Source organism: Burkholderia singularis (assembly GCF_900176645.1).
Classification (GTDB): Bacteria; Pseudomonadota; Gammaproteobacteria; order Burkholderiales; family Burkholderiaceae; genus Burkholderia; species Burkholderia singularis.
Genome location: NZ_FXAN01000037.1, coordinates 57,672 through 102,663, shown reverse-complemented (window position 1 = coordinate 102,663; position 44,992 = coordinate 57,672). Strand labels below are relative to the sequence as shown.

Below are 44,992 nucleotides of genomic sequence, written 5' to 3'. Positions count from 1 at the left end.
CCGCCGCGGCCGACACGCAGACGGCCGCGGCAATCCCGCACGCGAACAGCAGCGGCACCGATGCATGGCCGCCGAGCGCCGGCACGAGCATCGCGACAATCAAGCCGAGCTGGGCGCCACCCGTGATGCCGAGCAAGTCGGGCGCGGCGAGCGGATTGCGCGTGAGCGCCTGGAACAGCGCGCCCGCGACCGCGAGGCAGCCGCCCGCGACGAGCGCCGCAACCACACGCGGCGCGTTCAGATCGAACAACATGATATGCGCGAGTTGCGCGGCATCGCTGCCTGCCGGCGCAGTCAGCCATGCGCGCCACTGCGGCGCGAGCCGCGACACGGCAACGAGCGCGATGAACGCGGTCAGTGCGGCTGCGATCGCGCCGACCCGGCTCGTCGCGATCGCGCGGGACCTGGCGTCAACGGTGCGCGCATCGCGGCGCGAGCGCTTGCGCATGGCGAGTGTCGTCATGCGGCGAGATCCCGCTGCGACGACGGAGCCGGGGCCGGCACATGCGTGCCGAATGCTGCCCCGGCTGCCGAGGCAGCCGGGGCGCCGTGCGGATGCGATGCGGCGCACGCATCTTGCGCGCGATATGGCCCGGGCGAGCCCGCCATGCCCGGCTCGCCGCAAGCATCCGGCGTCTCGGCCTGCGTACCGCAACCGCGCGGCGCGCCTGCCGGGCCCGGCCGCTCGCCGCCGCCGTGCGCCGCCGCGCCGGCATCGATCACGCCTTCATACGCGGGCACGCACATCGGCGCGCCCGTCAGCGGATGCGCGGTCTTGAGCATCGTCACGCCGAACGCCGCCTGCAAGTGATGCGGCTCGAGCATCGCATCAGGCGTGCCCTGCGCGACGATCCGCCCAGCGCGCATCAGCACGATTTCGTCGCTGTATGCGGCCGCCTGGTTCAGATCGTGCAACACCCAGACGATCGTCAGCCCGCGCTCGCGGTTCAGACGCCGCAGCTCCCGCAGAATGTCGAGTTGATGATGGATGTCGAGATACGTGGTGGGCTCGTCGAGCAGCACGATCGGCGCCTGCTGCGCGAGCGCCATCGCGATCCACGCGCGCTGCCGCTCGCCGCCCGATAATGCCGCGACGTCGCGCGACGCATCGCCGGCAAAGCCGGTCGCGGCAAGCGCCGCATCGATCGCATCGCAATCGGCGCGCGACAGCCCGCGCAGCCAGCCGCCGTGCGCGTAACGGCCATAGGCGACCAGCTCGCGCACCGTGAGCCCGGCGGGAATCTGGTTGAACTGCGCGAGCATCGTCAGCTTGCGTGCAAGCGCGCGCCGCCGGTACGACCCGAGCGGCGCGCCGTCCACGTCGATTGCGCCCGACAGCGCCGGCTGCAACCCGGCAAGCGTGCGCAGCAACGTGCTCTTGCCGCAGCCGTTCGGCCCGCACAGCGCGGTCACACGCCCCGCCGCGATCGTCAGATCGAGGCCGTCGAGCACCAGCCGGTCCCGGTAGCCGACACGCAACGCCCGCGCCGTGAGCGCCGCCGCAGTCTTCGTCATGATTGGATCATCCGCCCACATCCGCTAGCTGTTTACTCACCATGGCTTGCGTCTCGATGGCTTTGCGCCATCGCCACCACCACCTTGCGTGGCCCATCGAACGGATCGCGCGCGTGCGCGCTCAGCATGTTGTCGAGCATCAGCACGTCGCCGGTGCACCATGGAAACACGATCCGCTGCCCGTCGAGCACACCGCGGATCTCGTCGAGCGCGCTCGCCTCCAGCGGCGTGCCGTCGCCATAGTAGACATTGCGCGGCACGTTCTCGATGCCCACCGCGTCGACGAGCGCTTCCTGCATATCGTCGTCGAGCGCGGACAGGTGAAAGAGATGCGCCTGGTTGAACCACACCGTCTCGCCCGTGCGCGGGTGCCGCGCGACCGCCTGGCAACGCTCGCGCGTGCGCAGCAGCGGCTCGCCGTCCTCGCCGTCGCGCCATTCGCACTCGATCCCGCGCGCCGCGCAGATGCACTCGACCTCGCGCGGATCGCCGGTGCCGAACGCTTGCGGCCACGGCAGATCGAGCCCCTGCCCGAAATTGCGCACATACAGCAGTTCGCGCGACGCAAAACGCGCGACGAGCGCCGGATCGAGCGCGCGATGGATCGCGCGGCTGTCGGCGATCGGCGTCGCGCCGCCCGAGCGCGCGGCCAGCGCGCAGTGGAACCAGATGCGCATCGGCCACTCGCGCGTATACGACTGCTCGTTGTGCAGCGGAATCGACCGGTGCGGCGGATACTCGGTGGACGTGTAAACCGCGCCCTCGACTTGGCTGCGCGGCGTCGACGCGAATTCGTAGCCGATCAGCGGATCGCCGAAGCCGGCCGCAAAGCGTTGAAACGTCTCGATCGACGCGACGCGAAAGCCGGTGAACAACACGCCGCCCGCGCGCTCGACAACGTCGTTCGCGATCTCGCGCAACAGCGGCGCGGCTGCGTCGAGCGTCAGATCCGCGCCGGCGCGCGGCGATACGACGCTCGGCAGCCCCGGCTCGACGCGCAGATCGTCCAGCGTCGGGCGCACGGCCTCATCAACAATCGAAAGCTCGGACATTCGGAATCCTCCCGCGATGGATGGCAATGGCGCGCGAAAAACGGCGCGGCGCGCCAGGCGTCACGCCGCGTTCGCGGCGTCGAGGTGGCGGCGCAGGCTCGCGGGGCGCATATCGGTCCACACGGCGTCGATATGCGCGAGACAGTCGGCCTTCGGCCCGCGCACGCCGATCTCGCGCCAGCCGGCCGGCACCTCGCGAAACGTCGGCCAGATCGAATACTGCTCTTCGTCGTTGATGACGACCGTGTAGACGACTTCGTCGGCGGCCGTGCCGTCGGGCGCGCGGGAGGAAGATTGTGCTTGCGTCATGATCAGGACTCGCTTGAAAAATTCGGAAAGCGGTGCGCGGCGCGGGCGATGCGGCGGGCGAACCCGCCGCGCGCGGCGCGAACGCGCAATGCGTGTACTCGATAGACGAATCGCGCGCGCATTTTTTTACCGGCGGCGCGCGCGGCCGCCGCCGTGCCGTCGGTGCTGTGATCGTCGACGACGATCAGGTGGAACGGCCCGGGATATTGCTGCCCGATGAGCGACGTAACAGCCTCGCCGATCACGTCGGCTTCGTTGCGCGCGGGCACGACGGCAGCCACCGCCGGCCAATCGGACGGCGCCGCGTCGGGCGGCAGGGGCCGCGCCGGACGGGCGCGCCAGAAACCGCCGCGCGCGAACAGCAGCACGAGCCAGATCACGAGCGACAAACAGGACAGCAGAAACACGGCCACGAGCGTCATGCGCGCCCCCCTACCGGTGCGCCGCCCGGCCGGACGGCGTTGGCACCGCGCCGCCCCGCCGGCGCCCCGTTACGTTCGATCTTCATGCAAATCAGCCTTTTCTTTTCAATGCCTTTCGATATGCGCGAGCCGGTCAAGCAACCGAAAGATTCGATGGAACCGCTTAGTTTACTGGGTTTGGCTCGCGCGGGCGCCGGACTCGGGTGTTGTGCCAATTGCCACATTGTCGGGAACGTTAAAGCAAGGTGGAGCCGATAAGGTTAAAATGCGCGATTACTTCGGGGTGCCGGGCTCGTTTCCCGCATTCATAACATCCAAAGTTGGGGCGATCTGGCTGGCGTGCCGGCCTTCTCGCACCCCGCGTCAGTCGTCGGAGTTCGCCTATCTATGCGAGTCATCCTTGCCCAGCCCCGCGGCTTTTGTGCGGGGGTTGTCCGTGCGATCGAGATCGTCGAGCGCGCGCTGCAACAGCACGGTGCGCCGGTTTATGTACGTCACGAGATCGTCCATAACCGGCACGTCGTCGAAAATCTAAGAAATAAAGGGGCGCGATTCGTTGAAGAACTCGACGAAGTGCCGCACGGTGCCGTCGCGATCTTCAGCGCGCACGGCGTGGCCCAGACCGTCGAGAAGGACGCGCAAGCCCGCGGCCTCGACGTGCTGGACGCCACCTGCCCGCTCGTCACGAAAGTGCACGTACAGGGCCGCCAATATGTCGCGGCGGGCCGCCGGCTGATCCTGATCGGGCATGCCGGCCATCCGGAGGTTGAAGGCACGATCGGCCAGATTCCGGGCGAGGTGATCCTCGTGCAAAGCGAGGCCGAGGTCGGCACGCTGACGCTGCCCGCCGACACGCCCGTCGCCTACGTCACGCAAACGACGCTGTCGGTCGATGACACGCGCGGCATCATCGAGGCGCTGATGCGCAAATTCACCGATATCGTCGGCCCGGACACGCGCGACATCTGCTATGCGACGCAGAACCGTCAAGCGGCCGTGCGCGAGTTGAGCGCGCAGGTCGACGTGCTGCTCGTCGTCGGCGCGACGAACAGCTCGAACTCGAACCGGCTGCGCGAGATCGGCACCGAAAGCGGCGTGCCGAGCTATCTCGTCGCGGACGGCTCGGAAATTCGCGCCGAATGGTTCGAAGGCGCGCGCACGGTCGGCCTCACCGCGGGCGCATCGGCGCCCGAGGAAATGGTCGACGACGTGATCGCCGCGCTGCGTGCGCTCGGGCCCGTCGAAGTCGCGACGATGGAAGGCCGCGAGGAAAAAGTCGAATTCAAGTTGCCGGCGAAGCTCATGCAAGCTGTCGCCCGCGAAGTTTAAGGAGGACACCCTTGTCTATTCCGCTGCTCCAGCAAGTCCGCGTCGGTGCATACATCGTGCGCCAACACCTGTCCGGCAACAAACGCTATCCGCTCGCGCTGATGCTCGAGCCGCTGTTCCGCTGCAACCTCGCGTGCAACGGCTGCGGCAAGATCGACTACCCCGATCCGATTCTGAACCAGCGTCTGTCGATCGACGAATGCCTGCAGGCGGTCGACGAATGCGGCGCGCCCGTCGTCTCGATCGCGGGCGGCGAGCCGCTGCTGCACAAGGACATGCCGGAAATCGTCAAGGGCATCATGAAGCGCAAGAAGTTCGTGTACCTGTGCACGAACGCGCTGCTGATGGAAAAGAAGATGGACGACTACCAGCCGAGCCCGTACTTCGTCTGGTCGGTCCACCTCGACGGCGACAAGGACATGCACGATCACTCGGTGTCGCAGGAAGGCGTGTACGACAAGGCCGTCGCGGCAATCAAGGAAGCCAAGCGCCGCGGCTTCCGCGTGAATATCAATTGCACGCTGTTCAACGATGCGATCCCCGAGCGCGTTGCGAAGTTTTTCGACACGCTCAAGCCGATCGGCGTCGACGGCATCACCGTGTCGCCCGGTTACGCTTACGAGCGCGCGCCGGACCAGCAGCACTTCCTGAACCGCGACAAGACGAAGAACCTGTTCCGCGAAATCCTGAAGCGCGGCGAAGGCGGCAAGCGCTGGTCGTTCAGCCAATCGTCGCTGTTCCTCGATTTCCTCGCCGGCAATCAGACATACAAGTGCACGCCGTGGGGCAACCCGGCGCGCACCGTGTTCGGCTGGCAGAAGCCGTGCTATCTGGTCGGTGAAGGTTACGTGAAGACCTTCAAGGAACTGATGGAAACCACCGACTGGGACAACTACGGCGTCGGCAACTACGAGAAGTGCGCGGACTGCATGGTCCACTGCGGCTTCGAGGCAACCGCCGTGATGGACACGATCGCGCATCCGCTGAAGGCGCTGCGCGTCAGCCGCAACGGCATCAAGACCGACGGCCCGTTCGCGCCGGACATTCCGATCGACAAGCAGCGTCCGGCTGAGTATGTGTTCTCGCGCCATGTCGAAATCAAGCTCGAGGAAATTCAGCGCGCAGGTAAAGGCAAGCTGCAGAAATCGGCAAAGTCGACCGCGACGGCATAAGCCGCATTCGCGGCGCGCGTATGGCCGCCGCGGCCGCGCGGCCCGCGCGGTCTTCGTCGAAAAAGCGCCATGACAGCGTCATGGCGCTTTTTTTAACTCGACACCAGCCGCCATGCCGCCCTTGCCCGCCCGCCTGCATCGATTGCCGCCCCGCGCGATAATGATGCCGTGTCGGCGCGGACAACACGACATTGAGCGCGGCATACAGCAGCGGCACCCTTTTCCATTCACATCGAGTACGGCAATGCAATTCATCGACGAAGCCACGATCGAAAGCTGGCACGCGCACGTCTACTTCGATGCGGCCAGCCGCGACGCCGCCTGGGCATTCCGGCAGATCGTCGAGCAGCGTTTCGGCGCGCTCGTCGAGCTTGGTCGCTTCCACGAACGCCTGGTCGGGCCGCATCCCGCGTGGTCGTATCAGATCGCGTTCAGCCCGGCGCGCTTTGCCGATATCGTGCCGTGGCTCGTCGTCAATCACGGCTCGCTCGATATTTTCCTGCACCCAAACACCGGCGACGAATTGCGCGACCATCGCGACGCGGCGGTATGGATCGGGCACGCGCATACGTTGAATCTCGCGGCGCTCGGCGGGTAGCTCGAGACGGAGACGCGCGGCAATCTCCACCGTGTTGATGTGCCGATGTGCTGACGTGCGCGCCCCCGCTCGCGAGCGCGCCTGCCGGCCGTCGAGCCCCGCACCCGGCGGCATCGCACGGCATCGGCGTCATTACAAGGGTCGACCGGCACCGGCGGATATGCGAAGCTTTCGGAATCGTTTCGCGATCCCGTTTTCTTCGATAAGGAGCGTCACTTGGAGACCCGCCACGGAGTCAACCTGCCCCGCGCCCGCGCACTGCTCGCCCGCGAGTGCGACGCGTTCGAACGTGCGATGCCGAAATCGCGTGCGCTATCCGCCGCGGCGGCGCAGCACCTGATGTTCGGCGTGCCGCTGCACTGGATGCGCGACTGGTCGACGCCGTTCTCTCTTTATGTCGATCACGCGCGCGGCGCGCATTTCACCGACGTCGACGGGCATCGCTACGTCGATTTCTGCCTGGGCGATACCGGAGCGATGTTCGGCCACGCGCCCGAGCCTGTCGCGCGCGCGCTCGCCGAACAGGCAGCCCGCGGCTACACGACCATGCTGCCGAGCAGCGATGCCGCGTGGGTCGGCGCGGAGCTTGCGCGCCGTTTCAAGCTGCCGTACTGGCAATTCGCGCTGAGCGCGAGCGATGCGAACCGCTTCGTGCTGCGCTGGGCGCGCGCGGCAACCGGGCGCCGGCACATCGTCGTGTTCAACGGCTGCTATCACGGCACGGTCGACGACGTGTTCGTCGATCTGGCCGACGGACGGCCCATGCAGCGCGATAGCCTGCTCGGCCAGGCGCACGATCTGCTCGCATATACACGCGTGGTGGAATTCAACGATCCGGCGGCACTCGACGCCGCGCTTGCGCAAGGCGACGTCGCATGCGTGCTCGCCGAGCCGGCAATGACGAACATCGGCATGGTGCTGCCGGAGCCGGACTATTGGCGGCAGGCGCGCGAGATCACGCGCCGCCACGGCACCCTGCTCGCGATCGACGAAACCCATACGATCAGTAGCGGGCCGAGCGGCTACGCGGCCGCACACGGACTGGAGCCGGACGTGCTGATCATCGGCAAGCCGATCGGCGGCGGCGTGCCGTGCGCGGTATACGGCTTCAGCGCCGAAGTGGCAGCGCGCGCGCAGCAGGCCAAGGCGAGCGCGCCGCCCGGCCATTCGGGTATCGGCACGACGTTGACCGCGAACATGCTCGCGATGCACGCCATCCGCGCGACGCTCGCCGACGTGATGACCGACGATGCATACGCCCATATGTTTGGCTTGGCCGCGCACCTTTCGGGCGGGCTCGAGCAGGTCATCGCGCGACGCGGGCTGCCGTGGTGCGTGACGCGGATCGGCGCGCGCACCGAATTCCAGTTCGCACCGACGCCGCCGCGCAACGGCACGATCGCCGGCGCACAACTCGACGGCGAGCTTGAACACATCGTGCATCTGTATCTGCTCAATCGCGGCATTCTGATCACGCCGTTCCACAACATGATGCTCGTGTGCCCGGAAACGACGGCCGACGATGTCGACCGGCTGATCGCCGCATTCGATGCGTGCGTCGGAGAAATGGTCTGAGCGTTCGTATAAGGCGGCGCGAAACGCGCCGCCTTATCTTTTATGAGTTATTTCAATATCGCAAATAAAATGCCGGTCACGCTACAGAATCGTAAAAAATCCGGAAAATACAAGCCATTAAGCGGCAGAAAATGATTTCCTATGCCGCGCCGCCCAACGCTTCATCAGGACAAATTTATCTTATTTGAGATTTTTTTATCTTTATGAGTTGACCACTTTTATCGCGTGCCGCAACACAATGCGGCCATGCCAAAGCCCAAAAGCGAAAAAAGTATCGCGTTCTCGAAACGCCTGAAACACGCGGTGAAAAACACCGTCGGAAGAGCTTTGCGTCCGAAGGAATTCATTCTGGAATTCCAGTTTCGCCATCACGGCGAGCCGGTTTCAAATCAGGCCATCTACAAATGGCTGAACGGCACCGTCATTCCGAAATCGGAAAACATGGCAACGCTCGTCGAGTGGCTGAAGGTCGACGAGCATTGGCTGCGCTACGGCCCGTCGCCGTCCGCCGCGAACCCACAGGCCGGGTCGCGCGACACGAAATACCCGCTGCAACAGGAAACGATCGAGCTTGCGACCAAAATCGAATCGCTGTCGCCAAATGATCGTCACATGATGGAAGAACTGGTCGACCGGCTGTACGACGGTCCGCCGAAGCCGCGCGACGATTGACGCATCGCTGCGCCGCCCGCCGCGCGGCGGGCGCCGTCAACAGCACTTGCCCGCCCCCGCCCCATACCGCGCGTTCTGCCGTTCGCGGAAAAATTCCTCGTATGACATCACCGGCCGGTCGGGATGCGTCGCACGCATATGCGCGACGTATCCGTCGTAGTCGGGCAAGCCGACCATCAGCCGCAACGCCTGCCCGAGATAACGCCCGGCGGTGCGCAATTCGCCGCTGAGATCAGAAAACATCGCTTTCTCCGCTGACGGTCAACGGCCGCTGCCGAGCGCCTGCGCGACGGGCATCGGCTCGAACGGCGTCTCGCGCGAACTCGGCTGCGCGATGCGCCGCGCGCGCACCACGGCGATCACGCCGTACACCGCGATGCTCAACACGACAAAGATGAAAAGCCCGGCCAGCGCCGCATCGACATAGTCGTTGAAGATGATCCGCTGCATCTGCGCCAGCGACTTCGCCGGCGCCAGTACCTTGCCGTCGGCCGCCGCCGCTTGCAGCTTCGCCGCGTGCGCGACGAAGCCGACCTTCGGATTCGCGTCGAACACCTTCTGCCAGCCGGCCGTCAGCGTACAGATCAGCAGCCACACGGCAGGCACGATCGTGACCCATGCGTAGCACTCGCGCTTCATCTTGAACAGCACGACGGTGCCGAGCACGAGCGCAATCGCCGCAAGCATCTGATTCGAGATGCCGAACAGCGGCCACAGCGTATTGATGCCGCCGAGCGGATCGACCACGCCCTGATACAGGAAATAACCCCATGCGGCCACGCACAGCGCCGTCGCGACCAGGTTCGCCGGCAGCGACTCGGTGCGCTTCAACGCCGGATGGAACGTGCCAAGCAAATCCTGCAGCATGAAGCGGCCCGCGCGCGTGCCCGCGTCGACCGCGGTCAGGATGAACAACGCCTCGAACAAGATCGCGAAGTGATACCAGAACGCCATCATCGCCTGCCCGCCGATCACCTGATGCAGGATGTGCGCCATGCCGACCGCCAACGTCGGCGCGCCGCCCGCGCGCGCGACGATCGTCGTCTCGCCGACTGCCTTCGCGGTTTCGGTCAGCATCTCGGGCGTCAGCACGAAGCCCCATTGCGTGACGGTCTGCGCCACGGCTTCGGGCGTGGTGCCGAGCAGCGCCGCCGGCGAGTTCATCGCGAAATAGATCCCCGGCTCGATCACGCATGCGGCCACGAGCGCCATGATCGCGACGAACGATTCCATCAGCATCGCGCCGTAGCCGATCAGCCGCGCGTTGGTTTCGTTGTCGAGCAGCTTGGGCGTGGTGCCCGATGAAATCAGCGAATGAAAGCCCGACACCGCACCGCAGGCGATCGTGATGAACAGGAACGGGAACAGATTGCCGGCCCACACCGGCCCGCTGCCGTCGACGAACTTCGTCAGCGCCGGCATCTTCAGCTCCGGCGCGACGATCAGAATGCCGATCGCGAGGCCGGCGATCGTACCGATCTTCAGGAACGTCGACAGATAATCGCGCGGCGCGAGCAGCAGCCACACCGGCAGCACCGATGCGACAAAGCCGTAGCCGATCAAGATCCACGTGAGCTGCGTGCCGCTGAACGTGAACCACGCGGCGAGCGCCGCCGAATCGTGCACGTGCTGGCCGTAGGCGATCGACGCCATCAGCAGCACGAAGCCGATGATCGACACTTCGCCGATCCGCCCGGGCCGGATGAAGCGCGTGTAGACGCCCATGAACAGCGCGATCGGGATCGTCGCGGCGACGGTGAACGTGCCCCACGGCGAGTTCGTCAGCGCCTTCACGACGATCAGCGCGAGCACCGCGAGAATGATCACCATGATCAGGAACGCGCCGAACAGCGCGATCACGCCGGGCACCGTGCCCAGCTCCATCTTGACGAGATCGCCGAGCGAGCGGCCGTCGCGGCGCGACGAGATGAACAGCACGATGAAATCCTGCACCGCGCCCGCGAACACGACGCCCGCGAGAATCCACAACATTCCCGGCGTATAACCCATCTGCGCGGCAAGCACGGGGCCGACGAGCGGTCCGGCGCCTGCGATCGCTGCGAAATGGTGGCCGAACAGCACGTACTTGTTGGTCGGTATGTAGTCGAGGCCGTCGTTGTACTTGACGGCGGGCGTCATTCGCAGGCCGTCGAGCTGCACGACCTTGCTCGCGATGAAGCGGCTGTAGAAGCGGTATGCGATCAAGTACACGCAGACGGCGGCGATCACGATCCATAGCGCGCTGACCCGCTCGCCGTGCGCGAGCGCGATCGTGCCGAACGCGAATGCGCCGATGAGCGCGACCGCGATCCAGATCAAGTAGCTGGAAGCCCGATTCATGGTGTCTCCTGTCTTTATTTATCGAAATAGGCGCGGGGGCAACCCGCAGCGGGCGACCGCCCGAAACGGCGGCAAGCCTCACGCCCCGCGAGCGCCAAGCGATGGCTCGATATTGTTCGCCTTTGACGCGAACCTAACAAGCGAACAACTACGTATGACGGCTACGTAAGACTTCGTAGGGGTTTGCGAGGATAAGCGCGGCGACAGAGCGGCTCCGCGCCGGCATCGGCCGCCGCCGCGCACGGCTCTTCGCCGAAACGCGGCCCGGCGCTTCGCGCCGTTCCGGAATGAGCAACGGCGGCGCGCAACGTCGCCAGCCGCCGCCCTGGCGACGCCGGGCCCGGGAAATAGCAGCCGGCAACGCCACCGACAATCAGAAACCACGGGAGCCCACCCGAGCGGAATCGAGCCCGCGCTCTCTATCACGCACCGGGGCCGATCAACTTCGTGTCGATCGCCGCATCCGGCATCATGAGGCGCACCCCTTCGATCAATCGATCGCCTGCTTCATGAAGCGCTTCCAGCGGCATTGCCGGCAAGCTTTCCAGAATGAACCACATCTGTCTGGCATCGGCATTCAGTCTCGTCCGGATGCCTTGCCGCCAGTTCCAGCGCCGGCATGTGACACCGAGATCGTCGCGCCAGACCGCCTCCCCCGCCTCTGGCGTTTCCTGGGCCGGCGCGCCGTCCTTCACCGTGTCGAAGGGTTCCGTGCCATCCGCTATAACCAGCCTGGGCATGCCGGCATAGGCCGCAAAATTCTCGCCGCCGACCGGAATCGCATATTGAATGCTGATTGCGTTGTACAGATCGACCACCGGATCGATGCTCGGCAGGCTGCCGTCGCGCAGCACGCGTTTGCGCAACGCTTCGGCGGAAGGCGGCGTGCGCTGGGGCTTCGCGCCGAACTTCCTGAACACGTCGGCCCAAGCCGCCAGGTGCGCATCGGCCCATGCGGCGCCGCCTGCAGCGAGCGATCGGCACGCGCGACTCAGCGCGTCGCGGGCAATGCCCGGATTCGCAACCCCGGCAGCTTCGACACTGATGCTCAGCGCACGAAACCCCGGCGCCAAGCTGGCGATAGCCGGATCGACCGACGGCAGAATGCAAAGCATCGTTAAATCCTTGAGCGACTGATTGGTTCGATGCTAGCGACCCGTGAGCGCAAGCGTCAACCACGCGAGCCTGCTGCGGCACCGCGGAACGAGCCGCCGACACCGGCCTACGCCGACATGCGTGACGTTGTACGAACGAGCGCGAAACCGGGCTGCTTTCATCGCGCATGACGCATGGCACACCCCGCGCTGGCCGATCGGGCGACTCGTCGGGCCGGGCCGCCGGGCGCTACGCTCATCCATCGCTCAAACGCATGCGCGAAGCCCCGGCCACATCGGTCCTCTACCCTATCCAGCGGCACTCGGCATGATCGATATTGCACACGCGGAACGATACCGCGCGGCTGCTCGCGAAACACCACGCCAAGGCCGCATACGACGCGCCGCATGTGTGGTGGGCAGCGCGGCGACACCCGACGCAAGCAAAAACAGCCAAGCAAACGGAAACGGCGGCATTGGCCGTATCGCGGCTCGAAGCGCCGCTATCCGGCGAAAAGCCTCCGCCACCGTTTGCGACGCTGCACAGAGAGGCGACCGTTCGCGGCAAGAAGCGAGCGATTTCGCTCGCTTGACGAAAAACATCGGGCGCCAGCGATCGCACGCGGGCGTCCGGCCCGTACCGGCGGTGTGCGCCGCAGCGATCGCGCACGCACGACAAGCACATGCGCTGCGCGATCACCACGCATCACGGCCGGTACGGCCGGCGGCCCCCCCCCACGATCAGGCCGCCGCTTCCGATCCCGCCTCGTTGACAGCCATCCGCAATCCGATCATCGCGGCGCGCGCGCCATTCGCATCGTAACCGTCGATCGCCGCAGCAAGCCGCCCGGCCGCGCCGCGAATCGCATCGTACCGGCCGTGCAACGATACGGCATCCCAGTCGATCGCCGTTACACCGGCCCGCGCGACCTCGCCCATCTGCCGGATGAACTGGTTGCGGCTCGCCTCGACCACCGACGCATGCAGCGCCTCGAGCCCGCGGCGCAACGCATCCGCCCCGACCGCATCCCGCACCGCCGCGTAGGCCGCGCGAATCGCACGCCGCTGCGCATCGTCCGCGTGCGTTGCCGCCTGCGCGGCAGCTTCGGGCTCGACCAAATCGCACATCGCCACGACGTCGTGCAGAAAATCGACGTCCGCGGTGATCCGCATCCGCCACTGCATCACGTGATCGTCGAAGAGCCGCCATTCGCTGCGCGGCGTGAGACGCGTGCCGGCCTTCGTCCGGGCCTGCACCATTCGCCGCGCGGTCAACACGCGCGTAACTTCGCGCATCACCGAGCGCGGCACGCCCAGTTCGCGCGCGAGCACATCCTGCGGCGGCAGCAGGCCGGACGTGAATTCGCCGTCGACGATCCGGGTCACGACGGCATCGAGCACCCGCTGCACACGCGGCGACGCCTTCAGCGAACGGCGCTCGGTCGACTCACGCGTCACGGCGACGAGCGTGCGCGCCGGATTAGAAAAAGGATTGGTGTCTATAGAATTCATCGTACTCATCCAAATGCGAATCGAAATTCCTTCGTGATGAACGGCAGAATGCGTCGCCATAAAACCAACGGCGCGCATCTGCCACGACGCCAAGCAAATACATTCCGACCACAACTGCCGCTAGCCGCCTCGGAAATTAAAGCCGGCGCAACGCGCGCGCTTCAACCGCCACGCCATCACGCCCGCCATTACTCCACTGACCACGCAGCGAACAAAGCAATATGGCCGCTGTGCGCGCGACACGCGATTCGCGCAATGCAGCGGGCTTGCCGGCATATCACGCCCGGCCGGCACACGTTGCATCCGCGCGATCCGCCCCCCGCATCGCGGCACGCTCCCCGCTTATATGCTGCGCATCCGTCTTGTGCGGCACACAGCTCGCTTTAGCCGGAAAACGACAATGGCAAGCACTTACGCGCCTGCCGCCGGCAAACGACGTAACCCATCAAGCCGGCTGGTTGGCCAGCCCGCCTACGGAAAAATCGATTGCCGGAATACCCGGCACGAACGACACCAACGTCAAGCCATCTGCATCCGGCCGATCAAAAAGGCACAGTTAATTGAATCGACCATCGAACCACTTCCGTCCAATGGCTCCGAACCTAAAACGGCAAGCGGCGCCCCGCCAGGACATGGCAGTCCGGCGTATCGCAACAGCGGTTGACGCCCATGGCCCGCCACTCAGCTAGGCACAAGCTGAATGGCCAAGAGCACAAATATGGGTTTGGCGCCGGAAACCGGCGTCCGGAATCTTCATCACACGACGTGTCTCTCGATTCGCGTCGACGAAGTAGACAGGCAGCACGATCCCATCCACGACGCCGGCCCTCCGAACCAATGCGAGCGCCCGCTTTCGATAGCGATCTGCTGCCTCGTATGGCCCGTATTAGTATCGACAGGCGCATCGCCGCGCCCGGTCGTTTCGGCTCATTATCGCCATACTGTATGATCACAGTGACAGCAACTTTAGTGCACAGGCGTTGCCTGTTGAGGCAACATGCTTATGGATCAATCGTTCCAGGTCAATTTGAGCCGCCTGCGATATTTCCAGGCCATTCTCGAACACGGGTCGATCCGCTCCGCCGCCGAACGGCTGAACACCGCGCCGTCCGTGGTCAGCCGGCAATTGCACCTGCTCGAAAGCGAAATCGGCGCACCGCTGTTCGACCGCCGGCACCACGGCATGATCGCGACTGAAGCAGCCGATCTGCTGCTTGAATATGCACATGCATACAGAATCGGACTAGAGCAATTCCACGAATCGTTGCATGGCGAATTGCGCGGCCGCATTGAAATCGCACTGACGATCGGCTATGTCGAAAGTCTGATGGATTCGGTCGTCGCCGATTTCCTGAACCGGCACCCGCACGTATCGATCGAGTTGAACGTGCGCACGGCAAACAGCGTGGTGGACGACGTGCTGCGCAAGCGCGCCCATATCGGGCTCACGTACAACCCGTCGCTGCCGCCGGGCATTCGCGAATGTCTGAGCGTGTCGCACCCGACCTTTCTTGCCGTCGCCCCCGACCATCCGCTCACGCGCCACAACGGGCCGCTCGAGATGCGCGACGCCGTCCGCTACCCGCTCGCGATGATGCCCGCGCCGCATTTCGGTGTCGGCCAGATTGTCTATACCGTCGCGCATGCGGAAAACATTCCGCTCGCGCCGCGATTCGTCACGAACTCCCCGGCCGCATTGCGGCGCTTCGTCCGTTCAGGCGACGGCGTCGCGTTCCTGACGCATCTGCTGATTGCCGACGATCTCGACGAGGGCAAGATCATCGCGCTGCGCATGCGCAATCCGCTGTTCAATTCACCATGCGGAAAAGTGATCGTGCATGGTGAGCGCCCACTACCGCGCGCGGCAGCCGAGATCCTGACGCACATTCAACGCGACTTGCCGTCATTCAAACAGTAGCCGCGCACCGCATGCGTCGTTCCCGCCGTCATCGAGATCAGCGAACGCGCTGCTGAGCGCAAGCCTGCCCCGCAGAGCGCTTAGCAGTGCCACCCCGTCGCGACGCTCTCGCGGCACATCAACGGCACATCCATATCAGCGTGGGCAACGGCCGGACTTCGTCGATCGCCAATGGAGCGTCCTCAGTGGACACAACGCGTTGCGCTGCCCCGGCACGCTTGCGTGAGCCCGGCGCCAACGCCTCGCGACCAGCGTGCGCACGCCGGGCGCACGCTGCCCAATCCGGCCGCACGGATATTCGGCAAACGTCATATGCATATGAATGGAAAGCCAGTGTGCGGCACAACGTTCCCGGCAAAGGGCAGGCGCGTTGCCGCCGCGCTTGCCGTTGCCGTTGTCGAGGCCAACACAACGCCACGCACGTAATTACCCTAGTTGATGATTACATCAATCAATGTCACATTTTTCGAAGGCGCATGCCGATCGGCGCCGTCTTCTTCCCTCCGACACGCGAGCGTCCCATGACACGACAACGGATAGAAATCTCCGCGGAATTCGATGCGCCGGTTCAGCACGTCTTCCGCTTCTTCAGCGAACACGAGAATCTGGCCTCGCTGTTCAAGCCGGCAAGTGTGCGCCGGATCAGCGATGGCGAAGCGGCCCGCAACGGCGTGGGCTCCGCTCGCGAAATGCGCGTGCCGGGCGCGCCGCCGTTCGTCGAAACCGTCACCGATTATCAGGAAAATCGACTGATCGAGTATCGAATCACGCGCGGCAGCCCATTGCGCGACCATCTCGGCGTGATGCGATTCGTGCCGATCGACGATCAGCGCACGTATTTTCACTATGTGATCACATTCGGCGGCAAGGTGCCGTTCGTCGCGCCGATCATTCGGCACGTTCTCGAAAAAAGCGTCCGCCGGGGCATCGCGCAAGCACGAACCCGCTATCTGCACGCATAAAGCGCAAGCGAATCGTCCGGCATTGCGCCGCCGCTCCTGGTCATGCGGCGCAGACCGGCCTATGCTGAACTGAAGCCGTTGCGCCACGCCATCGCGCAGCGCACGCCCGTTTTACCGCCAGATCCCGATCCGCCAGGAGATCCCTTTCGATGCTGTACGCGTGGCTCGAAATGCAACGCGAATTCGCCCGCACATGCCAGCCCTGGGCGGGCGCCGCGCAGCGCGCGGGCTGGCCGACCTGGGGGCCGATGGCCCGCGCCGCCGATGCCATTGCCGCGCCACCGCCGTTCGGGATCGATGCGCTCGTCTCCGGCCACGCCGGAATCGCCATTGCGGTACAGGAGCGGATCGTCGACCACACGCCGTTCTGCACGCTGCGCCAGTTCGTGCGCCAAACCGCCGGCACGACAGCCGCCCGCGCGCCGATCCTGCTCTGCACGCCGCTTGCCGGACATCATGCCGTCATGTTTCGTGAAACGGTCGAGATGCTGCTGGCCGCACACGATGTCTACATCACCGACTGGCACAACGCGCGCGACGTCCCGCCCGAGGCCGGCGCATTCAGCCTCGACGACTATGTGCACACGCTCGAACGCTTCATCGTCGCCGCGCAAACGCAAGCGCACGAGCTGCATGTGATGGCGGTCTGCCAGGCGACCGTACCCGCGCTCGCGGCCGCCGCGCTGCTCGCCGCGCGCGGCATCCACTTGGCAAGCATCACCCTGCTTGGCGGCCCGATCGACACGCGAGAGCACCCCACCCCCATCGATCGCTTCGCGCTCAGCCATGATCTCGATTGGTTCCGCCGCACCGTGATCGACACGGTGCCGCCGCCATATGCAGGCGCGGGACGGCGCGTGTATCCGGGCTTCATCCAGCATGCGGCGATTGTCGCCGCGCATCCGCACCGGCGCATCGCACTCGAAAGCCGCTACTGGGCAGCGTGGCTGACGGGCGATCTGGCCGGCGCGGCATGCTGCATGCGCGAAATGAACGAATACGGCGCAGTGCTCGACATGACCGAGCGCTATTTTCTCGACACGATCCGTGTGATCTTTCACGAGCGGCTGCTCGCCGACGGGCGCTGGTCGGTGGGCGGGCGGCGCGTCGAGCCGCGGCAGCTCACGCGCACGCCGCTCTGCACGGTCGAAGGCACCCTCGACGACGTCGCGGGCCCCGGCCAAACCCACGCTGCACAACGCCTGTGCGATGCATTGCCCGAGGCCGCGCGCGAGCGCATCACCGCACCGGACTGCGATCACTACGATCTGTTCGTCGGGCCGCGCTGGCAGCAGTCGATCTATCCGGCGCTGGACGCGTTTTGGGCGCGCGTCGAAACGGCCCATGCGCGCGGCGCGCTCCATTGATCGTCCCGATCGCCACGCGCTTTGCCTCTCTTCCCGTGCGACGGTGTTCGAATCGACTGGCGGCGGTAACGCACACCAGCGGGCGCACGAGCGTAGCGCACGCGCACGCGCGGCGCACGCCTTACTGCACGCGCCTCACCGCGCGCCGGCGGCGTCGGTCCGCCGGCCGAGTGGGCCGACACCACCGATAAGCCGCGTCAGCCCTCTCAATTGCCCCCCGGCGCGCTCGCGGCAGGCGCATCGGGCGTCGGCGTCGGCGAAATCGGTTCTTCGCCGCTCGGCAGACCGCGCGCCGCATCGGCGGCCGGGTGCGGCGCGGGCAGCAGCTGGGCTTCCCCAGTCGAAGAAGCGAGCGGCACTGCCGGCGTAACGACCGATGCCGCGTTCGCCGCCGACGCGGGTACGCCCGCGCCGCTCGCCAACGCCGCAGCGGACGCGGCGGACGGCATGGCTTCAGACGCAGCCGCCGGCGCCAGTTCCGGCTCAGGCTCCGCCCCTTCAGCCGCCAGCGCGCGCGCGGGCGGCGGCGCGGGCAGCGGCGCCTCCTCGTTGCGCGGCTGCGCTTTGTCGAACAGATAGCGATACCAATCGCGCAGCTTGTCGCGGAACGTCTCGAACGCGCTGGGCTGCGCCTGCGTGGCAAAGCGTTCGCGCGCATCGATGATCCGCGCGCGCAGCGCGCGCTGATAGAACTCGCCGACGATCGGCAGCGCGCTGCGCGCCCCCTGCCCCCAATCGCTGCCGAGCGTCACGCGGCCGTCGTCGAAACCGACCCACGCGCCCGCGACCATCTGCGGCTGCATCAGGATGAACCAGCCGTCGGTATCGCCTTGCGTCGTGCCGGTCTTGCCCGCGACATCCGCACGAATCCCGAAGCGCGTGCGGATTGCCGAGCCGGTACCGCGCGCGATCACACCGCGCATCACGTCGATCAGCGTGCGCGCGGCCGACGCGTCGAGCGCGCGTTCGGGCGACGCGCTCGCGAACTCGGCAAGCACGTTGCCGTGGCGATCCTCGATGCGCGTGACCATTCGCGGCTCGACATATTCGCCGACGTTCGCGATCGTCGCATACGCAGACACCATTTCCTTCAACGTGACGGGGCTCGTGCCGAGCGCGAGCGACGGCACGGCTTCGAGCGCGCTGTCGCGCACGCCCATCGCGCGCGCGAGCCGCGCGACCTTTGCCGGACCTACTTTCATCATCAGTTGCGCGGTGATCCGGTTGCGCGAATACGCGATCGCGTCGCGCAGCGTCATCGGCTTGCCCGTGGGCGGCGCGTCGTCGTCCGGCCGCCAGATCTCGCCGCCCTTCAAAGGAATCTCGACGGGCTGATCGACGAACGTGTCGTCGGGCGTCGCGCCCGCCGCGAACGCCGCACCGTAGACGAACGGCTTGAACGTCGAGCCCGGCTGCCGCCGCGCCTGCTGCACATGATCGAACGGCTCGGACGCGAAATCGCGGCTGCCGACCCACGCGGCGATCTGCCCGTTGCGCGGATCGATCGCGACGAAGCCGGCCTGCACGTCGGCCTTTGCGCGGCACAGCGCGCGCGTGAACGCGCGGTCCGCGAGCAGATGCTTGAGCGCGGCTTCGTCGGTCGCGCCACCGTCCAGCGCCGCGCGGAATTCCGGCGTCTCGCGCGCGAACGCACGGAACAACGGGCTGCCGCTCGCGCAGCCGCTGCCGGCGTTCCACATGCCGTTCGCGATCCGCTGCAACTGGCTGGTCTGCCGCGCGAGCGCCTGCGTCGCGTAAGCCTGCAGCCGCGAATCGATCGTCGTGCGCACGACGAGGCCGTCCGAGTAGATGTTGTAGTCGTTGCGGTCGGCCCATGCGATCAGCCATTTGCGCAACTGCTGCGCGAAATGCGGCGCGGGGCCGGGCGGCTCTTTTTGCCGCTCGAAGTCGATGCGCAGCGGCCTCTTCGCCAGCGACGCATACGCGGCCGGCGACAGCTTTCCGTACTTCACCATCTGCGCCAGCACCGTGTTGCGCCGCGCGAGCGCGCGCTCGGGGTTGAGCACCGGGTTGTAATAGCTGTTGCCTTTGAGCATGCCGACGAGCGTCGCGGCGTCGAGCGCGTCGAGCTGGTCCGCCGATTTGTCGAAGTACGTGCGCGCCGCCATCTCGACGCCATAGGCGTTGTACAGGAACGGCACCGTGTTCAGATAGGTCTCGAGGATCTGCTCCTTGCTATAGACCGCCTCGATTTTCAGCGCGGTGATCGCTTCCTTCAGCTTGCGCGTAAGCGTCGGCGCGCGGCCGATCTCGTCCGGATACAGATTGCGCGCAAGCTGCTGAGTGATCGTCGAGCCGCCTTGGCGATCGCCGGAGAACGTGCGCAGCGCGGCGCCCGCCGTGCGCCGCCAGTCGAGGCCGTGATGCTGGTAGAAGCGGTGATCCTCGGTGGCGATCAGCGCGTCGACCACTTTCGGCGAAATGCCCGGCAACGGCACCCATTCGCGGTTCGACGGCTTGAATTCCGCGAGCAGCTTGCCGTCGGCGGACAGGATCTGCGCGGGCGCGTCCACGCGCGCCTTGCGGATGTCGCCGATGCCCGGCGTGAACGGAATCAGCGCAAGCACGTACAGCACGAAAAGCGCCGGAACGGCGGCGACGGCCAGCACGACGCCGCGCCGCGTGGGATGGCGCAGACGCACCAGCATGGCGGCGGCAAGCGGCTTGGCCGCGGCAGACCGGGCCGCAAAACGGCCGGCAAGAGACGAGAAAATTCGGCGGTTCACGCAGCGGGGCGAACGAATGAGAAAGCGTGAATCGTACCAAACGCGAAACGGCGCGCCGCGCGTCACCGTGGCCGATGAGCCACGCGATCGCGCCGTTCGATCGCGTGATCGGGCCACGCATGCAAAACATCAATCCGCCGAGATGCAATCACCGCGTCCGGCCTCGGCATAGTCAACGAACATCCCGGTATTTCACCGCCTGAGGGTTCCAACGCATTTTCTGCGAGCACCACCCCGCGTCAGCGATCGGGCGGCGGACGTCGGGGATGCTCGCGCGGCTCGCTTCGACACCATCATGGCTTCCCATCAGCATTCGGCCGCTCGATCGCAAAATCATCAAGACAATGATCGATGCCCTACCAAACGCACAAACCTTTGAAACGCACTTGAACGCTGTCTTATAGTTATTTGCGACGAGGCTTCGCACAAAGGAAGCCGGATTAACAGCCACCAGGAGACAACCATGCGCTTAGCCCGCATAAAAAATACTGCCGGTGCATGGTCGACGGTGCTGACCATCGGCCTATGCGGTGTTGTCAGCGTGTCCTGCGCAACACCGCCATCTGCCGCCGCGCCGGGCCAAACCGCGCATGTCGCGGCGCCGATGGGCTGGTCATCGTGGAACAGCCTCGAGGAGAACGTCAGCTTCGACACGATCAAGGCTCAAGCGGACGGCATGGTCAGGCTGAACCGCGCGATCGAATCCGGCGCGAAATACGAGTACGTGAACATCGACGAGGGCTGGTGGACGTCCGGACAGCGCGACGCGAATGGTAATTTCATCGTCGATACGCGGCAATGGCCGGGCGGCATGCGGGCAATCGCGCAATACATTCACAGCCAGGGCCTGAAGGCCGGTATCTATATCGACGCCGGTCCGCTCGGCTGCGGCTTTCGCCGCGACGGCACGCGATTTGTCGGCAGCGACGTCGCACACTATCGAACCGATTTCCTGCAGTTCGCGCAATGGGGCTTCGATTTCGTGAAGGTCGATTTCTGCGGCGGCCGCGACGCCGGCTACGATCCGCAGCAGGCATACACGGCAATTGCCGCCGCGATCGACGACGCCTACGCGAAAACCGGCCAGCGGCTCATGCTCAGCATCTGCGACTGGGGGACGATCGGCAGCGACCGCGCATTTCCCGACTACAACCGGGGCCCTTGGGACTGGGCGCCCGGCGTCGGCCGAATGTGGCGCACCACCGACGACATCTACAAACACGACATCGGCGCGACGCAATTCGCCCGCGTGATCCGCAATTTCAACGGCAACGATTGGCCCGAGGCGCAGCACACCGGCTACTACAACGATCCCGACATGATGATCGCCGGCATGGGCATGTCGGCCCCGCAAGATCGCGCGCACGTGAGCCTGTGGGCGATCGCCGGCGCGCCGCTGATTCTCGGCAACGATCTGTCGAAGCCGCTCGCCGCCGATACGCTGGGCCTGCTGACCAACCCCGAAGTCATCGCAATCGATCAGGATCCGCTCGGGCTGCAAGGGCTGAAGGTCGCACAATCCCGCGACGGCACGCGGCAGGTGTGGGCGAAGCTGCTGGCGGGCAACGGGCAGCGCGCGGTCGTCCTGTTCAACAACTCGAACACCGATGCGCCGATGACGTTCACCTGGACGCAGCTCGGCCTCGCGCCCGCCGAGCGCGCCACAGTGCGCGACGTATGGGCGCGCCAGGATCTCGGCGTCGCGACGCAGTCGTACACCGTACCGCTCGTGCCGGCCGGCGGCGCGGTCATGCTGCGTGTCGATGAGCGCGACGCCACAGAGGAATCCAAGCGGCTGGATGCATTCGGCGGCGGCATCGATGAATCGCGCATGCACTGCAACTCATGCGACGGCGGCGAAGACAGCGACGACGGCGAGGACAACGCATCGCAGCGGCACAGGCATGCCACGATCCGCGCGCACGTCAAATCTCACACCACGGGCGGCTATATCGAAATCGCCTATGCAAATCCGCACAATGAAACGCGGTACGCGCAGCTCGCCGTCAACGGCGGCACTCCGACGACACTCGCGTTCGAGCCGACCTCGGGCGCGGCGCGCACCGGCGCCGTCATCGTCTATGCGGGCCTGAAGCCGGGGATGAATCAGATCGCGTTATCGAATGTCGACACGACGAAACCCATGCCCGGCATCCGCTCGGTCGCGTCGGTCGCCGGTCCGGTTCGCCTGCCCACGGCCCGCCCGGCCTACGAGGCCGTCGCACACGCGAACACGCTTGCGGGCGCGGCCCGCGTGCAAGTGTGCGCGGGATGCGCAAGCGGACAGGCCGTCGGACAACTCGGCAACGGCGGGACGCTGACGATCAATCGGCTCGCGGTGCCGGCTGATGGCGCTTATAGCGTACAGATCGTTTTCGTAAACGGAGACAGCGTCGACCGTGTCGCGCAAATCAGCTTCAACGGCGCCGCGCCCGTGCCCGTCACGTTCCCGACCACGGGCAATTGGGCCACGCCGTCGACGCTCACCGTCCACGGCGTGTTGCGCGCGGGCCGCGCCAACACGCTGACGTTCTCGAATCCGTCCGCGCCCGCGCCCGCCATCAATGGCATCGACATATCGGCGCCGCAGTAAAGGCGGCGGCAGAGCCTGATCAAGCCTTCGCGGGCTTGATCAGGCTCTCGCAAGCGCCGACTTGCGGATCGCCGGCCGGCAGCTTGCCGCACACGCCCTCGAACTGCTTGACGACCGCCTGCACCGTCGCCTCGTGCGCGCCGCCCTGATGCCAGCGTACCAACTGCGTAACGAGCCGCGTCAACGCGCGCTTGTTCGCGCCGTAGAACGCATTGCGCGTCTGGCCCGCCTGCGTCAGCACGTCGTTGGCAATCTGCCTGATGCGCGCCGCATCGTCCGGTGCGAGATCGACGGCATTCGCGAAATAGGCAGCGCCCCAACGCAGCCGCGTCGCCGGACCGCTCGCCGCATCGTAGGCCTTGCGATACCAGTCGAGCGCGGCGGCCTTGTCGCCACGCGCCTTCGCGTTGGCCGCCAGCCCCGACATGAAGAAGTACGGCGTCGGCGAACGGGGCAGTTCCGCCTTGAGCAGCGCGTCGGCGGCGTCGAACTGGCGGGCGTCGGTCAGCGTCGCGGCCGCTTCGCTGACGACCGCCTGCCGCGCATAAACATTCGTCGATTCGCCAACGGCCGCCGAAGTCTGCCGCCGCACTGCATCGGCAAGCGCGGCGGGCAGCGGCGCGCCCGGTTTCGCGTCGAGCCGCGCGAGCAGCACGCGACCATGCAGCGCCATGGTCCGGTCGATTGCCGCAAGCGACTTATCCGTCGACAGCCGCGCGAGCGCCGCATCGAACTGCTTCGCGAGCGCCGCGCGCTTGCCCGCGTCGTCACCGGCGAGGTATTTGACGACGTCGTCCGGCGCGGCGATCAACACGTCGTAATCGCTGCGCGCGAGCTTCGGGTCGCCCAGCGCATCGCGTACCGCGTTCGCGCCCGCCGCCTTGTCGATGTCGCCTTGCTGCGGCGGTTCGCCCGTTGCCGCCGACACCACCGATTTCAATTCCAGCCGCAGCGCTTCAGCGCTCGCGCGGTCCGCGCGCGCGTGCCGCGCGAGCGTTTGCAGCGTCGTTGCGACGCGCTCGGGCGGCACCGGCAGATCGCCGTCGGTATCCCACGAGTAATCGGCCAGCACCCGCCATTCGTCGGGCGACACATGCGCGCCGTCCTTCAGCGCGGCGGCAAGCGTTTGCTTGAACGGATGCGCGGCGTTCAGCCCGATCGACAACGCCTGCATGTAACGGTCGAGATCGACTTCGCCCGGCAGCCGCGTGACTTCGGTGCCGTCGGGCCGGAACAGGATCATCGTCGGATAGCCGCGCACCTTGAAGCGCTCGCCGATCTTCTGCGCGTTCTCGCTATCGCCGTCAAGATAAACCGGCACGAAGAACGCCGAGCGCGCCTTGAACGCCTGCTGGCTGAAAATCGTCGATTTCACCTGGTTGCACGACGGGCACCACACCGCGCCCCAATAGAGAAACAACGGCTTGTTCGTGCGTTTGGCTTGCGCGAACGCCGCATCGACATCGCCTTGCTGCCACGCGATGCCGGGCGGCAGATGCTCGGGGGCGTGCGGCGCGTCGGCCGCGAAACACGCGCTTGCGGCGGCCAGGAGCAGCGACGCGGTCAGCTTTCCAATCGCAGTTTTCATCGATGAGCGTCCTGTTTGTGATGATGAGTGGATTCACGCGTGCGCCGCGACAGCGCAACGCGCCCGACTGTTCCTCGTCGCGAGCCGCCGCGCGGCGTGGCCGCGAGAGGAAGGTATTTCATGCGGCCGCGCGCCGGGCTGCCGCAGGCGCGCGAAACGCCCCGGCGCAAGCAGCGGACGCCGGGCGATTCAGTCCGGCTTAAAACTTGTGCCGGATGCCGACGATCGCGAGTTCCTGCGTATCGGTGCCGGAATTCGCGCCATACGAGCCAACCGACGCCTGCGCGTCGATCACCGCGCCATTCGCGCCGATCGTCCTGCCGCTCGCCTTCTGGTAGCCGAACAGCGCGTACAGATCGGTGCGCTTGGACAGCGCGTAATCGGCGCCCAGATTCACCTGATGATAATGCGCGGAAGCCGGTCCTGTCAGCGACGTATAGCTGTAGCCGACGCCGGTGGTCAATGCCGGCGTGAACCGGTAGTTGAAGAATCCCGAGCCGCTGTTGAATTTCGCGGTACTGCCGAACGCCGACAGCGAATCGCGGCCGTATTGCGTGTTCGAGTAAGCGAGGCCGAACGTCGCCGCGCCGAGTACGTATTGGCCGGCAGCGCGCACGCTCTTGATCGACTTCGCGCTCGCGAAGCCCTGGTTGATCACGGTGTTGAACAGCGTGTCCGAGCTGCCCGTCCACGTGCGCACGCCGTTGTTCGCGCTCGTGCCGCCGTCCGCGTACAAATAGCCCGCGCCGAGCGATAGCGGGCCGTTCGTGTACGCCGCCGCGAAACTGTACGTGCGGCCGCTGCCGGTCGCTCCCGCGACGCCGCCGAAGCCGTACAGCGCCTCGAACTGCAGGCCCGACCACAGCGGGCTCACGTACTTCACCGAGTTGCTCACGCGCAGGCTGTTGTCGTAGTTGTCGAGGTCGCCCGGCGTCGCGAACACGCCGCCGAAATAATTGTCCTCGGTGAGCCCTTGCACGAGATCGACGACCGGATCGTACTGGCGGCCAAGCGTCACCGTGCCCCACGTGCTGCTCGTCAACCCGACGATCGCCTTGCGCCCGAACTCGCGGTTACCGCTTTGCACACCGTTGCCGATGTTGAAGCCGTTTTCCAGTTGAAACACCGCCGCGAGGCCGCCGCCTAAATCTTCGCTGCCTTTCAGCCCCCAGCGGCTGCCCGACAGATTGCCGCTGCTGAATTTCACGAGCGTCGACTGGTTGCGGCCATTCGCGTCCTGCGCATTGTGCACATAGGCGATGCCGGCATCGACGATCCCGTACAGCGTGACGCTGCTTTGCGCGTGCGCGGCGGCCGGCAAAAGGAGGCCGGCGGGCAGCGCGAGCGCTGCCGCGAGTTGCTTGGTTCGCTTCATTTGATTGTCCTCGTCCGTAGGCGTGTTTTTAAAATCCGGAAACGATACGGGACAACGAACGCGATGGGAAACCAATTAATTCTGCGATGTTTATGAAGCGAATGTCCGGCACGCGGAGTCGGGTAAGCGCGAGCGGCGCCGCGCGGCGCCCGGCACCCACGGCGTGCCGCACGCCGTCGCATACCGCTTCACGCATCGAGTGGAGGAATATTCGACCGCTCGACATAGCGCGGCTCCTGACGCCACTGCGTGGCCTGCTCGAACGCATAGCCTAGGGCGAGCAAACGCGCCTCGCTCCACGGCGCACCGACGAACGACAAACCAACCGGCAATCCGCGCACGAGGCCGGCCGGCACCGTCAGATGCGGAAAACCCGCGACTGCGGCGGGCGTCGAGAAATCGCCGCCGCCGCTATCGCCGTTGACAAGATCGGTCAGCCACGCCGTACCGCCCGTCGGCGCGACGATCGCATCGAGCCGATGCTTGCGCAACACGCGCGCGAGCCCGTCGGCGCGTGCGCGGCGGCCGCAACGAATCAGCGCGCGACGATAAGCGGCGCTGTCGAGGCCGCCTGCGGCCTGCGCGCGAATCAGCGTTTCCTGGCCGAAGTACGACATCTCCTTCGCGCGATGCGCATCGTTGAACGCGATCACGTCGGCAAGCGTGCGCACCAGCGCATCAGGCGCGAACGCGCGCAGCCATAGCGGCAGATCGTGTTTGAACTCGCAAAGCAACACGGTCAGCTCGTCGTCCTGATAGTCGACCTTCTTCAGATCGACCGGATCGACGACCACCGCGCCCAACTTCACCAGCTCGGCAATCGCACGCTCGATCTGCGTATCGACTTCGTCATGCCCGGTGAAATACTCACGTGCGACGCCGATGCGCGCGCCGCGCAGGGCATCCGGATCGAGCGCGCCCACATAGTCGGCAGGCGGCGGCGCATTCGCCGTCGCGGAATCGTTCGCGTCGCTGCCGGCAAGCGCGGTGAGCAATAGCGCGGCGTCGCGGACCGTGCGCGTGATCGGCCCGGCCGTATCCTGCGTATGCGACAGCGGCACGATTCCGTCGCGGCTCACGCGCCCGAGCGTCGGCTTCAGGCCGACGCAGCCGTTGATCGACGCCGGCGATACGATCGAGCCGTCGGTCTCGGTGCCGACTGCCATCGGCACGAGGCCGGCCGCGACCGCAGCGGCCGAACCCGAACTCGAGCCGCTCGTGCTCCGGTCGAGTGCGTAAGGATTGCGTGTCAGGCCGCCGCGGCCGCTCCAGCCGCTGGTGGAGCGCGTCGAGCGGAAGTTCGCCCATTCGCTCAGATTGGTTTTTGCGACGATCACCGCGCCCGCGCGACGCAACCGCGCGACGAGTTGCGCGTCGCGCGCCGCACGCACGCCGTCGAGCGCGAGCGAGCCGGCGGTGGTCGCCATCCGGTCGCCTGTCGCGATATTGTCCTTCAGCGCGACGGCGACGCCGTGCAGCGGGCCGCGCACCGTGCCGGCGGCCCGCTCGGCGTCGAGCGTTCGCGCGATTGCTTCGGCGTCGGGATTCAGTTCGATGATCGCGTTCACGCACGGGCCATCGCGGTCGATACGCGCGATGCGCTCGAGCGCATCGCGCACCGACTGGGTCGCGCTCGCCGCCGCGCCAGATGCGCAAGCGGCGGGAGTACGGTCAGGCGGCGCTGAAATCGCGGCATGCGCGCTATCGAAAGCGTGCGGCATCGCAGTCAGCGCGCCGAGCGTGTGGAGAAAGTGACGTCGTTTCATATGGAGCGTTCCGTCTTCAGTTGAGCCGTAGCACGGGCAAACGAGCGGTTCAGGAGGTCGTCGCCCGCATGGCGCGAGCCGCGCCGAGAGGGCCGCGTCGCATCGGCTGGCATGCATCCTCCGAGCACCAGAGTCTGACGGCGTCTGTCGCCGCGACGGTTTGCACCAACCTCGAGAGTGAACTTCGGCGCCGAATCGCGATCCGTACATCTCGCGTTGGCGTTGGCGTTGGCGTTGGCGTTGGCGTTGGCGTTGGCGTTGGCGTTGGCGTTGGCGTTGGCGTTGGCGTTGGCGTTGGCGTTGGCGCGACGGCCAAGCCCGTTGCATCCTGCGCGAAATCGTCTCCCGTTCATCCAGGTCATTATCGTCTTAAGGATTCAATGAAGAAAGTCATCTCCGGTATCGCACTTGTCGCCGTCGTCGGCTGGCTCGCCGCAACGACCACTGTGCTGCACGCGCCGAGCGAGCGCCCTTGCACCGATGCGTGGTTCGACCAAGTCGACCAGCAGCTCGCGATCACCGACGACGCCGGGCACGGCCCCGATCCGGGCAGCAGCGAATGGCTGAGCGCGACCGAGCGCCGCATGCAACTGCCGGCAAACGATCAATTGACCACGCAGGCGCGCTGCGACGCGATCCAGCATGCGCTTGCCAGCCGCACGACGATCGTCAACCGGCATCTCGGCATGAAATTCACGCTTTGACCGGGCGGCCGCGCGCTCGGCGTAGCCAAGCCCGCTGCGCCAGGCCAAGCGCGCGACGCGCAAGCCGCAGCACGTGCCGTGCGTCAATCGTTCGCCGTCACGCCGCGTCCGCGCGGCTCGGCCGGCTGAACCGCCGCATCCGGCCCGCCGGCGCACGTGCCGGCGGCCTGCGTCCCGCGCCGCCTGAGCGATGCGATCACGTAAAACGCGGCCGGCGCGAAGACAAGCCCAAACACCGTCGCCGCCAACACCCCGCCGAACGCGCCCGTGCCAATCGAGCGCCGGCTCTCGGCACCCGCCCCCGTCGCGATCACGAGCGGCACGACGCCCAGCAAAAACGCCATCGACGTCATCACGATCGGCCGGAAACGCGCCGTGGCCGCATCGAGCACCGCATCGCGCAGCGGCATGCCGCGCGCGTGGAGATCGCGCGCGAACTGCACGATCAGGATCGCGTTCTTCGCCGACAATCCGATCACCGTGATCATCCCGACCTTGAAATACACGTCGTTCGGCATGCCGCGCGCCAGCGCAGCCGCAATCGCGCCGATCGCGCCGAGCGGCACGATCGCCAGCACCGACAGCGGAATCGTCCAGCTCTCGTACAGCGCGGCAAGCGCCATGAACACCGCAAGCACCGACAGGCCGATCAACAGCGGCGTCTGCCGCGCGGCGAGCCGCTCCTCGCGCGCCGCGTCGACCCAGTCGTAGCCGATGCCGGCCGGCAGAGCCGCCGCGAGCCGTTCCATCTCGGCCATCGCCGCACCCGAGCTGTAGCCGTCGGCCGCGCGGCCGTTGATGTCGAGCGACGGATAACCGTTATAGCGGTTCAGCATCACGGGGCCGACTTCCCAATGCGGTGTCGCGATGGCCGACAGCGGCACCATGTCGCCCGTGCGGTTCGGTACCATCAGCTTCATCAGTTGATCGTCGGTGCTGCGCGAACCCGCGTCGGCCTCGATGATCACACGCCGCATCCGGCCCGCCGACGGATAGTCGTCGATATAGTTCGAGCCGAACGTGCCGCCGAGCAAGCCGGAGATCCGCTCGAACGGCACGCCGAGCGCATAGGCCTTCGCGCGATCGATGTCGAGTTCGACGCGCGGCGCGTCGGGCAGGTCCTCCGAGCGGACCGACGCCAGCACCGGGCTCGCCTTCGCCCGCTCGAACAGCTTGGCGCGCGCGGCCTTCAGCGCCGCGAGGCCGACGCCGCCGCGATCCTCCAGCCGGAACGTGAAGCCGTCCGAATGGCCGATGCCCGGCACCGACGGCGGCAGCGACGCCTGCACGTCGCCGTCGAGAATCCGGGCGAACGCGCCGTTCAAACGGTCGCGCAGCGCCATTGCGTCGACGTCGCGCGTGGCCCAGTCCTTCAGTTCGACAAACGCCATTCCGACGTTCTGCCCGCTGCCGGCGAAACTCCAGCCGATCACGCTCGTCACATTCGAAATCGCCGGCTCGCCGTGCAAGATCCGCTCGACGCGCTCGACGATCGCCATCGTGCGCGACTGCGTCGCGCCGGCGGGCAGTTGGATCATCACCTGTAGCTGACCTTGATCCTCGGTCGGCAAAAAGCCGCCCGGCAACGACCAGTACAGCAGCGCGCACACGGCGACGAGCGCCGCATAAACCGCGACCACGACGCCGACGCGCCGCATCGTGCGCACGACGACGCCGCGATAGCCGGCCTCGGCGCGCGCGAAGCCAGCCGCAAAGCGCTGCGCGGCCCACACGCCCACGCCGCGCCGGCGCGCGCCGCCGGCCGGCGTGCGGTGCGGCGCCGGCTTGAGCAGATTCGCGCACAGCGCGGGCGTCAGCGACAGCGCCATGAACGACGACACCAGCATCGACGCGATCATCGCCACCGCGAACTGCCGGTAGATTCCGCCAACGCCGCCTGGAAAGAACGCCATCGGCACGAACACGGCGGTCAGCACCGCAGTCACGCCGACGATCGCACCGCCGATGCGCTGCATCGCGCGGCGCGTCGCCTCGCGCGGCGGCACGCATTCGTCCTCCATCACGCGATGCACGCTTTCGACGACGACGATTGCATCGTCCACCAGAATGCCGATCGCCAGCACGAGCCCGAACATCGTGAACACGTTGATCGACAGCCCGAACAGCCACATCGCGCAGAACGCGCCCATCAGCGTGACCGGGATCACGACGGTCGGCACGAGCGTATAGCGCAACTCGCGCAGAAACAGCCACATCACGCAGAACACCAGCACGATCGCCTCGACGAGCGTGAGCACGACCTCGTCGATCGCGATGCCGACGAAATGCGCGCCGTCGTATGGAATTTCGACCGCGACGCCCGGCGGCAGCGTCTTCGACAATTCGGCGATGCGCGCGCGAATCGCGTTCGACGTCTCGAGCGCGTTGCCGCGCGGGCCAAGCTGGATGCCGACCGTGGCCGCCTGCCTGCCGTTCAGCCGCGACCAGAACGAGTAATCGGAGCGGCCGACCTCCACGCGCGCGACGTCGGCCACATGCACGGCCGAGCCGTCGGGTTTCGATTTCAGCACGATCCGGCCGAACTCGGCCGGCGACACGAGCTGCCCCTTGACGATCACCGAAGCGGTGAGCTGCTGGCCGTTCGCGGCCGGCGCGTCGCCGATCGAGCCCGCCGTCACCGCCGCGTTCTGCGCGGCAACGGCGCCGATCACGTCGTCCGCGCCGAGCCCGTATTCGCGCAGCTTCGACGGATCGAGCCAGATCCGCAGCGCCTCGCCCGAATCCCACAGCTCGGCCGAGCCGACGCCCGGCGCACGCTTGAGTTCGCGCAGCAGGTAGCGGTCCAGATAGTCGCCGAGTTGCGCGGAATTGCGCGAGCCGTCGGTCGACGTCAGCGTGACGAGCATCAGGAACGTGTTCGCCGCCTTGAACACGCCGATGCCTTGCTGAACCACCTGCTGCGGCAGCCGCTGCTCGACCTGCTTCAGGCGGTTCTGCACGTCGACGAGCGCGATATCCGGATTCGCGCCGGGCGCGAACGTCACGTCGATTTCGAGGTTGCCGAGATCGTCGCTGTTCGTCTGGTAATAGAGCAGGTTGTCCGCACCGTCGAGGCTCTCCTCGATGATGCTGCCGACGTCGCTGTCGATCGTCTCCGACGACGCGCCCGGATAGCTCGCGTTGATCACGATGCGCGGCGGCGCGAGGCGCGGATACTGCGCGACGGGAAGCTGCGGAATCGCCAGCACGCCCGCGATGACGATCGCAAACGCGACGATCCACGCGAAAACCGGGCGATCGATGAAAAAAGACGGCATGCGTTGGCAAGTGTCAATGCGACGCGCGCGGCGGCGCGGCCCACGCGCCGGCTGGCCGCTCGCGCGTGCGCTGGGTCAAAGGGATGACGACGCTCGAGCCCCCGATACGACGTGCACGGCGCGCAGAAATTTACCGCGGCCGGCTGCCGTATCGACGGCAAACCGCTCGAAACCGCTGTCGCGGCGCAGATCGGCGAACAATCCTTGCGGGTCGACGTGAAAATGGAGAAACGGCTTGCCTCGCCAGTAGAAGACGCCGCGCGACCGTTCTTTCAGACCGGGCAGCGCGCGAAGCTCGACGAGCAGATCCTCCAACCTGTCCAATGCCGCGGCATCGGCGTGTTTCATTGTTTCTCCCGTCCTTGGCACAACGACGAGTCGAGACGATCGCATCCGCCCCGCGCACAGTCAACGTCCGGCTCGCGCCGCGCCGTTGCGCCGCCCGCCGAGCACCACGCGAAAGGCCGCACGCAACGTATCGCACCGGCACGCCAGGCGCGGTACGGCGACGAATACGCCGCCGCTCGATCGTGCAATCGCACTACGCCGCGCCGCTTGCGTAACCAAATTGGCGATGGAACGCCGACGCTCCGGCCGGCATCCGGTCGCGGTCATCGCGCGCATTACAACGTCAGTTCGAACGAGCGCGCCAGCAGCCCCGGCACCTTCATGCCGCCCGTCTTGCGTTCGTGATACGACTGGTCGTCGAGCAGCAGTTGCGGCGTGGCGCCGAGCTGCTCCAGCTCGCTGCCAAGCAGCCGGTACGCGCTGTCGTCGAAACGCATTGCGTCCACAGGCGCGACGATCTTGCCGCCTTCGACCCAGAACGTCGCGAAGCGCGTCATCCCGGTGATTCGGCAATTGATCCGGTCCGAGAAATTCAGATACCAGAGATTGCCGACATACAGACCCGTGTCGAGCGCGGCGAGCACGTCGGCTTCGGCCAGCGCACCGCCGGCGATCGACAGCGTCTCGGGCATCTCGTCGGCCGGCGCGCCGTTCGGCCGCAGACCGTGCTCGCGCGCGCTGCGCGCACTGACGAGCCGCCCGGCGCTGCGCCCGGCGGCCACGAGCGGCACGCTGTCGCGCTGGTAGCCGTCCGCATTGAACGCGGGCGCGATGCCGAGCGAAAAATCCTCGGTGATCTCGATGCGCGGATCGAACGTCGCATCGCCCACGTGCAGCCGATGCAAATTGCTGCGCGCGGCCGCATGCGCACGCGCGGAAAATCCATCCCAGCTCAGCAACGCGGCAATCTCCTGCACCGCCGCCGGTGCGAAATACGCGCGATAACGCCCGGGCGCGAGCGGCTTCGGCGCGCGGCCGAGCACCGGCAGCCGCGCGGCGGCCTCGGTGAGCTTGTGCACGAACGCGTCGTCGTGCCAATCGTCGCCCGCATAGACGGTTTGGATCGCGCGGCCGCTCGCGTCATACAGCGACCAGCTGAAATTGAAATTCTCGACCTCATGCCAGCCGCGGCTGCCCGCCGTCGACGCAAAGCCGCGCGCGAGCGCGCCGCCCATGTAGAAGCCGACGAAATCAAGCCCGCGCGCGGCCTCGGCAACCGTGCGCGCCAGTGCGTCGGGATCGGGCAGGCGGCCGGTGCGGCGCGTCGAGGTGCGCCACACCGACGTGTCGAACAGCAGATGCGGATCGTCCGGCGCATCGCGCAAGCTCTCGCGCAGCGCCGTCAGCACGCCTGCCAGTTCGCGCAGATCCGTAGCGCCCCCGCTCACCGTTTGCGTGATGGAGCCCTGCCGCGCGCCGTCGACAAGCCGCACAGTCAGCTTGCGTTGCAGCACGCGCCCGGTCTGGCGAATCCTGCCCGCGTTGAAGCGCACGAAATCGGACGTCTCGCCCGCGAACCACAGCAGCACCGTCTCACCCGGCTGCTTCAGCCGCTCGGCCTCATCGGCAAGCTGCGCGAAGTGCGCGTGCCAGTCGATCGCCACGGCCTGCCCCTGTGCAAGGTAATCCGTCATCACGCGCCTCCGAACACGTCGACGTCGGCGAACACGCAGGCGGGCGCCGCGTGGCCGACACGGATGATCTGCGCGGGCTCGCCCTTGCCGCAATACGGCGTGCCGTACACACCGAAGGTGCTCGCGTCGCCGACCGCGCGCAAGCTGCGCCAGAAACTCGCGGAGATGCCGCGATAGTTGGGCCGCTTGACGACCTGCGTCAGCCGGCCGTTCTCGATGAGCTGCCCGAACTCGCAGCCGAACTGGAATTTGTTGCGATGATCGTCGATCGACCACGACGTGTTGGTGCGCATCAGAATGCCCCGCTCGACGCCGGCGATCAACTCGTCGAGCGACTGCGAGCCGGGCTCGACGTTCAGGTTCGCCATCCGGTCGATCGGCGGGCGGTTCCAGCTCGATGCGCGGGCGTTCGCCACGCCCGGCAGCCCCGCGCGCGATTGCGACAGCGCACCGCCGAGCGGCCGCTCGAGCACGCCGTCGCGAATCAGGTATTGCCGCTGCGCGGCAGTACCGTCGTCGTCGAACGCGTAGGACGCCGCCTCGCCCGGCAGCGTCGGATCGAACGTGACGTTCAACAGCGGCGAGCCATACTGGTACGAGCCGAACATCTCCGGCTTGACGAAGCTCCAGCCGGCAAAATTGCGCTCGTCGCCGAGAATCCGGTCGAGTTCGAGCGGATGGCCGATCGATTCGTGAATCTGAAGCATCATCTGATCGGGCATCAGCAGCAGATCGCGCCGCCCGCACGGGCAATTCGGCGCGGCGAGCAGTTGCAGCGCCTCGTCCGCGATCCGTGCACCCGCGCCGTCGAAGCCGTGGCGCGCGAGCACGTCGAGGCCGCCTTGCGCCAGTGTGCCGTAGCCGCTCAACGTGCGTATCTGCGTGTCGCCGTTCGCATGCGCGACGGCGCTCGATTGCGGCATCACATAACGGAAGCGCTGCTCGATCCGCACGCCGTCGCTCGTCAGGTAAAGCTGGTCGGTCTGCGCGAGCAGCACGCCGGCGCTGCGCTCGACGATCCGCGCATCGACGGCAGCCGCCGCGCATTCATGTGCGAGGCGCTCGAGCCATTCGGCGCGGCTTGGCAACGGATCGTCCACGTGCGGCGACGCGTAGTGGCCGCTCGCGTGCGGCCGCGCAAGCTCGCGATGGTCGATCAGCGACAGTGCCGCGCTCGCCTTCGCGCGCGCGGCGGCCACGTCGAGTGCCGCCTGCAAGCCGGCAGCCGACAGATCGGCGGTGGCCGCATAGCCGGCGCCCGCGCCGGACCACGCGATCAGCATCGCGCCGCGATCGCGCACGCTCGCGAGCGGCTGCGCGACGTCGTTGCGGACTTCGTGCTCGTCGATCCGTTCGTCGACGACTCGCAGCGACCAGAAGCTAGCGTCACTACGCAATTGGCGCGCGGTGTGCGCCCAGCTCTCGTCAATCATCTGTCCCCTCTGACCGATCGCGCTACGGCGCCAACATCGACGACGCCAGCAGCGACTGCGTATATGGATGCGACGGCGCATGCAGCACGTCGAGCGTATTGCCTGCCTCGACTACGCGCCCCGCCTTCATCACGATCACGCGATGCGCCATCGCTCGCATCACCGCGAGATCGTGCGTAATGAACAAGTAGCTGAGTTTGTACTTTTTCTGCAGATTCGTCAGCAACGCCAGCACCTGCTGCTGGATCGACACGTCGAGCGCGCTGGTCGGCTCGTCGAGCACGAGCAACTCGGGCTCGACGGCGAGCGCGCGCGCGATCGCGATGCGCTGGCGCTGGCCACCGGAGAATTCGTGCGGATAGCGCAGCATCGATTCGGCCGGCATCCCGACCTCCTCCAGCAGCGCCGCGATCCGCGCACGCCGCGCATCGCGCGCGAGGTCCGGCTTGTGCACCGCCAGCCCCTCGCCGACGATCTGCTCGATGGTCATGCGCGGCGACAGCGAGCCGAACGGGTCCTGGAACACCACCTGCATCCGTGCGTACAGCGCGCGCCGGCCGCGCGCCGTGCGCAGCGATTCGAGCGGCATTCCGTCGATCTCGATGCGCCCGGCCGCCGGCCGCTGCAGGCCGAGCACCGCGGACGCGAGCGTCGATTTGCCCGAACCCGATTCGCCGACGATGCCGATCGTCTCGCCGCGATGCAGCGTCAGCCCGACGTCGTGCACCGCGCGGAACGTGGTCTTGCCGAACAGCGAGCGCAGGCCCTTCGCGGGCGTCCGGTAATCGATCGCGAGGCCCTGCACGTCGACGATGGGGCGCGCGCCGGGCGCAACGGGCTCGATCGCGCGCTTCGGCTCGCTGTCGAGCAGGCGTTGCGTATAAGGATGCTGCGGCGCGTCGAACAGCGCTGCGGTCGTATTGGTTTCGACGAGCACGCCTTTTTCCATCACCGCGACGCGCTGCGCGAAGCGCCGCACCAGGTTCAAATCATGCGTGATCAGCAGCACCGCCATGCCGCGCGCGGCCGCCTCCTGCTCCTGCAGCTCGATCAGCAGATCGACGATCTGCTGGCGGACCGTCACGTCGAGCGCGGTGGTCGGCTCGTCGGCGAGCAGCAGACGCGGCCGGCATGCGAGCGCCATCGCGATCATCGCGCGCTGGCGCTGGCCGCCCGACAACTGGTGCGGAAAACTGTCGATCCGCCGCTCGGGCTCCGGAATGCCGGTGCGGCGCAGCAGCTCGATGCCGCGCTCGCGCGCCGCTGCTTGCCCCAGCCCTTCGTGCAGCCGCAGGCTCTCGGCGATCTGCTTGCCGATCGTGTAGAGCGGGTTGAGCGCCGTCATCGGCTCCTGAAACACCATCGCGATATCCGCGCCGCGAATGCCGCGCATCTGCTGCTCGGTTTTCGCCAGCAGATCCTCGCCGTCGAACAGCATCCGCCCGGCAAGCTTCGCGTCCGCGACGAGCCGCAGGATCGACAGCGCGGTCACGCTCTTGCCCGAGCCGGATTCGCCCACCAGCGCCACGCGCTCGCCCCGTGCGATCGACAAGCTCAGATTGTCGACGGCGAGCTTGTCGCCGAACCATGCGGAAAAACGATCGATTTCAAGCAGCGGCTGAGTCATCGCGGGCCTCCTCCGAATGCCGAGCCGCGCGTGCGCGTATCGAGCGCGTTGCGCAACGCGTCGCCCATGAACGTCAGCAGCAGCAGCGTGACGACCAGCGCCGCGAACGCGGACATCGACAACCACCACGCCTCGAGATTGTTCTTGCCTTCGAGCAGCAGCTCGCCGAGGCTCGGCAACGGCGGCTGCACGCCGAGGCCGAGAAAATCGAGGCTCGCGAGCGACAGGATCGCCGCGCTCATCCGGAACGGCAGGAAGGTGATGACCGGCGTGAGGCTGTTGGGCAGCACGTGCCGCCAGATGATCTGCCAGTTCGTGAGGCCCATCGTGCGCGCCGCCTTGACGTAGTCGAGCGAGCGGTTGCGCAGGAATTCGGCGCGCATGTAGTCGGACAACACCAGCCAGCCGAACATCGACAGCAGGAGAAACAAAAGCCACAGCGACGGCGCGAAGATCGCCGAAAAAATGATCAGCAGATACAGATCCGGCAGCGAGCTCCAGATCTCGATCAGCCGCTGCCCGACCAGGTCGGTGCGCCCGCCGTAGAAGCCTTGCAGCGCTCCCGTCAGCACCCCGATCACGACGCCGGAGAGAGTCAGCGCCAGCGCCATCAACACCGACAACCTGAAGCCGTAGAGCAGCCGCGACACCACGTCGCGGCCGAACTGATCGGTGCCGAGCCAATTGTCGCGCGACGGCGGCGCCGGATACGGACGCGACGCGAAGTAATCGATCGTGTCGTATCGGTAGTGGTTCGGCGGAAAAATCGCGAAATTGCCGCTCGATTCGATCTTCGAGCGGATGTACGGATCGAGATAGTTCGCTTTCGCGGGAAAATCGCCGCCGAACAGCGTCTCGGGGTAGTCCTTCACGATCGGAAAGTAGTAATGGCCTTCGTAGCGCACGACGAGCGGCCGGTCGTTCGACAGCAGATCCGCGCACAGGCTCACCGCGAACAGCGCGGCGAAAATCAGAAAGCTCCAGTAGCCGAGCCGCTGACTACGGAAGCGCAGCCACGTGCGCCGCCATGGCGACGGCGACGCGGGGCAGCCGCGTGCCGGATCAGCGGTCCACGCGGTCGAATTGGATACGGGGGTCGACGAGGACATAGCAGACGTCAGCAATGAGTTTGGTAACGAGGCCGATCAGCGTGAACAGGAACAGCGAGCCGAGCACGACCGGATAGTCTCGGCGGATCACCGAGTCATACGAGAGCTGGCCCATCCCGTTCAGCGAGAACAGCGTTTCGATCAGCAGGTTGCCATTCAGGAACGCGCCGACGAATGCGGCGGGCAGCCCGGTGACGAGCGGGATCGCGGCGTTGCGCAACACGTGCTTCCACAACACGCCGCGCTCGGGCACGCCCTTCGCGCGCGCGGTCAGCACGTACTGGCGGCCGATCTCCTCGAGGAACGTGTTCTTCGTGAGGATCGTGACGATCGCGAAATTGCCGATCACCGCGGCGGTGACGGGCAGCGCGATATGCCACAGATAGTCGAGCACCTTGGCGATTGCGCTCAGCTCGTCGAAGTTATCGGACGTGAGGCCGCGCATCGGGAACAACTGCCAGAACGTGCCGCCGCCGAACAGCATCAGCAGCAGCACGCCGAGCACGAAGCCGGGAATCGCGTAGCCGGTGAGCACGAGCACGCTCGTCACGGTGTCGAAGCGCGAGCCGTTGCGCACGGCCTTCGCAATGCCGAGCGGCACCGACACCAGATAAGTCAGGATCACGGTCCATAAGCCGAGCGTGATCGACACGGGCAAGCGCGAGCGGATCACGTCCCACACGCTTTGGTGCGCGTAATACGACTGGCCGAGATCGAACGTCGCATAGCTCTTGAGCATCAGCCAGTAACGCGTGAGCGGCGGCTTGTCGAAGCCGAACTGCTTCTTGATCTCCGCGAGCTGCTGCGCATCGATGCCCTGGCTGCCGTGGTAGCCGCCGCCGGCGCCGCCCGCTTCGCCGCCGCGCGAGGAGCCGTGGCGCAACTGGGTCATGATCTGCTCGACCGGCCCGCCCGGCACGAATTGCGTGACGACGAACGTGACCGTCACCACGCCGATGAGCGTCGGAACCATCAACAGCAGACGTCTCAGAATATAGGCAAGCATGACGTCGTCCTCGTTATGCGGCGGGTTTCGCCGCTGCCGCGTCGTGCGCGGCGGGCTTCTTCCGATACCAGTAATTGATCACCCAATCCTCGTACTGATAGGAGTTCGGCACAATCTTCGGATGGTCGAACAGGGTCTGATAGCCGATCCGGGCGTTCGGCATGTAGTACTGCGGCACCAGGATGTACAGATTGATCAGCACGCGGTCGAGCGCGTGCATCGCAGTTTTGAGGTCATCGAGCGAGTTCGCGGTGAGCGCGGCGCGGATCAGCGCGTCCACGGCCTGCGAGCGCACGCCGGGGAAATTCTCCGAACCGGGCTGCGTCGCGGCCGCGCTGCCGAAGCGGCGCGTGAGTTCCGTGCCCGGAATCGTCACCGGGTTGTAGATGTAGGTTGTCATGTCGTACTCGAAGTTGGTAAGCCGCTTCTCGTACAACGCACTGTCGATCTCGTGCAGATACGCGTGGATGCCGAGCAGGCCGAGCGCCTGGCAATACGGCAGAATCAGCCGGTCCATGCCGGGCTGGGCGTCCACGATCTCGATGGTCATCGGCGTGCCGTTCGCATCGCGCAGCGCGCCGTCGCGGTAATGCCAGCCGGCCTGCGCGAGCAGGTCACGCGCGAGCTTCAGATTGTTGCGCAGCGAATTCGGCGGCAGCGTCGACGCCTGCTTGACCATCGGCCCGAACACCTCGGGCGGCAGTTCCGCGCGAAACGGCTCGAGCAGCGCCAGCTCTTTGTCGCTGGGCACGCCGGACGCGGCGAACGGGCTCGCTTCCCAGAAGCTGTTGGTGCGCACGTAATCGCCGTAGAACATCATCCGGTTCATCCAGTCGTAGTCGAACGCGAGCGCGAGCGCGCGCCGCACGCGCACGTCCTGGAACATCGGCTTGCGCATGTTGATCAGGAAACCCTGCATCTGCGCGGGGCCGTCCGGAAATTTCGCTTTCTTCAGCAAGCCGTTGCGAAAATTCTTGCCGACGTAGCGCCTTGCCCACTGCGTCGCGCTGTATTCGACAATCACGCTCGTATCGCCCGATTTGAACGACTCCAGCTGCGTGTAATGATCGAGATACAGCTTGAACGCGATGCGCTGAAAGCGGTACATGCCGCGCCGCGTCGGCAGATCAGCCGCCCAGTAATGCGGGTTGCGCACGTAGGTGATCTGCTTGTCGTTCTTGCGTTGCTCGATCAGATAAGGGCCGCTCGCAATCGGCGGCATGGTCGCGATCTGGTCGAACGGCGGCCGCGTGCCGTCGGGCCGCATCCCCCATTTCGGCGAAAACACCGGCAAATCGCCCGCCACCAGCGGCGCGACGCGCTCGGGCCGCTTGAAGTCGAAGCGGATCGTCAGGCGGTCGATCACGCTCGCGCGCTTGATGATCTCGAACTGCGAGTTGAGGATCGGCGAAGCCTGCTTGCTCGTCAGCGTGTCGAACGAATACTTGACGTCGGCAGCGGTGATCGGCTCGCCATTCGAAAAGCGCGCGGCCGGATTGATGTGGAACGTCGCCGACAGACGGTCCGGCGCAACCTGCACGTCGTCCGCGATCAGCGCGTATTCGGACGCGAGTTCGTCCCAACTGCGCTGCATCAGCGTATCGAACATCAGATTCTGGATGTCCGGCGCGGACGCGCCGCGCAGCAGGAACGGATTCAGCGAATCGTAGCTCTGCAGCTCGTTGTAGTTGGTGAAATTCAGTGTGCCGTCGTTCGGCGCATCCGGGTCGGCGTAATCGAAATGCGTAAAGCCAGCCGGATATTTCGGTTCGCCATACTGAGCGATTCCCGCCGCCGCGTGCGCAGGCGGCAACGCGGCCAACGCGGCGCAGAGCGCCACCGCGAGCCGCGCCGCGCAGGCGCGCAGCCGGCCGATGGCCGGCTGGCCGGGCCCTGTCGCGGGCGCGCTCGGCAAGCGCAAGATTGCAAAAGTCATGCTGGGTCTATATCAGCGCGGTGCGAACGGCACACCGCATCGTCAAAGGGTTGCTAGGAATGGGCGGATCACGTCGCATCGCATCACCGGAAAAAGAAGCCGCTCCCAAAGGGGTGTTTAGGGAAGTGGAGCGGCCCGTCGAATGCTGGTCGATGTCAATACGCCCCCATGCACAACGGCATCAGAACTTGTATGTCGCGCCAACCTGCGCGAAGCGGCCGATATACGTGTAGATCGACTGGTCGTAGCCGGATTGACTCAGCGTGCCGTTCGCGAAGATCGGGTCATACGGCGGCGTGCGGTTGAAGAGGTTGTCGATGCCGCCATAGATCGTCCAGTGCTTGAAGCCCGTGTACGTCACCATCAGGTTGAACTGGCTGTACGAGCCCACCTTGCTTGGCGCCGGAGCCCGCATCAGGTTTTGCGCATACGGGCCCGTGAACTGCCACGTAAGCGCCGTATCGAAGCCGTGATAGTTCCAATCGAGCGTCGTGTTGCCGCGCCAGCGCGGGAAGCTGCCGCCGAACGGCTGCGAAAGCGTGAAGTTGTTGCCTGCGCCGTCCACTGGCGCCGCGCCCGGCAAGCCCAGCTTGAAGCTCTTCACATACGCCCAATCGCCCGACAGCGTCAGCGTGCCCGCGCCTTTGATAGGAAACGCCTGGCGGAACGTGGTTTCAAAGCCGTTCGTATCCAGATAGCCCAAGTTCTGGTACGGAATCACCTTGTACAGCAGTTGGCCCGTCGCCGGATCGGTGGCGATCTGCGAAGGCGAGCCCTGGCCGATCACGTTATCCACGCGGATCTTGTACCAGTCGAAGCCGACGTCCGTGAAACGGCTCGGCGACACCTCGAAACCGATGTTGAAGTTGCGCGTGCGCTCCGGCTTCAGATTCGGATTGCCGACCGTGATCGACGTATAGTTCTGCCCGGTGTTCGGGTCGACTTGGATGCCGAGCGTCTGCGACTTGCTGTCCTCGACGAACGTCGGCGCGCGAAAGCCGCGGTTGTACGACGTATACATCGTGAGTGCCTTGACCGGCTGATAGCGCAATGCGAAGCGCGGCGAGAACGCGCCGCCGACGTCCGTGTAGTGATCGTAGCGGCCGGCCTGCGTAAACGTCAGATTCTGCACAATCGGCACGATGATCTGATAGTAAACCGCCGCGACGTTGCGTTGGCCGTTCACCGTCTGAAGATCCGGGGAGATCACCGCGCCCGTCAGATATTCCGCGCCCGGCGTCAACACTTCGCTCTGGTGCGTGAACTGCGCGCCGAAGCCGATGCCTACGTCGCCCGCCGGCAAGTGAAACAGATTCGGCGTCGAAACCGTCGCGTCGATGGTGTCGAGCTTCGAGATGCCGAGGTTGTTCGCGTTCTGATACAAGCCGTTGAATGCATTCGGCGTGGCAGCCGGATTCGCGAAATTCAGCGCGCCGTTTTGATAGATGTTATTCAACGCGGCAACGTTGAGCTGGTTCGTGAATACGTTCGACACCGTGCTCTGCGAATGGCTGAGCGCCGCCGACCAGTCCCAATCGCCGTATGGCAGCGTAAACGAGCCTTTTACGCCCGTCGACGCGCGCCAGTAGTTGGCATACGTCTTCTCGGCCACCGCGTTCGGAAACGCATACGTGAGCGGCGTGGCCGCGCCCGTGGTGTTGTACGGATTGGTCACCGGCACGGTCGTGTTGAACGGCGACAACAACTGTGTCTGCGGGTCCCAGACGAGCGCCGAGTTTTGCGGGTTGCCGATGACGTTGCCCCACAGGCCGTTGCTGATCGTCGACCGGTTGTTGCTCTCGAGAAAATCCGCGAACGCCGTCGTCTTGTCGTCGATCTTGAAGTCGGCATGGATCTTCGCGTTCAAACGCTCGGTCATCGGCAGGATCGACATGCTTCGCGCCGTGTTGTACGAACAGATCGTGCCCGGCAATCCTGCCGACAGCGAATTAGGCGCTGCCGGCCCAAGCGCGCCGCCGAACGGGCAGCCGCCGCTCAACGCCCGCGCGCTGCCGTCGGGCATGTTCCAGTACGACGGCGCGAGCAGCGAAAATCCGCCCGGCTTGCCGGTGAAATCCTGGTTGCGCGTCGAATCGCGATCGGCCAGCGTGAAGCCGTTGGCCTTGTAATAGCTGGCCGCCACCGTCACGTTGAAGCGGTCGGCATCCAGATCGCCAAAGCCGCCGAGCACGCCGAATTTCGTCGTGCCGTTGCCGTTGCCGCCATTGATCGCGCTGCCCAAGTTGCCATCGAGCTGCAAGCCGCGGAAATTGCGCTTCGTGATGATATTGACCACGCCGCCGATCGCATCCGAGCCGTATTGCGATACCGCGCCCGTCTTCACGATTTCGATTCGCTCGATATCGTTGAGCGGCAGCGTGTTCAGGTCGAAGAACGAATCGACGCTGTTCGAGAAGAAGGCGAACGGCGCGACGCGCTGGCCGTCGATCATCACGAGCGTGTACTTTTCGGACAGCCCGCGCAGCGCGATGCCGGCCGCACCGGCCGCGAAGTTGCCCGACTGGCCCTCGCTCCAGCTATTGGCCGAGTTCGCCGACGTGTCGCGCAGGAAATCGGCAACCGTCGTCGCGCCGCTGCTCGTGATGTCCTTCGGCGTGATCGTCTGCACTTGCTGGAAGCCGGTCTTGTCCGCGCTGCGGATCAGCGAGCCGGTGACTTCGAAACGTTTGATTTGCGCGACACCGCTCTTGCCGGGCTGGGCCTGGCCAGGCGTGGCGGCTGCCGCAGCGGCAGGGGCCGCGCCCGACGTCGCGGCCGCGCCGGAAGCGGCCTCGGGTGTCGCCGCCGCGGCGGATTCCGCGGGCTCCGGCGCGGCCGGCACGGCCGCCGCCGCGCTTGCCGCAACCGCCGCCTGCGCGAGCGGCGGATTGTGCCCGCCCGCTGCCGGATTCGCCGCCGGCGCCGGCACGCTCTGCGCGAACGCAGGTGCCGCCAATGTGGCCGTCAATGCCAGTTCGGCCCAGACGATCCGTCTGATAGCCAATACCAATGCTCTTTGTTTCATCTTTCCCCTCTTGCTGTCTGGCTGGGAAATCAACGGGTACGCGCGTGGCGCGTGTCCATCCCGCCTGCTTGCCGCCCGGCACGGTGCCGGGCGGCAAGCAGACCGCTCAGAAGGGATGGGCGAAACATGGAGCGGCTCATTGGGGTCGACAGGCCGACGCCCGCATCAGAATCGATACGTCGCGCCGATCTGCGCGAAGCGGCCGATGTACGAATACAGCGACGAGTCATAACCGGTCGAATACGCGCTCATGTACACCGGATCGAACGGCGGCTTGCGATTGAAGATGTTGTCGATCCCCGCGTAGAGCGTCCAGTGCTTGAAGCCGTTGTAGCTGACGAACAGGTTGAACTGGCTATACGACGCCACGCTGTCCTGCATGCCCGGATAATTCCCCGACGGCAGGATCGCCTGGCTGTACGGGCCGATGTAGAGCCAGCTCAGCGTCGCGTTCCACTTCTTGTACGCCCAGTTCAGGTTCGTGCTGCCCTTCCAGCGCGGAAAGCTGCCGCCGAACGGCTCGTTGAGCGAACCGTTGTTGCCCGCGAAGTCTGTCTCCACGCCGCCGATCGGCATCTTGAAATGCCATACATACGCCCAGTCGCCCGACAGCGTGAACGTGCCGATCTTCGTCTGCACCGATTGACGGAACGTCGTCTCGAAGCCGTCCGTATCGAGGTGCGTCAGGTTCTTGTACGGCAGCATCACATACGAGATCGTGCCGCTCGGGCCGCGCACCACCTGAGACGGATCGTTGTTGTTGACGACCGTCTGCACATCGTCCGTGCCGATCACGTTGTCGATATGGATCTTGTACCAATCGAAGCCGATGTCGGTGTTGCGGGCCGGCGAAAGCTGGAAGCCGATGTTGTAGTTCTTCGTGCGCTCCGGCTGCAAGTTCTGATTGCCTGTCGCCACTTCCTGCACGAGACCGTAAGCGCCGGGATTGTTCGGATCGTTCGGATCGATCACGCCTTGCGCGCTGA

General features: G+C 66.0%; 32 protein-coding genes and 2 pseudogenes (1 of these 34 running past the window's edge). 10 read left to right on the top strand and 24 right to left on the bottom strand.

Annotation, left to right across the window (positions count from 1 at the left end; translation table 11 throughout):
• The 5 genes and pseudogenes from BSIN_RS05485 to BSIN_RS05465 form a co-directional block, all read right to left on the bottom strand.
• On the bottom strand, positions 1-463 hold a 463-nt coding region (locus tag BSIN_RS05485), incomplete at its 3' end, for an iron chelate uptake ABC transporter family permease subunit (protein WP_143757347.1).
• A gap of 200 nt (positions 464-663) precedes the next feature.
• A pseudogene (locus BSIN_RS05480) lies at positions 664-1,515 on the bottom strand (ABC transporter ATP-binding protein); the annotation flags it as partial.
• 32 nt (positions 1,516-1,547) lie between these two features.
• On the bottom strand, positions 1,548-2,567 hold the full coding sequence (locus BSIN_RS05475; RefSeq protein WP_089339755.1) for a TauD/TfdA family dioxygenase: 1,020 nt from the start codon (positions 2,565-2,567) through the stop codon (positions 1,548-1,550).
• A gap of 60 nt (positions 2,568-2,627) precedes the next feature.
• Positions 2,628-2,876: an MbtH family protein gene (locus tag BSIN_RS05470; protein ID WP_059518310.1), complete on the bottom strand. Its 249-nt coding sequence runs from the start codon at positions 2,874-2,876 to the stop codon at positions 2,628-2,630.
• Between the two features lie 68 nt (positions 2,877-2,944).
• Positions 2,945-3,298: pseudogene (locus BSIN_RS05465) on the bottom strand (glycosyltransferase); the annotation flags it as partial.
• A 387-nt stretch (positions 3,299-3,685) separates the two neighbouring features.
• Here BSIN_RS05465 and ispH point away from each other — a divergent pair.
• The 5 genes from ispH (at position 3,686) to BSIN_RS05440 (ending at position 8,644) form a co-directional block, all read left to right on the top strand.
• Positions 3,686-4,627, top strand: a complete 942-nt coding sequence (gene ispH / locus BSIN_RS05460; RefSeq protein ID WP_059512589.1) for a 4-hydroxy-3-methylbut-2-enyl diphosphate reductase — start codon at positions 3,686-3,688, stop codon at positions 4,625-4,627.
• Positions 4,628-4,638: 11 nt separating this feature from the next.
• Positions 4,639-5,799, top strand: coding sequence for an adenosyl-hopene transferase HpnH (hpnH, locus tag BSIN_RS05455; protein WP_059512586.1), 1,161 nt, complete (start codon positions 4,639-4,641; stop codon positions 5,797-5,799).
• A gap of 244 nt (positions 5,800-6,043) precedes the next feature.
• Entirely contained in the window at positions 6,044-6,397 is a 354-nt protein-coding gene (locus BSIN_RS05450; protein WP_069236325.1) for a DOPA 4,5-dioxygenase family protein, read from the top strand.
• 216 nt (positions 6,398-6,613) lie between these two features.
• On the top strand, positions 6,614-7,972 hold the full coding sequence (locus tag BSIN_RS05445; RefSeq protein ID WP_089339754.1) for an aspartate aminotransferase family protein: 1,359 nt from the start codon (positions 6,614-6,616) through the stop codon (positions 7,970-7,972).
• A gap of 303 nt (positions 7,973-8,275) precedes the next feature.
• Entirely contained in the window at positions 8,276-8,644 is a 369-nt protein-coding gene (locus BSIN_RS05440) for an XRE family transcriptional regulator (RefSeq protein WP_231936052.1), read from the top strand.
• 36 nt (positions 8,645-8,680) lie between these two features.
• Here BSIN_RS05440 and BSIN_RS05435 read toward each other — a convergent pair whose 3' ends face one another.
• The 4 genes from BSIN_RS05435 to BSIN_RS05415 form a co-directional block, all read right to left on the bottom strand.
• Positions 8,681-8,887: a YbdD/YjiX family protein gene (locus BSIN_RS05435; protein ID WP_059512581.1), complete on the bottom strand. Its 207-nt coding sequence runs from the start codon at positions 8,885-8,887 to the stop codon at positions 8,681-8,683.
• An 18-nt stretch (positions 8,888-8,905) separates the two neighbouring features.
• A complete protein-coding gene (locus tag BSIN_RS05430) occupies positions 8,906-10,984 on the bottom strand; it encodes a carbon starvation CstA family protein (RefSeq protein WP_089339753.1) in 2,079 nt (692 codons plus the stop codon).
• 422 nt (positions 10,985-11,406) lie between these two features.
• Positions 11,407-12,099, bottom strand: coding sequence for a B3/B4 domain-containing protein (locus tag BSIN_RS05425; RefSeq protein WP_089339752.1), 693 nt, complete (start codon positions 12,097-12,099; stop codon positions 11,407-11,409).
• Between the two features lie 720 nt (positions 12,100-12,819).
• The gene (locus BSIN_RS05415; RefSeq protein ID WP_089339762.1) at positions 12,820-13,590 is read right to left on the bottom strand and encodes a FadR/GntR family transcriptional regulator; all 771 of its coding nucleotides are present in this window, start codon (positions 13,588-13,590) and stop codon (positions 12,820-12,822) included.
• Between the two features lie 1,003 nt (positions 13,591-14,593).
• Here BSIN_RS05415 and BSIN_RS05410 point away from each other — a divergent pair.
• From BSIN_RS05410 to phaZ, 3 genes are all read left to right on the top strand, one after another.
• Positions 14,594-15,508: a LysR family transcriptional regulator gene (locus BSIN_RS05410; RefSeq protein ID WP_059571163.1), complete on the top strand. Its 915-nt coding sequence runs from the start codon at positions 14,594-14,596 to the stop codon at positions 15,506-15,508.
• 521 nt (positions 15,509-16,029) lie between these two features.
• The gene (locus tag BSIN_RS05405; protein WP_089339761.1) at positions 16,030-16,470 is read left to right on the top strand and encodes an SRPBCC family protein; all 441 of its coding nucleotides are present in this window, start codon (positions 16,030-16,032) and stop codon (positions 16,468-16,470) included.
• A gap of 149 nt (positions 16,471-16,619) precedes the next feature.
• Positions 16,620-17,837, top strand: a complete 1,218-nt coding sequence (gene phaZ, locus BSIN_RS05400; RefSeq protein WP_089339750.1) for a polyhydroxyalkanoate depolymerase — start codon at positions 16,620-16,622, stop codon at positions 17,835-17,837.
• Between the two features lie 206 nt (positions 17,838-18,043).
• Here phaZ and BSIN_RS05395 read toward each other — a convergent pair whose 3' ends face one another.
• Positions 18,044-20,584: a penicillin-binding protein 1A gene (locus BSIN_RS05395; protein ID WP_173678632.1), complete on the bottom strand. Its 2,541-nt coding sequence runs from the start codon at positions 20,582-20,584 to the stop codon at positions 18,044-18,046.
• A gap of 604 nt (positions 20,585-21,188) precedes the next feature.
• On the opposite strand from BSIN_RS05395, the gene BSIN_RS05390 reads away from it, so the two are divergent.
• Positions 21,189-23,177 carry an alpha-galactosidase gene (locus BSIN_RS05390; protein WP_089339749.1) on the top strand — a complete coding sequence of 663 codons (1,989 nt, stop codon included), beginning with the start codon at positions 21,189-21,191 and terminating at the stop codon, positions 23,175-23,177.
• 19 nt (positions 23,178-23,196) lie between these two features.
• On the opposite strand, the gene BSIN_RS05385 is transcribed toward BSIN_RS05390, so the two are convergent.
• From BSIN_RS05385 to BSIN_RS25970, 4 genes are all read right to left on the bottom strand, one after another.
• Positions 23,197-24,765 carry a thioredoxin family protein gene (locus BSIN_RS05385; RefSeq protein ID WP_089339748.1) on the bottom strand — a complete coding sequence of 523 codons (1,569 nt, stop codon included), beginning with the start codon at positions 24,763-24,765 and terminating at the stop codon, positions 23,197-23,199.
• Positions 24,766-24,964: 199 nt separating this feature from the next.
• Positions 24,965-26,140: a porin gene (locus BSIN_RS05380; protein ID WP_059512565.1), complete on the bottom strand. Its 1,176-nt coding sequence runs from the start codon at positions 26,138-26,140 to the stop codon at positions 24,965-24,967.
• A 188-nt stretch (positions 26,141-26,328) separates the two neighbouring features.
• Complete coding sequence (locus tag BSIN_RS05375) at positions 26,329-27,906, bottom strand: amidase (protein ID WP_089339747.1); 1,578 nt, start codon at positions 27,904-27,906, stop codon at positions 26,329-26,331.
• Entirely contained in the window at positions 27,903-28,268 is a 366-nt protein-coding gene (locus BSIN_RS25970) for a hypothetical protein (protein ID WP_173678630.1), read from the bottom strand. The genes BSIN_RS05375 and BSIN_RS25970 overlap by 4 nt, the downstream gene beginning before the upstream one ends.
• Positions 28,269-28,286: 18 nt before the next feature.
• On the opposite strand from BSIN_RS25970, the gene BSIN_RS05365 reads away from it, so the two are divergent.
• A complete protein-coding gene (locus BSIN_RS05365) occupies positions 28,287-28,610 on the top strand; it encodes a hypothetical protein (protein WP_089339745.1) in 324 nt (107 codons plus the stop codon).
• Between the two features lie 83 nt (positions 28,611-28,693).
• Here the strand turns inward: BSIN_RS05365 and BSIN_RS05360 are convergent, their stop codons facing one another.
• The 10 genes from BSIN_RS05360 to BSIN_RS05310 form a co-directional block, all read right to left on the bottom strand.
• Positions 28,694-31,888 carry a multidrug efflux RND transporter permease subunit gene (locus tag BSIN_RS05360; protein ID WP_089339744.1) on the bottom strand — a complete coding sequence of 1,065 codons (3,195 nt, stop codon included), beginning with the start codon at positions 31,886-31,888 and terminating at the stop codon, positions 28,694-28,696.
• 75 nt (positions 31,889-31,963) lie between these two features.
• A complete protein-coding gene (locus BSIN_RS05355) occupies positions 31,964-32,236 on the bottom strand; it encodes a hypothetical protein (protein ID WP_069236333.1) in 273 nt (90 codons plus the stop codon).
• A 275-nt stretch (positions 32,237-32,511) separates the two neighbouring features.
• Positions 32,512-33,870: a metallopeptidase TldD-related protein gene (locus tag BSIN_RS05345; protein WP_089339742.1), complete on the bottom strand. Its 1,359-nt coding sequence runs from the start codon at positions 33,868-33,870 to the stop codon at positions 32,512-32,514.
• Complete coding sequence (locus tag BSIN_RS05340) at positions 33,870-35,303, bottom strand: TldD/PmbA family protein (RefSeq protein WP_089339741.1); 1,434 nt, start codon at positions 35,301-35,303, stop codon at positions 33,870-33,872. Before BSIN_RS05340 ends, BSIN_RS05345 begins: the two co-directional genes overlap by 1 nt.
• Before the next feature lie 22 nt (positions 35,304-35,325).
• The gene (locus tag BSIN_RS05335; protein WP_089339740.1) at positions 35,326-36,930 is read right to left on the bottom strand and encodes an ABC transporter ATP-binding protein; all 1,605 of its coding nucleotides are present in this window, start codon (positions 36,928-36,930) and stop codon (positions 35,326-35,328) included.
• Positions 36,927-38,039, bottom strand: a complete 1,113-nt coding sequence (locus BSIN_RS05330) for an ABC transporter permease (RefSeq protein ID WP_089339739.1) — start codon at positions 38,037-38,039, stop codon at positions 36,927-36,929. The genes BSIN_RS05335 and BSIN_RS05330 overlap by 4 nt, the downstream gene beginning before the upstream one ends.
• Complete coding sequence (locus BSIN_RS05325) at positions 37,993-39,045, bottom strand: microcin C ABC transporter permease YejB (protein ID WP_059571180.1); 1,053 nt, start codon at positions 39,043-39,045, stop codon at positions 37,993-37,995. Before BSIN_RS05325 ends, BSIN_RS05330 begins: the two co-directional genes overlap by 47 nt.
• A gap of 13 nt (positions 39,046-39,058) precedes the next feature.
• Positions 39,059-40,981, bottom strand: a complete 1,923-nt coding sequence (locus tag BSIN_RS05320) for an extracellular solute-binding protein (RefSeq protein WP_089339738.1) — start codon at positions 40,979-40,981, stop codon at positions 39,059-39,061.
• A 181-nt stretch (positions 40,982-41,162) separates the two neighbouring features.
• The gene (locus tag BSIN_RS05315; RefSeq protein WP_089339737.1) at positions 41,163-44,006 is read right to left on the bottom strand and encodes a TonB-dependent receptor; all 2,844 of its coding nucleotides are present in this window, start codon (positions 44,004-44,006) and stop codon (positions 41,163-41,165) included.
• Between the two features lie 165 nt (positions 44,007-44,171).
• Positions 44,172-44,992 carry the end of a TonB-dependent receptor gene (locus BSIN_RS05310; RefSeq protein ID WP_089339736.1) on the bottom strand. Its footprint extends 2,044 nt past the window's final position, so only the last 821 of its 2,865 coding nucleotides appear in the window; the start codon falls outside the window, past its right edge; the stop codon is at positions 44,172-44,174.

Excerpts from the sequence above, each read along its gene's own strand:
- BSIN_RS05475 (WP_089339755.1), bottom strand. The coding sequence starts at position 2,567 with ATGTCCGAGCTTTCGATTGTTGATGAGGCCGTGCGCCCGACGCTGGAC.
- BSIN_RS05470 (WP_059518310.1), bottom strand. The coding sequence starts at position 2,876 with ATGACGCAAGCACAATCTTCCTCCCGCGCGCCCGACGGCACGGCCGCC.
- ispH (WP_059512589.1), top strand. The coding sequence starts at position 3,686 with ATGCGAGTCATCCTTGCCCAGCCCCGCGGCTTTTGTGCGGGGGTTGTC.
- BSIN_RS05450 (WP_069236325.1), top strand. The coding sequence starts at position 6,044 with ATGCAATTCATCGACGAAGCCACGATCGAAAGCTGGCACGCGCACGTC.
- BSIN_RS05435 (WP_059512581.1), bottom strand. The coding sequence starts at position 8,887 with ATGTTTTCTGATCTCAGCGGCGAATTGCGCACCGCCGGGCGTTATCTC.
- BSIN_RS05430 (WP_089339753.1), bottom strand. The coding sequence starts at position 10,984 with ATGAATCGGGCTTCCAGCTACTTGATCTGGATCGCGGTCGCGCTCATC.
- BSIN_RS05425 (WP_089339752.1), bottom strand. The coding sequence starts at position 12,099 with ATGCTTTGCATTCTGCCGTCGGTCGATCCGGCTATCGCCAGCTTGGCG.
- BSIN_RS05415 (WP_089339762.1), bottom strand. The coding sequence starts at position 13,590 with ATGAATTCTATAGACACCAATCCTTTTTCTAATCCGGCGCGCACGCTC.
- BSIN_RS05410 (WP_059571163.1), top strand. The coding sequence starts at position 14,594 with ATGGATCAATCGTTCCAGGTCAATTTGAGCCGCCTGCGATATTTCCAG.
- BSIN_RS05405 (WP_089339761.1), top strand. The coding sequence starts at position 16,030 with ATGACACGACAACGGATAGAAATCTCCGCGGAATTCGATGCGCCGGTT.
- phaZ (WP_089339750.1), top strand. The coding sequence starts at position 16,620 with ATGCTGTACGCGTGGCTCGAAATGCAACGCGAATTCGCCCGCACATGC.
- BSIN_RS05390 (WP_089339749.1), top strand. The coding sequence starts at position 21,189 with ATGGGCTGGTCATCGTGGAACAGCCTCGAGGAGAACGTCAGCTTCGAC.
- BSIN_RS05385 (WP_089339748.1), bottom strand. The coding sequence starts at position 24,765 with ATGAAAACTGCGATTGGAAAGCTGACCGCGTCGCTGCTCCTGGCCGCC.
- BSIN_RS05380 (WP_059512565.1), bottom strand. The coding sequence starts at position 26,140 with ATGAAGCGAACCAAGCAACTCGCGGCAGCGCTCGCGCTGCCCGCCGGC.
- BSIN_RS05375 (WP_089339747.1), bottom strand. The coding sequence starts at position 27,906 with ATGAAACGACGTCACTTTCTCCACACGCTCGGCGCGCTGACTGCGATG.
- BSIN_RS25970 (WP_173678630.1), bottom strand. The coding sequence starts at position 28,268 with ATGACCTGGATGAACGGGAGACGATTTCGCGCAGGATGCAACGGGCTT.
- BSIN_RS05365 (WP_089339745.1), top strand. The coding sequence starts at position 28,287 with ATGAAGAAAGTCATCTCCGGTATCGCACTTGTCGCCGTCGTCGGCTGG.
- BSIN_RS05360 (WP_089339744.1), bottom strand. The coding sequence starts at position 31,888 with ATGCCGTCTTTTTTCATCGATCGCCCGGTTTTCGCGTGGATCGTCGCG.
- BSIN_RS05355 (WP_069236333.1), bottom strand. The coding sequence starts at position 32,236 with ATGAAACACGCCGATGCCGCGGCATTGGACAGGTTGGAGGATCTGCTC.
- BSIN_RS05345 (WP_089339742.1), bottom strand. The coding sequence starts at position 33,870 with ATGACGGATTACCTTGCACAGGGGCAGGCCGTGGCGATCGACTGGCAC.
- BSIN_RS05340 (WP_089339741.1), bottom strand. The coding sequence starts at position 35,303 with ATGATTGACGAGAGCTGGGCGCACACCGCGCGCCAATTGCGTAGTGAC.
- BSIN_RS05335 (WP_089339740.1), bottom strand. The coding sequence starts at position 36,930 with ATGACTCAGCCGCTGCTTGAAATCGATCGTTTTTCCGCATGGTTCGGC.
- BSIN_RS05330 (WP_089339739.1), bottom strand. The coding sequence starts at position 38,039 with ATGTCCTCGTCGACCCCCGTATCCAATTCGACCGCGTGGACCGCTGAT.
- BSIN_RS05325 (WP_059571180.1), bottom strand. The coding sequence starts at position 39,045 with ATGCTTGCCTATATTCTGAGACGTCTGCTGTTGATGGTTCCGACGCTC.
- BSIN_RS05320 (WP_089339738.1), bottom strand. The coding sequence starts at position 40,981 with ATGACTTTTGCAATCTTGCGCTTGCCGAGCGCGCCCGCGACAGGGCCC.
- BSIN_RS05315 (WP_089339737.1), bottom strand. The coding sequence starts at position 44,006 with ATGAAACAAAGAGCATTGGTATTGGCTATCAGACGGATCGTCTGGGCC.